The organism is Stenotrophomonas capsici (assembly GCF_034961085.1).
In the GTDB taxonomy this organism is placed as follows: domain Bacteria; phylum Pseudomonadota; class Gammaproteobacteria; order Xanthomonadales; family Xanthomonadaceae; genus Stenotrophomonas; species Stenotrophomonas capsici.
Genome location: NZ_JAYFUH010000061.1, coordinates 398,122 through 454,675, shown reverse-complemented (window position 1 = coordinate 454,675; position 56,554 = coordinate 398,122). Strand labels below are relative to the sequence as shown.

The 56,554-nt window shown below is 67.7% G+C and carries 54 protein-coding genes and 2 tRNA genes (1 of these 56 cut by a window edge); 32 read left to right on the top strand and 24 right to left on the bottom strand.

What is annotated here, in order from left to right; genetic code table 11:
* The 5 genes from VA603_RS03970 to VA603_RS03950 all read right to left on the bottom strand — a co-directional run.
* Positions 1–923, bottom strand: partial view of a glucoamylase family protein gene (locus tag VA603_RS03970; RefSeq protein WP_132866067.1) — the 5' portion only. The gene continues 697 nt to the left of window position 1, outside the view; the window shows 923 of its 1,620 coding nt (coding positions 1–923); its start codon is at positions 921–923; its stop codon lies beyond the left edge, outside the window.
* Between the two features lie 108 nt (positions 924–1,031).
* A complete protein-coding gene (locus VA603_RS03965; protein WP_323437979.1) occupies positions 1,032–4,001 on the bottom strand; it encodes a TonB-dependent receptor in 2,970 nt (989 codons plus the stop codon).
* A 53-nt stretch (positions 4,002–4,054) separates the two neighbouring features.
* Positions 4,055–5,095, bottom strand: coding sequence for a LacI family DNA-binding transcriptional regulator (locus tag VA603_RS03960; protein ID WP_323437978.1), 1,041 nt, complete (start codon positions 5,093–5,095; stop codon positions 4,055–4,057).
* A 127-nt stretch (positions 5,096–5,222) separates the two neighbouring features.
* Positions 5,223–5,498 carry a BolA family protein gene (locus VA603_RS03955; protein ID WP_132863042.1) on the bottom strand — a complete coding sequence of 92 codons (276 nt, stop codon included), beginning with the start codon at positions 5,496–5,498 and terminating at the stop codon, positions 5,223–5,225.
* Complete coding sequence (locus VA603_RS03950; RefSeq protein WP_132863041.1) at positions 5,495–5,794, bottom strand: YciI family protein; 300 nt, start codon at positions 5,792–5,794, stop codon at positions 5,495–5,497. Before VA603_RS03950 ends, VA603_RS03955 begins: the two co-directional genes overlap by 4 nt.
* Positions 5,795–6,143: 349 nt before the next feature.
* On the opposite strand from VA603_RS03950, the gene VA603_RS03945 reads away from it, so the two are divergent.
* The 5 genes from VA603_RS03945 to VA603_RS03925 all read left to right on the top strand — a co-directional run bounded on the left by VA603_RS03945 (position 6,144) and on the right by VA603_RS03925 (position 10,664).
* Positions 6,144–7,043 carry a segregation and condensation protein A gene (locus VA603_RS03945; RefSeq protein WP_132863040.1) on the top strand — a complete coding sequence of 300 codons (900 nt, stop codon included), beginning with the start codon at positions 6,144–6,146 and terminating at the stop codon, positions 7,041–7,043.
* 16 nt (positions 7,044–7,059) lie between these two features.
* Complete coding sequence (scpB, locus tag VA603_RS03940; RefSeq protein ID WP_132863039.1) at positions 7,060–7,911, top strand: SMC-Scp complex subunit ScpB; 852 nt, start codon at positions 7,060–7,062, stop codon at positions 7,909–7,911.
* Positions 7,904–9,523: a pseudouridine synthase gene (locus VA603_RS03935; protein ID WP_323437977.1), complete on the top strand. Its 1,620-nt coding sequence runs from the start codon at positions 7,904–7,906 to the stop codon at positions 9,521–9,523. Before scpB ends, VA603_RS03935 begins: the two co-directional genes overlap by 8 nt.
* Positions 9,524–9,683: 160 nt before the next feature.
* Positions 9,684–10,025 (top strand): type II toxin-antitoxin system prevent-host-death family antitoxin, encoded by a 342-nt coding sequence (locus VA603_RS03930; RefSeq protein WP_132863037.1) that lies wholly within the window; start codon positions 9,684–9,686, stop codon positions 10,023–10,025.
* Positions 10,026–10,028: 3 nt separating this feature from the next.
* Entirely contained in the window at positions 10,029–10,664 is a 636-nt protein-coding gene (locus VA603_RS03925) for an ATPase (RefSeq protein WP_323437976.1), read from the top strand.
* Positions 10,665–10,707: 43 nt separating this feature from the next.
* Here the strand turns inward: VA603_RS03925 and VA603_RS03920 are convergent, their stop codons facing one another.
* From VA603_RS03920 to VA603_RS03905, 4 genes are all read right to left on the bottom strand, one after another.
* Complete coding sequence (locus tag VA603_RS03920; protein ID WP_323437975.1) at positions 10,708–11,142, bottom strand: hypothetical protein; 435 nt, start codon at positions 11,140–11,142, stop codon at positions 10,708–10,710.
* A 91-nt stretch (positions 11,143–11,233) separates the two neighbouring features.
* Positions 11,234–12,049 carry an amidohydrolase gene (locus tag VA603_RS03915; RefSeq protein ID WP_323437974.1) on the bottom strand — a complete coding sequence of 272 codons (816 nt, stop codon included), beginning with the start codon at positions 12,047–12,049 and terminating at the stop codon, positions 11,234–11,236.
* A gap of 5 nt (positions 12,050–12,054) precedes the next feature.
* Positions 12,055–12,366 (bottom strand): hypothetical protein, encoded by a 312-nt coding sequence (locus VA603_RS03910; RefSeq protein ID WP_323437973.1) that lies wholly within the window; start codon positions 12,364–12,366, stop codon positions 12,055–12,057.
* Positions 12,367–12,376: 10 nt separating this feature from the next.
* Positions 12,377–13,525, bottom strand: coding sequence for a pyridoxal phosphate-dependent aminotransferase (locus VA603_RS03905; RefSeq protein ID WP_132863032.1), 1,149 nt, complete (start codon positions 13,523–13,525; stop codon positions 12,377–12,379).
* 164 nt (positions 13,526–13,689) lie between these two features.
* On the opposite strand from VA603_RS03905, the gene ccmA reads away from it, so the two are divergent.
* The 18 genes from ccmA (at position 13,690) to VA603_RS03815 (ending at position 31,281) form a co-directional block, all read left to right on the top strand.
* Positions 13,690–14,349 carry a heme ABC exporter ATP-binding protein CcmA gene (ccmA, locus tag VA603_RS03900; RefSeq protein ID WP_323437972.1) on the top strand — a complete coding sequence of 220 codons (660 nt, stop codon included), beginning with the start codon at positions 13,690–13,692 and terminating at the stop codon, positions 14,347–14,349.
* The gene (ccmB, locus tag VA603_RS03895) at positions 14,346–15,041 is read left to right on the top strand and encodes a heme exporter protein CcmB (protein ID WP_323437971.1); all 696 of its coding nucleotides are present in this window, start codon (positions 14,346–14,348) and stop codon (positions 15,039–15,041) included. Before ccmA ends, ccmB begins: the two co-directional genes overlap by 4 nt.
* 51 nt (positions 15,042–15,092) lie before the next feature.
* Positions 15,093–15,773: a TetR/AcrR family transcriptional regulator gene (locus VA603_RS03890; protein ID WP_132863029.1), complete on the top strand. Its 681-nt coding sequence runs from the start codon at positions 15,093–15,095 to the stop codon at positions 15,771–15,773.
* A gap of 129 nt (positions 15,774–15,902) precedes the next feature.
* On the top strand, positions 15,903–16,946 hold the full coding sequence (locus VA603_RS03885) for a DmsE family decaheme c-type cytochrome (RefSeq protein WP_243693952.1): 1,044 nt from the start codon (positions 15,903–15,905) through the stop codon (positions 16,944–16,946).
* Between the two features lie 12 nt (positions 16,947–16,958).
* Complete coding sequence (locus VA603_RS03880) at positions 16,959–19,487, top strand: MtrB/PioB family outer membrane beta-barrel protein (RefSeq protein WP_323437970.1); 2,529 nt, start codon at positions 16,959–16,961, stop codon at positions 19,485–19,487.
* The gene (locus VA603_RS03875; RefSeq protein ID WP_323437969.1) at positions 19,484–20,254 is read left to right on the top strand and encodes a c-type cytochrome; all 771 of its coding nucleotides are present in this window, start codon (positions 19,484–19,486) and stop codon (positions 20,252–20,254) included. Before VA603_RS03880 ends, VA603_RS03875 begins: the two co-directional genes overlap by 4 nt.
* A 54-nt stretch (positions 20,255–20,308) precedes the next feature.
* Positions 20,309–20,761: an azurin gene (gene azu / locus VA603_RS03870; RefSeq protein ID WP_192286049.1), complete on the top strand. Its 453-nt coding sequence runs from the start codon at positions 20,309–20,311 to the stop codon at positions 20,759–20,761.
* 143 nt (positions 20,762–20,904) lie between these two features.
* On the top strand, positions 20,905–21,657 hold the full coding sequence (gene ccmC, locus VA603_RS03865) for a heme ABC transporter permease CcmC (protein ID WP_192286050.1): 753 nt from the start codon (positions 20,905–20,907) through the stop codon (positions 21,655–21,657).
* A complete protein-coding gene (locus tag VA603_RS03860) occupies positions 21,654–21,827 on the top strand; it encodes a heme exporter protein CcmD (RefSeq protein ID WP_132863024.1) in 174 nt (57 codons plus the stop codon). Before ccmC ends, VA603_RS03860 begins: the two co-directional genes overlap by 4 nt.
* Positions 21,824–22,291 carry a cytochrome c maturation protein CcmE gene (gene ccmE, locus VA603_RS03855; RefSeq protein WP_313254537.1) on the top strand — a complete coding sequence of 156 codons (468 nt, stop codon included), beginning with the start codon at positions 21,824–21,826 and terminating at the stop codon, positions 22,289–22,291. Before VA603_RS03860 ends, ccmE begins: the two co-directional genes overlap by 4 nt.
* Complete coding sequence (locus tag VA603_RS03850; protein ID WP_323437968.1) at positions 22,292–24,226, top strand: heme lyase CcmF/NrfE family subunit; 1,935 nt, start codon at positions 22,292–22,294, stop codon at positions 24,224–24,226.
* Entirely contained in the window at positions 24,223–24,849 is a 627-nt protein-coding gene (locus tag VA603_RS03845) for a DsbE family thiol:disulfide interchange protein (RefSeq protein WP_132863021.1), read from the top strand. Before VA603_RS03850 ends, VA603_RS03845 begins: the two co-directional genes overlap by 4 nt.
* Positions 24,846–25,304 carry a cytochrome c-type biogenesis protein gene (locus tag VA603_RS03840; RefSeq protein WP_323437967.1) on the top strand — a complete coding sequence of 153 codons (459 nt, stop codon included), beginning with the start codon at positions 24,846–24,848 and terminating at the stop codon, positions 25,302–25,304. The genes VA603_RS03845 and VA603_RS03840 overlap by 4 nt, the downstream gene beginning before the upstream one ends.
* Positions 25,298–26,323, top strand: coding sequence for a tetratricopeptide repeat protein (locus VA603_RS03835; protein ID WP_323437966.1), 1,026 nt, complete (start codon positions 25,298–25,300; stop codon positions 26,321–26,323). Before VA603_RS03840 ends, VA603_RS03835 begins: the two co-directional genes overlap by 7 nt.
* 75 nt (positions 26,324–26,398) lie before the next feature.
* Positions 26,399–27,523, top strand: coding sequence for a homoserine O-acetyltransferase MetX (gene metX / locus VA603_RS03830; RefSeq protein ID WP_192286055.1), 1,125 nt, complete (start codon positions 26,399–26,401; stop codon positions 27,521–27,523).
* A 95-nt stretch (positions 27,524–27,618) separates the two neighbouring features.
* A complete protein-coding gene (locus VA603_RS03825) occupies positions 27,619–28,452 on the top strand; it encodes a DNA ligase (RefSeq protein WP_323437965.1) in 834 nt (277 codons plus the stop codon).
* Positions 28,453–28,582: 130 nt separating this feature from the next.
* On the top strand, positions 28,583–29,215 hold the full coding sequence (locus VA603_RS03820) for a DUF1294 domain-containing protein (protein WP_323437964.1): 633 nt from the start codon (positions 28,583–28,585) through the stop codon (positions 29,213–29,215).
* A 101-nt stretch (positions 29,216–29,316) separates the two neighbouring features.
* On the top strand, positions 29,317–31,281 hold the full coding sequence (locus tag VA603_RS03815; protein ID WP_323437963.1) for a PEP/pyruvate-binding domain-containing protein: 1,965 nt from the start codon (positions 29,317–29,319) through the stop codon (positions 31,279–31,281).
* 62 nt (positions 31,282–31,343) lie between these two features.
* Here VA603_RS03815 and cydC read toward each other — a convergent pair whose 3' ends face one another.
* The gene (gene cydC, locus VA603_RS03810) at positions 31,344–33,023 is read right to left on the bottom strand and encodes a thiol reductant ABC exporter subunit CydC (protein ID WP_323437962.1); all 1,680 of its coding nucleotides are present in this window, start codon (positions 33,021–33,023) and stop codon (positions 31,344–31,346) included.
* Positions 33,020–34,723 (bottom strand): thiol reductant ABC exporter subunit CydD, encoded by a 1,704-nt coding sequence (gene cydD / locus VA603_RS03805; protein ID WP_323437961.1) that lies wholly within the window; start codon positions 34,721–34,723, stop codon positions 33,020–33,022. Before cydD ends, cydC begins: the two co-directional genes overlap by 4 nt.
* 195 nt (positions 34,724–34,918) lie before the next feature.
* On the opposite strand from cydD, the gene VA603_RS03800 reads away from it, so the two are divergent.
* The 6 genes from VA603_RS03800 (at position 34,919) to VA603_RS03775 (ending at position 39,476) form a co-directional block, all read left to right on the top strand.
* A complete protein-coding gene (locus VA603_RS03800; protein WP_323437960.1) occupies positions 34,919–36,502 on the top strand; it encodes a cytochrome ubiquinol oxidase subunit I in 1,584 nt (527 codons plus the stop codon).
* Positions 36,503–36,517: 15 nt separating this feature from the next.
* On the top strand, positions 36,518–37,669 hold the full coding sequence (gene cydB, locus VA603_RS03795) for a cytochrome d ubiquinol oxidase subunit II (RefSeq protein ID WP_323437959.1): 1,152 nt from the start codon (positions 36,518–36,520) through the stop codon (positions 37,667–37,669).
* Positions 37,670–37,701: 32 nt separating this feature from the next.
* Positions 37,702–37,812, top strand: coding sequence for a cytochrome bd-I oxidase subunit CydX (gene cydX, locus VA603_RS03790; protein WP_132863011.1), 111 nt, complete (start codon positions 37,702–37,704; stop codon positions 37,810–37,812).
* Positions 37,813–37,872: 60 nt separating this feature from the next.
* Positions 37,873–37,949, top strand: a tRNA-Pro gene (locus VA603_RS03785).
* 162 nt (positions 37,950–38,111) lie between these two features.
* Positions 38,112–38,188: transfer RNA gene (locus VA603_RS03780), tRNA-Pro, on the top strand.
* An 82-nt stretch (positions 38,189–38,270) separates the two neighbouring features.
* Positions 38,271–39,476, top strand: a complete 1,206-nt coding sequence (locus VA603_RS03775) for a CynX/NimT family MFS transporter (RefSeq protein WP_192286062.1) — start codon at positions 38,271–38,273, stop codon at positions 39,474–39,476.
* A gap of 19 nt (positions 39,477–39,495) precedes the next feature.
* Here VA603_RS03775 and VA603_RS03770 read toward each other — a convergent pair whose 3' ends face one another.
* The 11 genes from VA603_RS03770 to VA603_RS03720 form a co-directional block, all read right to left on the bottom strand.
* Positions 39,496–40,752 (bottom strand): glutamate-5-semialdehyde dehydrogenase, encoded by a 1,257-nt coding sequence (locus VA603_RS03770; RefSeq protein ID WP_132863009.1) that lies wholly within the window; start codon positions 40,750–40,752, stop codon positions 39,496–39,498.
* Between the two features lie 27 nt (positions 40,753–40,779).
* On the bottom strand, positions 40,780–41,928 hold the full coding sequence (gene proB, locus VA603_RS03765; protein WP_192286064.1) for a glutamate 5-kinase: 1,149 nt from the start codon (positions 41,926–41,928) through the stop codon (positions 40,780–40,782).
* Positions 41,929–41,932: 4 nt separating this feature from the next.
* The gene (locus tag VA603_RS03760; RefSeq protein ID WP_323437958.1) at positions 41,933–42,190 is read right to left on the bottom strand and encodes a YciI family protein; all 258 of its coding nucleotides are present in this window, start codon (positions 42,188–42,190) and stop codon (positions 41,933–41,935) included.
* A 285-nt stretch (positions 42,191–42,475) separates the two neighbouring features.
* On the bottom strand, positions 42,476–43,774 hold the full coding sequence (locus tag VA603_RS03755; RefSeq protein WP_132863006.1) for an argininosuccinate lyase: 1,299 nt from the start codon (positions 43,772–43,774) through the stop codon (positions 42,476–42,478).
* Positions 43,775–43,848: 74 nt separating this feature from the next.
* The gene (gene argC / locus VA603_RS03750) at positions 43,849–44,802 is read right to left on the bottom strand and encodes an N-acetyl-gamma-glutamyl-phosphate reductase (RefSeq protein WP_323437957.1); all 954 of its coding nucleotides are present in this window, start codon (positions 44,800–44,802) and stop codon (positions 43,849–43,851) included.
* The gene (locus VA603_RS03745; protein ID WP_323437956.1) at positions 44,799–45,407 is read right to left on the bottom strand and encodes a GNAT family N-acetyltransferase; all 609 of its coding nucleotides are present in this window, start codon (positions 45,405–45,407) and stop codon (positions 44,799–44,801) included. Before VA603_RS03745 ends, argC begins: the two co-directional genes overlap by 4 nt.
* Before the next feature lie 4 nt (positions 45,408–45,411).
* Complete coding sequence (locus tag VA603_RS03740; RefSeq protein ID WP_132863003.1) at positions 45,412–46,740, bottom strand: acetylglutamate kinase; 1,329 nt, start codon at positions 46,738–46,740, stop codon at positions 45,412–45,414.
* Between the two features lie 73 nt (positions 46,741–46,813).
* A complete protein-coding gene (locus VA603_RS03735) occupies positions 46,814–47,911 on the bottom strand; it encodes an acetylornithine deacetylase (protein WP_323437955.1) in 1,098 nt (365 codons plus the stop codon).
* Positions 47,912–48,080: 169 nt separating this feature from the next.
* Positions 48,081–49,271 carry an argininosuccinate synthase gene (locus tag VA603_RS03730; protein WP_323437954.1) on the bottom strand — a complete coding sequence of 397 codons (1,191 nt, stop codon included), beginning with the start codon at positions 49,269–49,271 and terminating at the stop codon, positions 48,081–48,083.
* Between the two features lie 144 nt (positions 49,272–49,415).
* Entirely contained in the window at positions 49,416–50,426 is a 1,011-nt protein-coding gene (locus VA603_RS03725) for an N-acetylornithine carbamoyltransferase (RefSeq protein ID WP_132863000.1), read from the bottom strand.
* Positions 50,427–50,729: 303 nt separating this feature from the next.
* The gene (locus VA603_RS03720) at positions 50,730–51,281 is read right to left on the bottom strand and encodes a hypothetical protein (protein ID WP_132862999.1); all 552 of its coding nucleotides are present in this window, start codon (positions 51,279–51,281) and stop codon (positions 50,730–50,732) included.
* A gap of 165 nt (positions 51,282–51,446) precedes the next feature.
* Here VA603_RS03720 and cysS point away from each other — a divergent pair, with 165 nt between their 5' ends.
* The 3 genes from cysS to VA603_RS03705 all read left to right on the top strand — a co-directional run bounded on the left by cysS (position 51,447) and on the right by VA603_RS03705 (position 54,694).
* Complete coding sequence (gene cysS, locus VA603_RS03715; protein ID WP_132862998.1) at positions 51,447–52,814, top strand: cysteine--tRNA ligase; 1,368 nt, start codon at positions 51,447–51,449, stop codon at positions 52,812–52,814.
* A gap of 198 nt (positions 52,815–53,012) precedes the next feature.
* Positions 53,013–53,453, top strand: a complete 441-nt coding sequence (locus tag VA603_RS03710; protein WP_192286075.1) for a SufE family protein — start codon at positions 53,013–53,015, stop codon at positions 53,451–53,453.
* Positions 53,450–54,694 carry an MFS transporter gene (locus tag VA603_RS03705; RefSeq protein WP_323437953.1) on the top strand — a complete coding sequence of 415 codons (1,245 nt, stop codon included), beginning with the start codon at positions 53,450–53,452 and terminating at the stop codon, positions 54,692–54,694. Before VA603_RS03710 ends, VA603_RS03705 begins: the two co-directional genes overlap by 4 nt.
* A 65-nt stretch (positions 54,695–54,759) precedes the next feature.
* Here VA603_RS03705 and VA603_RS03700 read toward each other — a convergent pair whose 3' ends face one another.
* Both VA603_RS03700 and dksA read right to left on the bottom strand, forming a co-directional pair.
* Entirely contained in the window at positions 54,760–55,215 is a 456-nt protein-coding gene (locus tag VA603_RS03700; protein WP_323437952.1) for a nucleoside deaminase, read from the bottom strand.
* 70 nt (positions 55,216–55,285) lie between these two features.
* Positions 55,286–56,371 (bottom strand): RNA polymerase-binding protein DksA, encoded by a 1,086-nt coding sequence (gene dksA, locus VA603_RS03695; protein ID WP_132862993.1) that lies wholly within the window; start codon positions 56,369–56,371, stop codon positions 55,286–55,288.
* Positions 56,372–56,554 lie beyond the last annotated feature (183 nt).

Here is a 56,554-nt window from a genome sequence, read left to right as displayed (position 1 = left end):
TCGATGCCGCGCTCGCGCATGTACGCGTCCTGGATGTCGCGGAAGTCGATCCAGACGTGGCTGTACTGGTGGCCGAACAGCGGCCCGAAGGACAGGTATTCCTGGCCCTGGTAGACGCCCCAGTCGTTGTCGTAGGTACGGGTCCACACGGTCCAGGCGTCCGGCTCGACCGGATGGGTGGGCGAGCCCAGCGCCAGCACGTACAGCATCATCGCCTCGTTGTAGCCCATCCAGTCATGCTGGATGAAGCCGCTCTCCGGGAACCAGCCCATCGAGACCAGCGGCTTGTTGCGTTGCAGCCACTGCCAGTCCACGCGCTTGTACAGCGTGTCGGCGATCTGGCGGATCTCCTTCTCGCGCGGGTCCTCGCCGTCGTAGTAGGACTGCGCGAACAGCACGCCCATCATCAGCAGCGCGGTATCCACGCTGGAAAGCTCGACCCAGCTGTCGTAGCGGCGACCTTCCTGCATGTCCAGGAAGTGGTAGAAGAACCCCTTGTACCCGGCCTTGCCGGTACGCTGCGGCCCGGAAGGCAGGTCACGGAAGAACTTCAGCGTCAGCAGGGTGCGGTCGACCGCCTGGTTGCGGCTGACCCAACCGTTCTTGATGCCCACCGGATAGGCGGTCAGCGCAAAGCCCACCGACGCCACGCTGGCGAACGGCCGCGACGGATAGCGGTCCGGGGTCAGCCCGTTCTGCTCGTTGGTCGTATCCCAGAAGAACTGGAACGTGCGCCGCTCGATGTCATCGAACAACGGCGGCAGTTCCGGCTTCATCGGCCGTGGCGGCAGGTCCGCCTCGACCAGGATCACCTGCGGCAACACCTTCGGCATCGGCGGCTCCGGCGCCTTGCCACACCCCGCCAGCACCGCCAGCGCGAAACCAGTGGCCAAGCCAGCGAACAACCGGGGGCTACGTGACATGCTCAAGACGACATCCGTTGTAGAGGAATCAGGTCGCCACCTGCCCTTGATGGTCAATGTGGCGCGTGTGGAGGCCCCGGCCGCCACGCGGGCGGCCGGGGATGCGACTTACCAGTCCAGGCCGAAGGACAGCTTGAAGGTCCGGGTCTGGTACTGGTCCCAGCTGTTGATCACGCCGGTATCCCAGTTGATGCCGTAACCGCCCCAGTTGGTCCAGTTGAAGGCGTTGAGCAGGTCGGCGCGCATCTTCAGCTTCAGGTCGGTGCCGGTGTCCCAAGTCTTGGTCAGCGACAGGTCGAACTGCTTGAAGCCCAGCGTGCCGTCCGGTTCCCAGCTGTGCGGACGCTCGTAGCCACCGTAGGCCGCCGTGCCGTCGATGTCCCAGCGCTTGATCTTGCTGGCCAGGGTCAGCTTGCCGGACACGCTCATGCCCCACGGCAGGTCGGTGAAGCCGCTGATCACCAGGCGATGGCGCGGCGTCCAGGCACCGTCGTACCAGCCACCCTGGGTGAAGTACCAGCCATAGACCGGGTCCTTCTCGTGGATGTTCTGCTTGGCATCGGTCAGCGTGTAGGCCACGTTGACGTTCCACGGGCTCTCGGACGTGTACGGCTTGTCCAGGCTCAGCAGCAGGGCGGTGCTCTTGGACTCGAAGCCGTTGGTGGCCACGATCAGGCTGCCCATGCCCGGCAGGCCGGGCGCGGACCACGGGCTGCCGTTCGGCGCGAACACGCCACCGTCGGGGTAGCGGTTGCCGCGCATGATCAGCAGGCCGTCCTTGTAGCGGGTGTGCTGCACGGTGGCCGAGCTGTTCCAGTCCAGCCCGCCCAGGTTGAAGCTGTCGCGGATGCCCAGGCTGATCTGGTCGGAGTACGGCGTCTTCAGGTCGTTGTCGAACATCCACACTTCGCGACCGGCGTCGGTGGAATTGACCAGCGACATCAGGTAGTCGCGATCCAGCAGCTGCGGGCTCCAGTCCAGGCAGTCCGAGGCACTCAGGTCGCAGGCGTGGCCGGGCGAGTTGATCTTGAAGCGCCGGGTCGGGAAGGTCGCCTTGCTGCGCTCCAGCTGCAGGTAGTCGAACAGGTTGCGGTCGTAGGAACGGCCGATGCCGCCGAAGATCACATGGCGTTCGTCACCGGTCAGGTCATAGGAGAAGCCCAGGCGCGGCTGGATCGCATCCTTGAACGGCTTGCGGTTGTTGCCGGTGCTGATGTAGCGGTTGACGTCGATGCCGCCCAGCGCCAGCGACTGCGCGTAGGTCTGGCCCGGTGCGTTTCCTGCGCGCGTGTCCACCGCCGACAGCGCGGCCAGCACGTCGCCGCTGGTCACGTAGTCCAGGTAGGACGGGGTCTTCTCGTAGTCCCAGCGCAGGCCCAGGTTCAGGGTCAGGCGCTCGGTGACATCCCAGTCATCCTGGATGTACAGGCCGAACTGCTTGTTCTTGGAGGTCACCGAGCCACCGTCGGTGCCCATCGCGGCACTGCCGAAGCGCACGAAGTACGGCACCGCGCCACCTTGGTGGATGTCGTAGTAGAACTGCGGGTTGTAGGGCTGCTGCTCGATGGTGTCCAGGTCGACCTGCTTGTACTTCACGCCGAACTTGACGGTGTGGCCTTCCCAGCCGAAGAAGGTGGTGTCGTTCTGGAACGACCAGCCCTTCTGGCCCTTGTCCTGCAGGCCACCTTCGCCGCCACCGATGCGGTAGATCTGCTTGCCGTCATCGCCGGAGCCATCGGTCAGCACCATGCCGTTGGCCATGTTGACCGGCGCCTTGGTCCAGAACGCCTTCTCGTAGGTCAGGTGGGCGTCGTTGAGCCAGTTGGCGTTGGAGAACTGCCAACGCAGGTCGTAGCGGTCCTCGTTGACGCCGGTATCGGTGCCGTAGCTGCGCGCGCTCTGCCCGCCGACGTTGCCGATCTCGCTCTCCTCGCGGCGCTTGTAGGTCAGCTCGACGAGGTTCTCCTCGTTGATCGACCAGTCCAGCTTGCCGAAGTACAGGTCTTCCTTGAACGGCGTCGAGGTTGCACCGAGCTGGTCGCGCCAGGCCTGTGGCAGGTCACCGGCAATACGCCCCTCGCCCGGGCTCAGGTCCTGCGGCGCGTTGTACTCCTTGGCCTCGTAGGTCACGAAGAAGTGCGCCTTGTCTTTGACGATCGGGCCACCGAAGGCAGCGCCGTACTGCTTCTCGCCCGAGCGGGTCTTGCCGGCGTCCTTCTCGCTCTCGCGCGGCTCGCGCCAATCCTGGTTGGTGTAGTCCCAGAAGAACGAGCCCTTGAACTCATTGGTGCCCGACTTGGTCACCGCCGTCACCGCTGCCGAGCTGATCTGGTCGTACTCGGCCTTGTAGTTGGAGGTGATGACCTTGTACTCGCCGATCGCCAGCTGCGGGAACGGGTTGCCGCGGCTGGCGTCCTGCCCGGTGATGCCACCCTGGGTGACGTAGTTCTTCTGGCCGATGCCGTCGATGTACACATTGACGTTGTTGGCGTTCTGCACGCCACCGCGCAGCTTGGTCGAGCCATTGGCCGGGTTCTGTTCGAACGCCATGCCCGGCACGGTGTCGGCGAAGGCCAGGAAGTTGCGGGTGCCCTGCGGCAGCGCCTCGATCTGGCGCGGCGTGATGTAGGTGGCGATCTCCGAGGTCTTGGTTTCGATCGGCGCCTGCGCGACCACCTGCACCGCGTCCAGCGTGGTCGCTGCGCCGCCGGCCGTGGTTTCACCGACGCCGCCGACGCCCAGGTTCACCGTGGCGGTCTGGCCGACCTGCACGGTGATGTTCTGCGTGCTGGTCTTGCCGCCGGCATTGACCTCCACGCGGTAGGTGCCTGGCGGCAGGCCGGCCAGCGAGTAGCTGCCGCTCGCCGTGCTCTGCACACTGCGGCTCAGGCCGGTGGCGATGTTGGTGGCCGTAACCTGCGCCTGTGCAGCCGGGCTGGAATCAGCCATCACCTGGCCACGGATGGTGGCCGCGGTGCTCTGGGCGAAGGCCGGGGCAGCGCCGAGCAACAGGCAACTGGCCAGCGCGCAGCTCAGCAGCTTGCGTGTGGGGGTGGACTTCCGAGCAATCCTGTACATGTTTTACCTCTCCCAAGGTAGCGGCATGACCCGCGGTAAGTGTTATGAGTGGCTCAACCCCGGTCTCTTGCCGGGTCAAGTGGCGCCGTGCGTGCCGTGGAGTCGCGCACGACAAGGCTTGGAACCAACATCAGGCCGGGCGTCTGTTGCGACCCCGGTTCCCGAATCCGCTGCAGCAGGTGGGACATCGCCTGCTCTCCAAGCCCGGCGATGCTCACCTGCATCGTCGTCAAGGACGGGTGAACAAAGCGCGCCAGGGGAATGTCGTCATAGCCGGCAAGCGCCACCTGCTCAGGCACGCGCACGCCGGCCTGCTGGAAGGCATACAGGCAGCCCAGCGCCATCATGTCGTTGGCGGCGAACACCGCTTCAGGCAGGCGCGGCCGCGCCAGCAGGGCGCGGCCGGCCTCGTAGCCGGAGGCTTCGTCGAAGGCCCCGGGCAGCTCGATGGATTCAATCGCCTGGGGGGCGGTGGCCAGCGCATCGCGGAACCCGCGCAGGCGTTCGCGCGCATCGTGGTTGCGCTCGGGGCCGCCGATGAAGGCGATGCTGCGGTAGCCCTGCGCCAGCAGGTGCCCGGTCATGGCCAGCGCGCCGGCATGGTCGTCGATGCTGAAGACCGGATGGCTGCCGTCGGTGATCGGGGTATTGATCAGCACCGTCGGGATGTCCGCCGGCAACTGGTCCAGCAGTGCCGAGGCATCCCCCGCATAGGGCGACAGCACCAGCAGGCCATCCACGCGACCACGCATGGCCTGCAGCACCGAACCCTGCTGCTGCGGCTCACCGTGGAAACTGGACACCAGCAGGTGCCGGCGATGCGCGCTGGCAACGCCGTCGATGCCACGCATCAGCTCGGAGAAGAATTCGCCGTACAGGTCCGGCAGTACCACGCCGACGGTCTGGGTGCTGCGGCTGCTCAGGCTGCGGGCGGCGGCATGCGGGGTGTAGCGCAGGCGACGGGCCACTTCCAGCACCAGCTGGCGGACCGGCTCGGCGACGTTGTCATGGCCATTGAGCGCACGCGACACCGTGGCGACGGAGACGTTCGCCTCTCGGGCAACATCCTTGATGGTGATTGCCGACTTCGCCACCGTCACGCCCTCCGCACCGGGGTTGTGCGGAATGTAAACGTTTTCACTGGCGTTTGTAAACCTTTTGTAATGCCGCCCGGAATGAACCGGGACATCGGCTGTCCCGGCCAGGTACCGATCGCGACGTTCAGCCGCCCGCGGCCTCGGCCGGCGTCAGCGCCTTGATCGACAGCGCATGGATATCGGTCTGCATCATCTCGCCCACGGCCGCGTAGACCGCGCGGTGACGCGCCAACGGGCCCTTGCCGGCGAAGGCGGCACTGACCACGGTCACGTTGAAATGGCCCCGCCCGTCCCGGGCGCCGGCGTGGCCGGCATGGCGATGGCTGTCATCCTCCACCTCCAGCAGGTCCGGGTGGAAGGCGGCCTGCAGGGCCGAGCGGATCTGCTCGACCCGGTTCATGGCAGCACCTTGCGGAACGGGCGGACGTCCACCCGGGTATACACGCCTGCCGCCACGTACGGGTCGGCGTCGGCCCAGGCCCGCGCCGCGGCCTGGTCCTCGAAACTGGCGATCACCACGCTGCCGCTGAAGCCGGCCGGGCCGGGGTCCTCGGCGTCAATGGCAGGACAAGGACCGGCCAAAAGCAGTCTCCCCTGGTCAAGCAAGGCCTTGAGCCGCTCCAGATGGGCACCGCGTGCGGCCATCCGCTGGGCCAGCACCTGCTCGCCGTCATACCCTTCGATTACGTACCACACCGGGCCATCACTCCTTGTCCGCTGAATGGATCGACCACAAGTCTAGCGCCAGAACGCTGGACATCGGCCGGTTCCGGCGATTACTCTTTAGTCCATTGCACGCAGACGGCCTGTAGCGGCTCGGTGCAGCGGAAGGCTCCCGGCCCCGCTCGTTGACCGAAGCACATCACTCCCGGACCGCGTAGACGACCTCCTCGTAATGACGTTGCCGCACCTTCTGCGGCGCGCCTTGTTGTTGATGTGTGGAATCGCGCCAGGCAAGCGCGCATGGCTCGCAATACCAGGGCAGGAACCTAGCCGGGCGCGAACCCGGCATGCGTACGGCTCGCTATACCCCGATGTCGACCTGATGACTTCCGAACTCGCGCACGACGCGAACCCGCCAGCGCCGCCTCACGCCCCGCAGCAGCAGGAAATGCCGCTGGCGATGGTGCATGGCCAGCCGGTATTGCAGATCCCGCAGGACCTGTACATCCCGCCGGACGCGCTGGAAGTCATCCTGGACGCCTTCGAAGGCCCGCTCGACCTGTTGCTGTACCTGATCCGCCGCCAGAACCTGGACATCCTGGACATCCCGGTGGCCGAGATCACCCGGCAATACGTTGATTACATCAACGTGATGCAGGAACTGCGCTTCGAGCTGGCCGCCGAGTACCTGGTGATGGCCGCGATCCTGGCCGAGGTGAAATCGCGCATGCTGCTGCCGCGCCCGCCCAGCGTGGAAGGCGAGGAAGCCGACCCGCGCGCCGAGCTGGTCCGCCGCCTGCAGGAGTACGAGCGCTTCAAGCAGGCCGCCGAGGACATCGATGCCCTGCCCCGCCAGGACCGCGACACCAGCCTGGCCCATGCCTTCGTGCCGGAGCGCGCCGCCGTCAAGCTGCCGCCGCCGGTGGAGCTGAAGGAGATGCTGCTGGCGCTGCACGAGGTCCTCAAGCGCGCCGAGCTGTTCAGCGGCCACGCCATCAAGCGCGAGGCACTGAGCGTACGCCAGCGCATGGGCGACATGCTCGCGCGCCTGGAGGATGGCCGGTTCTACCGTTTCGAAACGCTGTTCACCGCCGAGGAAGGCAAGCTCGGCGTACTGGTCACCTTCCTGGCGATGCTGGAACTGGCCAAGGAGCAGCTGCTGGACATCGTGCAGGAAGCACCGCTCGCCCCGATCTACGTCAAGTCCCTGGCCGCCGGCAACACCAACGCACCGCTGGCGTTCTCCAGCGAGTTCGATGACGCCGACAACGACCCCGCCTGAGCCTACAAGCCAACGCATGGATCAACCGCTGATCAACCGTATCGTCGAAGGTGCGCTGCTGGCCTCCAGCCAGCCGCTGACCCTGGCACAGTTGCAGGGCCTGTTTCCGGAGGACGAGCCGGCCCCGCCGGGCAGCGTCGAGCGCGCGCTGGAACTGCTGCGCGAAGGCTGCGCCGGCCGTGGCGTCGAACTGGTCGAGGTGGCCTCCGGCTTCCGCTTCCAGATCACCAACGAGGTGCACGGCTGGGTGTCCCGGCTATGGACCGAGCGCAAGACCCGCTACACCCGCGCCACCCTGGAAACCCTGGCGCTGATCGCCTACCGCCAGCCCATCACCCGCGGCGAGATCGAGCAGGTGCGTGGCGTGGCGGTCAGCAGCAACATCATCCAGGCGCTGGAAGAACGCGAATGGATCCGCGTGGTCGGCCACCGTGATGTCCCGGGCAAGCCAGCCCTGTTCGGCACCACCAAGGGCTTCCTGGACTACTTCGGGCTCAAGCGCCTGGACGAACTGCCGCCGCTGTCCGAACTGCGTGACATCGGCGAGCTGGAACCGCAACTCCCGCTGGATGGCGACGGCCAGCCAGCGGCACCGCTGACCGCAGGCGCCGCCACCCCGGATGGCGCCGAGGCCGGCGAACGCAACACCCCTGATACCGCTGCGGCGCAGGCATCCCCGGATGCCGGCGCCACGGCAGGCACCACCGCCCTCACGGGCGAACCCGACGCCGCGCCGGGAGAGCGCGCGGCGGAAGTGGAACAAACCGAAGACAACGCCGTCGCGACGACGACCGTGGCTGTTGACGTAGCCGATTCCGACCCAGAGGCCGACGCGGAAAACGCCGGCCGGAGCAAAACTGATGAGTGACACCCCTCGCAAGCTGTCGTTGAACAAGCTCTCGCTCAAGCGCGAAGCCAGCACCGAACAGCCCAAGCTCGAAGAGCGCCTGCACAAGGTCCTGGCCCAGGCCGGGCTGGGCTCGCGCCGTGCGCTGGAACAGCGCATCGCCGATGGCCTGGTCAAGGTCAACGGTGAAACCGCCCAGACCGGCATGTCGGTCAAGAGCGGCGACAAGATCGACCTGGACGGCCGCAGCTTCGTGGCCAGCGCGCTGACCGACCCGTCGCGCGTACTGGTCTACAACAAGCCCGAAGGCGAAGTGACCACCCGCGAAGACCCCGAAGGCCGCCCGACCGTGTTCGAGTCGCTGCCGCCGCTCAAGGGCGCGCGCTGGATCGCCATCGGCCGCCTGGACATCAACACCACCGGCCTGCTGCTGCTCACCACCGACGGCGAGCTGGCCAACGCCATGATGCATCCCTCCTTCGAGGTCGAGCGCGAGTACGTGGTGCGCGTGCGCGCCCCGGAAGGCGAGGAGAAGGTACCCGACAACATCGTCGACCGCCTCGCCCGCGGCGTGGCGCTGGAAGACGGCCCGGCCAAGTTCGACGAGATCGAACGCATCGGCGGCACCGATTCGCACGACTGGTTCCGCGTGGTCGTCAAGGAAGGCCGCAACCGCGAAGTGCGCCGCCTGTGGGAATCGCAGGGCTGCCAGGTCAGCCGCCTCAAGCGCACCCGCTACGGCAAGATCGAACTGCCGCGCGAACTGCTGCGCGGCCAGTCGGTGGAACTGCCCAGCCCGCAGGTTGAAGCCCTGCGCAGCCAGTTGAAGCTGGAGGAAGGCACCCCGTCGGCGCTGACGCTGCAGCCGGTGATCGGCCAGCGCAAGGCCGCCAAGACCACCGTGCGCGTCGCGCGCGACGGCGGCCGCGGCAATGCCTACGTCAACGGCCACAACACCGCCGACGAAGGCCGCGAACTGCGCCGCTTCGACACCCTGCGCGAAGACCGCGGCCGTGGCCGTGGTGGCAAGGGCGGCGGCTTCAAGGGCGGCCTGACCGTCAGCGGCGAAGCGGCGGCCAAGCAGTCGCAGAAGCCGTTCAAGCAGCGCAAGGCCCCCAAGGGCGACCGCGGCCTGCCGGAAGGCAACCCGGCCGCGTTCCGCACCTGGTACGTGCCCGATGGCGTGAGCACCGGTCCGACCGGCCACCGCAATGCCGGTCCCGGTGGCAACCGGGGTCCGGGCCGTGGCGCGGATGGCCAGGCACGGCCGTACGGCAACAAGCCGCGTCCGGGCGCCGGTGGCGCCGGCCGTGGTGCCGCCGGTGGCCAGGGCCGCCCGCAGGGTGGTGGTGCCGGCCAGGGTGCCGGCCAGGGCCAGCGCAAGCACCCCTATGGCCACCCGGGCAACGCCCCGAGCTTCCCGTCCGACCACGCCAACCCGGGCTTCAACCCGTATGGCGCACGTCCGGCCGGCAACCGCCCTGCCGGCGGTCCGCGCCCGGGTGGCAACCGTCCCGGCGGCGCAGGCCGTCCGGCCGGCGGCCCGCGTCCGGGTGGCAATCGCCCCGGCGGCGCCGGTCGCCCGGGTGGCGGCCGTCCCGGTGGCGGTGGCCGCGGCCCGCGTGGCGGCTGATTCCGCAAGGAATATCCCCCAGGCATGACCCGAACGCCCGGCCCCGCGCCGGGCGTTCTGCGTTCAGCCGCCCCTCGCCCGCCTGAACACTGGCACTGGGAAAGTACCCAAAATGGCAATTTTGGGATATTTTCCCCTTACTCCCCTGCCGGATGCCGCCATGGACCTCTCCCTGAATCTGCTGGATCTGGAAAAGACGCCCGCCAGCGACGTCAAGGCCAAGGGTTGGCCGGACCTGATGCGCAAGGTGCTCCGCAGCGGTGCGGTGGTGATCACCAACCACAATCATCCGCAGGCGGTGGTGGTCTCCGCCGAGGAGTACCAGCGTCTGGTGGATCAGGCCAACGGCCATTCCGCCGGCGCCCAGCGCGCGCAGTCACTGCAGGCGCTGCAGGCCGAGTTCGATGCGCACCTGTCCTCCCTGCAGGACGGCAGCCTGGCCAGGGCGTTGGCGCGACCGGCCCGTCGTGGCCGCAGGATCCCGCTGGGCAAGTCGCTCTGACCGATGGCACGGATCCTTGTCCTGGCCGGCGTCAATGGCGCCGGCAAGAGTTCGCTGCTGGGCATGATGCTGGCCAAGGACGGCGCCACCTGGTTCAACCCCGATGCGTTCACCCGGCAACTGGTCGAACGTGGATGGCCATTGGATGAAGCCAATGCCACCGCCTGGCAGGAGGGCACCCGCCGCCTGCGCGCGGCCATGGCCGATGACGTCGACTACGCCTTCGAAACCACGCTGGGCGCGAACACCATCCCTGCCCTGCTGCGTGAAGCCAGCGCGCGGCATGAAGTCAGCATCTGGTTCTGCGGACTGGAGAGCGTCGAGCTGCACCTGCAGCGCGTGGCCGAGCGCGTGGCCAATGGTGGCCATGACATCCCCGAAGGCAAGATCCGCCAGCGCTTCGACAGCTCACGGATGAACCTGGTCGAGCTGCTCCCGCACCTGACTGCACTGCACGTCTATGACAACAGCCGCCCCGCCGACGCCGATGGCCAGGTCGAGCCGTTGTTGGTGCTGGAAGTGGAACGCGGCCAGATCCTCTGCCCCGCCACGCAGGAGGAGTTCGCGCAGGTACCCGAATGGGCCAAGCCCATCGTGTGGGCAGCGTTGAAGGCGTTCCCGGTCGTCGTCGACGAATGATGTCGATGCCCGGCCGCAGGGCCGGGCATCGTGGCTCCAGGACTCAGCGGCGCTCGATCACGAACTTGCCGAAACCGATACCCAGGCTCCAGCCACGACCGGTACCGGCCAGCGCCAGCGAGATGTCCCCCTTGGTCATCACCTGCGCATCGCTGGCACGCGACGCACTGGCATGCACTTCGGCCGCTGCGTAGGTGCCAAGCAGGTCATTCAATGCATAGGCGCCGGTGAACCTGCCGCGCCCGTCGGTGATGGTGGTGCGTCCCACGGTCAGGCCGCCGCCCTTGGCGGAGATCTTCACCGGGATGCTGGCACCGTTGTCGCAGGTGATGGTGCCGGCGCCCTGCGAAGTCTTGTAGAACGCCGACCACCCCGTGAGGTTGTAGTGCAGCTCGCAATCGATGTTGCCGGCGGCCTGCGCGGCCGGGGCCAGCCCGACGGCGGCCAACAGCAACAGCGCAGCGGTCATCTTCTTCATGGTTGCTCCTTCGGTTGCGTGAACCCGGGCCGAGCCTAGCAGCCGGCCCGAGGCGTGCGCATGGTGGCCGCGATCGTGGCCGTGCGTGCGTTCAGCGAGCCACGACCGGCCCGGCCAGGGTGAAGTCGTCCGCGTCCAGCATCGCCGGGAAGCGTTCGCGATGGGCCGCCAGTGCCTGCGCCGAGATCGTCGTGGTCACCACCTGCTCGCGCTCGCGGATTTCCAGCTGCGGCTGGCCGAGGAAGTCGATCACCGCGCTGTCACCCGAATAGTGCAGGCCATTGCCGTCCACGCCGACACGGTTGACCACGGCCACGTAGCACAGGTTCTCGATCGCCCGCGCGCGCGCCAGCGTCTGCCACGCATAGGCGCGTGCCGAGGGCCAGTTGGCGACGAAGATCTGCAGGTCGAAGTCCATCTGCCCGGCGCGCTCCACGTCGTAGCGGTTGCGGCAGAACACCGGGAAGCGCAGGTCGTAGCAGATCTGCGGATTGATCCGCCATCCCTTCAGTTCGACGCTCAGGCGCTCGTTGCCCGCCGCATAGCGCTTGTGCTCGCCGGCATAGCGGAACAGGTGGCGCTTGTCGTAGTACTGCAGCTGGCCATCGGGCGTGGCCCACAGCAGGCGGTTGTAGACGGCGCCACCCTCACGCAGCTGCACGCTGCCGGTGACCGCCGCGCCCAGCGCGCACGCCTGCTCCACGATCCACGCCACCGTCGGCCCGTCCATGCCCTCGGCCTTGTCGATGGCGTCGTTGGAGAAGCCGCTGGTGAAGGTTTCCGGCAGGATCACCAGGTCGGTGCTGCCGGCCAGCGGCGCCAGCAGCGCGGCGTAGTGCGCGCGGTTGCCGGCCGGGTCGTGCCAGCGGGTGTCGCCCTGCACGAGCGAGATACGGAGGTCCTGCATGATCGTCATTGTCCTGTAAGCGAAGAAGCGAGAATCGCGCCAAGCGCCATGCCGGCGCCCAGCAGCGGCACCAGCCACTGCAGCCGGGCGACCCATCGATTGCGCGGCTGGCGCCGCTCCTGGGCATCGAGCAGCGCCAGGTAGGTCCGGGTGTAGCGGCTGAAGCTGCCGCGCACGGCCAACCAGCCGTCATCCACCGCCACCCCGCGCGCGCGCAGCCCGTCCTGCACGACCGAGAAGAACAGCCAGCCGCGCAGGGCCACGGCGGCCAGGAAGCCGCCGAACAGCACGCAGAACAGCCACTGGCCCACACCCACGCCGGCCGCCTCAGAGCGCCTGCAGGCGCGCGATGGCCGCGTCCAGGGTGGCGTCGTTCTTGGCGAAGCACAGCCGCACCAGGCGCTGACCGGCCGGCGGGGTTTCGTAGAACGGCGACAGCGGGATCGCGGTGACGCCCTTCTCGATGGTCAGCCACTTCACGAACTCATGGTCCGGCAGGTCACTGATGGCCGAGTAATCGACCAGCTGGAAGTAGCCTCCCGGCACCGGCAGCGGCTTCAGGCGCGTGGTCAGCAACTGCGCGCGGAAGCGGTCGCGCTTGGCCTGGTAGAACGCGCCCAGCTCCTGGTGGTGCTCGGGCTCGTCGCGGATCATCGCGGCAAAGCCGTACTGCGCCGGGCTGTAGGTGGTGAAGGTGTTGTACTGGTGCACCTTGCGGAACTCGGCGGTCAACGCCGGCGGTGCGATCGCATAGCCGATCTTCCAGCCGGTGCAGTGGTAGGTCTTGCCGAAGCTGGAAATGACGAAGGCGCGTTCGCGCAGCTCCGGGTAGCGCAGCGCCGATTCGTGGCGGGCGCCGTCATAGATGATGTGCTCGTAGACCTCGTCGGAGACCAGGTAGATGTCGGTGCCGCGCAGCACTTCGATCAACGCCTGCATGTCCTGCGCCGACAGCATCGCGCCGGACGGGTTGTGCGGGGTGTTGACCATCAGCATGCGGGTCCTGGGCGTGATCGCCGCGCGCACCTTGTCCCAGTCCACCGCGAAGGTCTGCGGATCCAGCGCGACGTGCACGGCCCGCGCGCCGGCCAGGTCGATGGCCGGCTCGTAGCAGTCGTAGGCCGGGTCGAGCACGATCACTTCCTCGCCGGCCCGCACCACCGCATGGATGGCATTGAAGATGGCCTCGGTGCCGCCGGAGGTGACGGTGATCTCGCTGTCCGGGTCGACCTGCGCGCCATAGCAGTCCAGTGCCTTCTGCGCGATGGCCTGGCGCAGCGGCGCCACGCCGGTCATCGGCGCGTACTGGTTGAACCCCTCGCGCATGGCCTTGGCGGTCTCGTCGATCAGGCGCTGCGGTGCCGGGAAATCGGGAAAGCCCTGGCCCAGGTTGACGGCGCCGTGCTCTGCGGCCATCTGCGACATCACGGTGAAGATGGTGGTGCCCACCTTGGGCAGCTTGGTCTGCGGTTGCATCAGTACGTACACACCAGGGGGAAAACCGCGAGTTTACGCAATGCCGATGGCAACGGTGCCGTTCCGGCCATGACCCAACCGCATGAGGGGCCGGGTCTATAATGCCCGGCCCCGATGCGCCAGCCTGCCTGCGCTCCCACCCAAGGACGGAAGCGCCCGATCCAATGACCGACTCGCCGAACACACCGCCACTGCTCGCCGCACGTGGCCTGCGTTTCACCCGCAATGACGACCCGGTGTTCGGCCCCCTGGATCTGCACGTGGATGCCGGCGAAGCCCTGCTCGTGCAGGGCAGCAACGGCGCCGGCAAGACCACCCTGCTGCGGGTGCTGGCGGGCCTGCTGCACCCGGACGCCGGCCAGATCGACATCGATGGCCGCCCGGCCAAGGCCCAGGACCGCTCGCGCTACATCGCCTACCTGAGCCACCTCACCGCGCTCAAGCAGGACCTGGGCACGCTGGAGAACCTGCATTTCCTGTGCGGGCTGCAGGGCCGCCGCGCCCGTCAGATGCCCGGCAACGCGCTGGCCATTGTCGGCCTGGCCGGTTACGAGGACACCCTGGTACGCCAGCTTTCCGCCGGCCAGAAGAAGCGGCTGGCACTGGCCCGCATCTGGCTGTCGCCGGCACCGCTATGGCTGCTCGACGAGCCCTACGCCAACCTCGACCTGGATGGCATCAACCTGGTCAACCGCATGATTTCCGCCCACCTGCGCAGCGGCGGCGCCGCCCTGGTCACCACCCACGGCGCCTACGCCGCCCCGCCGGTGCGCAACCGCATCCTGGTGCTGGGCCGCGCGCCCGGGACCGAGGACGCCGCATGAGCCTGCCCGGCCCCCAGCCCACCCTGTTCACCGCCGCCCGTGCCTTGCTGGCGCGCGACCTGCGGCTGCTGTGGCGGCGCCGCGGCGATGCCGCGCAACCGGTGCTGTTCGCCCTGCTGGTGGTGGCCTTGTTCGCGCTGGCCATGGGCGGGGAGGAAAGGCAGTTGCAGGGCGTGGCCTCCGCGGTGCTGTGGCTGGCGATCCTGCTGGCCGGCCTGCTGTCGCTGGATACCCTGTTCCGCAGCGACGCCGAGGACGGCTCGCTGGAGCAATGGCTGCTTGCACCGGTGCCGCTGGCCTGGCTGGTGGCCGTGCGGGTGTTCTCGCACTGGCTGACCACGGCCTTCCCGCTGGTGCTGGTCAGCCCGCTGCTGGCCGAATTGATGCACTTGCCCGCTGCCCAATTGCCAGTGCTCGTGACCTCCCTGGCACTGGGCACCCCACTGCTGAGCCTGCTCGGCGCGGTGGTCGCGGCACTGACCGTGGGCATGCGCCGGGCCGGCATCCTGCTGGCCCTGCTGGTCCTGCCGCTGTACGTGCCGGTACTGGTATTCGGGGCCGGCGCGGTATCGGCCGCGGCCCAGGGACTGGACCCGGGCGGCGCGCTGCTGATGCTCGGCGCCGGGCTGGTCGCCGCCGCGTTCCTGGCCCCGCTGACCGCCGCGGCTGCGATCCGGATCGCGAACTCGTAACCGCAAACGGCGCTATCCTTTCGCTCGTTCTCACTGAATAGCAGCGATCACATGACCGACCGGCTGTCTCCAGAGTCTTCCCCCACCGCCAAACCCAGCCTGCCTCCGCGCCCTGCGGTCGAGCTGCAACGTCGCGGTGAACTGCGGGTGGAGAAATTCCTGGACGCCGCCACCGAGGTGTTCAACGAGAAGGGCTACCAGGCCGCGCGGTTGTCGGACATCGTCAAGCGCGCCGGCGGCTCGATGGCCACCCTGTACCGCGCCTTCGGCGACAAGGTCGGGCTGGTGCATGCGCTGATGGAGCGCAGCATCGACAACTTCGGCCGCAGCCTGGACGAGTTGGCGCAATCCACGTTGCCGCCTGAGCAGGCACTGGAAGAAGCCGCGTACCTGATGGTCGAGGAGATCCTCACCCCTTCGCGGATCGCCTGCCACCGCGTGGTGATCTCCGAAGGCATGCGCCTGCCGGAACTGCGCGACTGGTTCCAGGCCCATGGCATCGAGCCCATGGAGGCGCGCCTGAGCCGCTACTTCCGGCGCGAGACCGACGCCGGCCGCTTGTACCTGGAAGACCCCGAGCGTTCGGCGCACCTGTTCTACATGATGGTCATCGGCGGGGTGATCCTGCGCTCCACCAACGGCCGCATGAGCCCGGACGACATCCCGCGCGCCAAACAGCAGGCCCGCCTGGCCGTCCGCCTGTTCGTCGCAGGCGCCCTGCCCCGAAGCTGAACCCCAGCTTGCTGCGTTGCAGCTTGACCGCAGCGAACCCCGTCACGAAATTAGGGCGTAACCGAAATTACGCTGCACTCACCAGCGTTGCCACCCACCCGTCGGCAGGGGCAACACAAGGAGGGGAACGTGCGGGTCTATCTGGCATTGTTGATGCTCGTCGCGACCGCGGTGTTGGTATCGGTTGCATGGCTCGCGCCGGTCAAGGCGGACGCATCCGGGCAGGCGGTCAAGCTGCCTGAAACCCATTTCGCCTCCACCCAGTCCGGCCACGGTTTCAGTGCCCCGCCCGGTTTCGCCGACGCGGTACCCGCGCGCAACCTGGCCCACCCCGATGCCAAGGCGGTCGGCCAGCAGGTCTGCACCGCCTGCCACAGCCAGGAGAGCGGCAACTTCGCCCACACCGCGCATGCGGCCGGCATGCAGGTCGCCCTGGCCGCCAATCCGGCCACCGCCACCTGCGAGGCCTGCCATGGCCCGGGCTCTGTGCATGCCGCCAACCCCACCCGGAAGGGGGCGATCATCGCCTTCAGCCACGAGGGCGGCACACCGGTGGCCAACCAGACCGAAAGCTGCCTGGGGTGCCATGCCGGTGGCCCGCGCGACGCCTGGCTGGGCTCGATCCATCAGCGCAACGACCTGTCGTGCAGCGATTGCCACAACCCGATGCAGAAGTTCTCGGCCGAAGGGCTGACCGCCAAGCAATCGGTCAGCGAAACCTGCGCCACCTGCCACAAGGACATCCGCCAACAGTTCAACCGCCGCTCGCACATGCCGCTGCCGGAAGGCGCGATCAGCTGCGTGGACTGCCACAACCCGCACGGCACGCTCAACGCCACCCTGCTCAAGACCGACACCGTCAACGAGACCTGCTACCAGTGCCACGCCGAGAAGCGCGGCCCCTTCCTGTTCGAACACGCGCCGGTGCGCGAAAGCTGCCTGAACTGCCATCAGGTCCATGGCTCCAACCAGCATGCCCTGCTGGTCGCGCCGATCCCGATGCTGTGCCAGCAATGCCATTCGCACACCCGTCACCCCAACGACCTGCAGACCGAAATCTCGCTCGGCGGCGCGATGACGCCGGACGAGCGCCTGATGGGACGCGGCTGCATCACCTGCCACGCCCAGGTACACGGCTCCAACCACCCCTCCGGCCCACGTCTGCACAAGTAACGGGAGAAGGACATGTGCACACGGAAACGTTCGCGCACCTGCCGCTGGTCCTTGCTGTCGCTGGCGTTGCTCGGTGGCCTGGCGCAGGCCCAGGACAGTGGCGCCGGCATCGACCTGCAGTTCGGCAACTGGCTGGACCCCAGCGGCCGCATCGGCTGGGACGGCTGCGATCCGGATGGCGCCAGTTGGCTGAGCGCCGAGCCCAAGCGCACCCCGACCGGGTTCCTGTACGGCTGTGCCCCGCACATGCCCGCCGAAAAGCCGCTCGGCGACAATGGCTGGACCTACAGCGGCAACGTCGGGCTGGGCTACCTGCACGTCAGCGGTGACGAGGCCAATACCCACTGGCGACGCTTCCGGGACCCGGACGACGGCCTGATCCTGCAGGCCAACTTCAGCCTCAAGCGCGCGGCCGACGGCAGCTATGCCGACGTCCGGCTGAGCCGGCTGGAGCGCGACAACCAGTACTACCGCGCGGTGTTCGGCCAGGCCGGCCGCTACAAGGTGCAGGCCTTCGTGCGCAGCACCCCCAACGTGCTCAGTGGCAATGCGCGTTCGATCTGGGACGGTGTTGGCAGTGCCCACCTGACCTTGAAACACGGCTTGACCGCCGCCGGCAGTACGCCCGCGCAGGTGGCAGCCCTGTCGGCGGCACAGCCCTTCACCACCCTCAGCGTGGTGCGCGACAAGCAAGGCGTGAGCATCAACTACCTGCTCAACCCGCGCTGGACCGGCTATGCCAGCCTGACCCACGAGGAACGCAAGGGCGCGCGGCCGTTCGGCGGCCCGTTCTTCTTCAACTACCCGTTCCCGGCCAATGGCGGCATCTACGAGATCCCACGCCCGATCGACGACAGCACGATGAACGTGACGGGAGGCTTCCGCTTCGTCGGCAACGTCTGGCGCAGCGACTTCAACTACACCGGCTCGTTCTTCCGCAATGCGCACAGCGCCTACGACTACCAGGTGCCGTATGGCCTGTACTCGGTGGCCGGCGCGTCCACCCCGGCGCTGTACTCCGGCTCCTTCGCCTACGAGCCGGAGAACGACTACCACCGCCTCGGCGTCACCGTCAGCCGCAAGCTGCCGGCATGGAACGGCGACTTCTCGCTGGCGATGGCGCTGACCACCATGCGCCAGAACGACCGGCTGCAGGCGCCCATGGACTGCCAGGGCCAGTTCGGCCAGAACCTGGCGCCGCCCTTCATCTTTGACTGCGCCAACTGGAACACCACCGACGCGCTGTCGCGCAAGCGCGCCGACCTGGCGATCAACAACCAGAAGCTGGACGCGCGCCTGGTGCTGCTGCCCAGCGACAAGCTGACCTGGCGCAGCACCGGCCGCTACCTGCGCGAGGACTATGCCGGCACCTATTGGGCCTACAACCCGCTGACCGGGCAGTACGGCTACATCGCCGAGAACGGCGCGCAGGGCAGCGTGGTCCCCGGCGAGATGGGGGTCTGGGACCCCGGCGCGAACGCCTCGGTGCTCACCCGCATCCGCAACCTGCCGCTGGACAAGGAAACCCACGAGCTCTCCAGCGGCGTGGACTACCGGCTGGACAACAGGAACACGCTCTCGGCCACCTACACCTTCACCCGCATCGAGCGCGCGCACCGCGAGATCGCCACCACCCGCGACAACATGATCAAGCTGGGCTGGAACAACCGCACGCTGGACTGGCTGACCCTGCGCGCCAACTACACCTACCTGGACCGCAGCGGCAGCCAGTACTACTACGACCCCTACGCGTTCACCTTCTCCTCGTCCCTGCCCGGCTTCACCGGCGAGGACGCGTTGAGCCCGCACACCGTTTCGGCCTTGCGCAAGTACGACATCGCCTCACGCACCCAGCAGAAGCTGGACCTGATGGCCACCTTCATCCTGCCGCGCGACATGACCGTCTATGCCTCGTTCCGCGGTGACCGCAACCACTACGACGCGCAGATCGGCCGCCAGCGCTTGGACACCTATGCCAGCAGCCTGCAGTGGGAGTGGCAGCCCAATCCGGCCACGACCACCAGCGCATGGATCGGGCACGACCGCTCCACGCTGGACGTGGCCAACGTCAACGACGCCACCGGCACCGATCCGGCCCTGGGCGGCGTCACCTACCCCGACGCCAACCGCTGGTGGATGAGTGACACCCAACGCAACCACTACGCCGGGCTGAACCTCACCCGCCGCATCGGCCGCGCCACGCTCGAGCTGGCCTGGAACTGGACCTACTCCAAGGGCCGCACGCGCTACCGCATGGCCTCCCCCGACGCGCTGACCGTGCCGGCCAATGCCGCCCAGGCCAGCGGCGGCTATCCGTTGATGGTCTACCGGGTCAATTCGCTGACCGCCGGCCTGTCGGTCCCGTTGAACGAACGCATGCGCCTGCGCTTCTTCGATACCTGGGAGCGCGGCAATCTCTCCGACTGGCACTACTTCGGCTTCGAGGACACGCTGGTGTATGACCACCGCGTCTATACCGATGGTGGCCCCTCCAGTTACAAGGTCAACCAGGTCGGCATGTTGTTCGAGGTGGCCCTATGAAGGCGCTCTGGCTGCTCACCGCACTGGCCGTTGCCGGCACCCAGGCCGTGCTCATGGCCGCCCCGCAGGACGCGGGGACACCTCCACCGGCACCGGTCGCCGAACCCGGCACGCCGGTGCAGCCGCCGACCCGCTACGACCTGCGCCGCGCCCATGCGCCGGCCGGCGACGCGCAGGCCGGCAAGGCCAAGGCCGAGGTCTGCGCGGCCTGCCATGGCGCCGAAGGCATCGCCATCGCACCTATGTTCCCCAACCTGGCCGGACAGCGCGCCGACTACCTGTACTGGAGCCTGCACGCCTACAAGAGCGGACGCATGCCCGAGTCACCGATGACCGCGATGGCGGCATCGCTGGAGGAACAGGACATCCGCGACCTGTCGGCCTACTACGCGCACCTGCCCGTGCCGCCCCCGCCTGCCGACGCGCCGCCGCTCGAGATCGACCCGGCCTTGGCCGCATCCGGACAGGCCATCTACATGAACGGCGAGCCGGCCAAGGGCATCCCACCCTGCCAGGGCTGTCACGGCAGCGATGCACGCGGCAATCCGTTGGCCGACCAGCGCGACCGCAGCGGCCGTGCCCCGTATGCGGCCTACCCGCGCCTGCGCGGACAGCAGAACGACTATCTGCAGGCCCGCCTGCAGCAGTTCCATGACGACGCCATCGATGCCTCGACCAACAGCCGGGTCATGCATGGCATCGGGCGCCAGTTGGATGCCGACAGCATCAAGGCGGTTTCCACCTGGCTGTCATCGCTCAAGGAGTAACACCCGCCCCACGCGCCGGGTTCCGGCGCTCCACCCCTGTCCGAGGAGTTGCAGATGAAGTCCCGTATTTTCCTTGCCCTGCTGGCCGTGGGCGGCGCGTTCTCCGCCCATGCCGCCGACACCTGTTCCGTGAACCTGGAGGGCAACGATGCGATGAAGTACAACCTCGCCAACATCGACGTGCCCAGGAGCTGTGCCAACTTCACCATCAACCTCAGCCACACCGGCAAGATGGCCAAGAACATCATGGGCCACAACGTGGTGGTGGCCAAAACCTCGGACATGGCGGGCATCGACACCGACGGCATGCGCGCCGGCCTGGCCGCCGATTACCTCAAGGCCGGCGACAGCCGCATCATCGGCCACAGCAAGGTGGTCGGAGGGGGGGAGTCCACCACGGTATCGATCCCGGTCGCACGCCTGGTCGCCGCCGGTGCGCCGCTGTCGTTCTTCTGCAGCTTCCCCGGCCACTCGGCGATGATGAAGGGCACGGTCACCCTCAGGTGAGGGGCCGGGCCTCGGCCAGATCGCCCGAATTCGGGTATCTTGCGCTGGCATGACTTCAGCAACGGCATCGTGATCGCTACGGTGCCCAGCCGGCCGGGCGCCGCAACGTGACCCGGCCATCGTCTTCCTCAGCGAGCGCGCGGATGTTCAAGGGTTTGATCGGTTGGTTCCACAAGCTGGGTTCCCCGGCGTACTTCGATACCTTTGCCGCCCGCTGGTCGCCGTGGTGCTACATCGCTTCGCTGCCGTTGTTCGCCTGGGGCCTGTGGCAGGCGCTGGCGGTGGTCCCGGCCGACTACCAGCAGGGCGACAGCTTCCGCATCCTCTACATTCACGTGCCGTCGGCCTGGATGAGCTTGTTCGTGTTCGGCCTGATGGCCTTCTATAGCGCCATCGCGCTGATCTGGCGCATCAAGCTGTGCGAGATCCTGGCCATGGCCTGCGCGCCCATCGGCGCCGCCTTCACCCTGATCACCCTGCTCACCGGCAGCATCTGGGGCAAGCCGATGTGGGGCACCTGGTGGGACTGGGACCCGCGCCTGACCACCGAGCTGATCCTGTTGTTCCTGTACCTGGGCGTGATGGGCCTGTATGGCGCCATCGATGACCGCCGCGCCGCCGCACGCGCCGCCGGCCTGCTGTCCATCGTCGGGGTGGTGCTGCTGCCGGTGATCCGTTACTCGGTGGTGTGGTGGAACTCGCTGCACCAAGGCCAGACCATCCGCGTGTTCGGCGAATCGAGCATGGACGGCAGCATGATCCTGCCGCTGTGGCTGATGGTGCTGGCCACCAAGTTCTGGTTCGCCGGTTCGCTGCTGTCGCGGGCACGCGCCGACAACCTGCGCCGGGAGGCCGGCAAGGCGTGGCTGCGCGAGCGCGTGGAGAAATCGGCATGACCTATTTCAAGTACGTGGCCATGGCCTACGCGGTGTTCTTCATCGTGCTGGCATGGGACTTCATCGTGCCGCGGCTGCAGATCCGCCGGCAGCTGCGCCAGGCGCGCAGCCGGGTCGCGCGCGCGCGCCAGGCCACGCAGGTACCGGTGGACGAGGAGTTGAGCCGATGACGCCCACTCAACGCCGTCGCCTGCTGCTGGTGGTGCTTGTGCTGGCCGTTGCCGGCGTCGCCGTCGCACTGGTCACCGCCGCACTGCAGCGCAACATCGCCTACCTGTACACGCCGGCCGAAGTGCAGTCCGGCCAGGTTCCGGCCGATGCCCGCTTCCGGCTCGGCGGCATGGTTGCCAAGGGCTCGTTCAAGCGCGAACCCGGCGCGTTGCTGGCCCGCTTCGACGTCACCGACGGCGATGCGGTCCTGCCGGTCACCTACGACCGCATCCTGCCGGACCTGTTCCGCGAAGGGCAGGCGGTGGTCGCCACCGGGCGCATGGCCAACGGCGTGTTCGTCGCCGAGGACGTGCTGGCCAAGCACGACGAGACCTACATGCCCAAGGAACTGGCCGACAAGATGGGCCAGGCCCACACCAAGCACCAGGTCCCCGCTACCCCGCCTGCCACGGGAACGCCCTGAGTGCTTGCCGAGATTGGACAGGTCCTGCTGATCCTCGCCCTGCTGGCTGCATTGCTGCAGAGCGTGCTGCCACTGATCGGCGCGCAGCGCCAGGCGCCGGCCTTGATCGCCACCGCCCGCCCGGCCGCGATGCTGCAGCTGACCATGCTGCTGGGTGCGTTCGTGGTGCTGACCATCGCCTTCGTGCGCCAGGACTTCTCGCTGCGCTACGTGGCCGAGAACTCCAACTCGCTGCTGCCGATGATCTACCGCTATTCGGCGGTGTGGGGCGCGCACGAAGGCTCGCTGCTGCTGTGGGCGCTGGTGCTGGCACTGTGGACGGCGGCCGTGGCCGAGTTCTCGCGCAAGCTGCCGGCCGACGTGGTGGCACGCGTGCTGGCGGTGATGGGCATCATCAGCGTGGGCTTCATCGCCTTCCTGCTGTTCACCTCCAACCCGTTCGCGCGGTTGCTGCCGGCCCCGGCCGAAGGCCACGACCTCAACCCGCTGCTGCAGGACCCGGGCCTGATCATCCACCCGCCGATGCTCTACCTGGGCTATGTCGGCTTCGTGGTGCCGTTCGCCTTCGCCATCGCCGCCCTGCTCGACGGCCGCATCGACGTGCGCTGGCTGCGCTGGACCCGGCCGTGGACCAACGTGGCCTGGGCCTTCCTGACCATCGGCATCGCGCTGGGCAGCTGGTGGGCGTACTACGAACTGGGCTGGGGCGGCTGGTGGTTCTGGGACCCGGTCGAGAACGCCAGCTTCATGCCGTGGCTGGTCGGCGCGGCGTTGATCCATTCCCAGGCCGCCACCGAGAAGCGCGGCGTGTTCATCGGCTGGACCCTGCTGCTGGCCATCGCCGCCTTCGCGTTGTCGCTGCTGGGCACGTTCCTGGTCCGCTCCGGCGTGCTGACCAGCGTGCATTCGTTTGCCGCCGACCCGGCACGCGGCCTGTTCATCCTGGTGTTCCTGGCGCTGGTGGTCGGCGGCTCGCTGCTGTTGTACGCGCTGCGCGCGCCCACCGTCGGCGGCAACAGCCGCGATCCCAGCCGTGCCTTCGCGCTGAACTCGCGCGAGGGCCTGCTGCTGGCCAACAACCTGCTGCTCGCCTGCGCCTGCGCGATGGTGCTGCTGGGCACGCTGTACCCGCTGCTGGCCGACGCGCTGGACCTGGGCAAGGTCTCGGTCGGCCCGCCCTACTTCGGCACCCTGTTCCTGCTGCTGATGGCGCCGCTGGTGCTGCTGGTGCCGGTCGGGCCGCTGACCCGCTGGCAACGTGAGCAGGGTCTGCGCCCGCTGGCGCTGCTGGCACCGTGGGCCGGGCTGGCGCTGCTGCTGGGCGTGATCGGCTGGTACATGGCACCGCAGGGCAAGCTCAAGACCGCCGCCGGCCTCGCCGCCGCCGTCTGGGTGGGCCTGGGCACGCTGTATTACCTGTGGACGCGCCTGCGCAACAGCGGACGCCTCAATGCAGAGACGCTGGGCATGCTGGTCGCCCACCTGGGCATCGCCGTGTTCCTGGTCGGCGCGCTGCTGGTGGAAGCGCTGAACGTGCAGCACGAGGTCGCCCTGGCCCCCGGGCAATCGGTTCAGGCCGGCCGCTACCAGCTGGTGTTCGAGGGCGTGGATGCCACCGACGGCCCCAACTACCACTCCGACCGTGGTCACCTGAAGGTGCTGCGCGATGACCGCCAGGTCGCCCTGTTGCACCCGGAAAAACGCATGTATGCCAGCGGCGGCCAGGCCATGACCGAAGCCGGCATCCATCCGGCGCTGGGTGGCGATGTATACGTCGCACTGGGAGAATCACTGGGTAATGGCGCCTGGGCCGTCCGGGTGCAGATCAAACCCTTTGTCCGCTGGATCTGGTTGGGCGCGGCGCTGATGGCGCTGGGCGGTTTCATCACCGCCGTCGACCGCAGGTTCCGCAGGCTCCCGGAGAAGTCCCGATGAACACCCCCGCCCCCGAATCCAACAAGCCGCACCGCCTGCCGCCCGTCGCCATCGCGCTGGGCGCGCTGTTCTTCCTCGGCCTGCTCGGCCTGATGCTGTACGGCGTCAGCCGCTCCGGTGCACCGGACCGCGACAGCCTGCCTTCGGCGCTGATCGGCAAGCCCGCGCCGGCGTTCTCGCTGCCGGTCCTGCACGACCCCAACGTGCACGTCACCGACGAACAGCTGCGCGGCGCACCGTACATCCTCAACGTCTGGGGCAGTTGGTGCCCGACCTGCCGCGACGAGCATCCGATCCTGACCCGCTTCGCCGAGACAAAGCGCGTGCGCATGATCGGCTACAACTGGAAGGACAACCGCGACGACGCCCTGCGCTGGCTCGAACAGCTGGGCAACCCGTACATGGTCGTGCTGGCCGATGAGGAAGGCCGCACCGCGCTGGACTGGGGCATCGCCGCCGCACCGGAAACCTTCCTGGTCGATGGCAGCGGCATCGTGCGCTGGAAGTACAGCGGTGCGATCAGCCAGGACGTGCTGGACCAGCAACTGATACCGGCGCTGGAAAAGGTCGAGGCCGAAAGTGGCGGCCGCCATGTCGCGCCGGACTTCGGGGTCAGCCGATGAAGGCAGTGGCCGGCCTGCTGGTGTGGCTGTGCCTGGCCATTGCCGCCCAGGCGCAACCGGCCGGCGACCCGACGCCGCTGCAGTACCGCGACCGCGTCGAGGAAACCCGTTTCCACGCCCTCACCGCCGAACTGCGCTGCGTGCAGTGCCAGAACCAGTCATTGGCCGACTCCAACGCGCAGATCGCCCATGACCTGCGCCGCGAGGTGCTCACCCTGATGCAACAGGGCCGCAGCGACGCGGAGATCAAGCAGTTCCTGGTCGATCGCTATGGCCCGTTCGTGCTGTACCGCCCGCAGCTGGAAGGCAGCACCCTGCTGCTGTGGTTCGGCCCGGGCCTGCTGCTGCTGGCCGGGGCGTTGGTGCTGGTGCTGTACGTGCGCCGTCGCGCGCGTGCCGTCCCTCTCGCGCCGGACGCCGGCCGCGACACCAGCCAGGATGATCGCCAATGGTGAGCACCACGTTCCTGATCGGCGCCGGGCTGCTGGCGGCCATCGCCACCGGCATCGTGCTGTGGCCGCTGTGGCGGGATGGCAAGCGGCGGATCTGGGGCACGCTGGTCGCCGCCGCCATCATCGCCACCGTGGGCCTGTACCAATGGCTCGGCACGCCGGCCGCCCTGCAGCTGCCCGATGGCCAGAGCGCCGACGCCCCGCGCACCCTGGAGGAAGGCATCACCCAGCTGCAGGCAGCCCTGGAGAAAAACCCCGCACGCGCCGACGGCTGGCTCCTGCTGGCGCGCTCGCAACTGGAGCTGGGCCGCACCACCGAGGCCGCGGCCGCCTACGAACGCGCGGTGCAGCTGGCACCGGACGAAGCCCCCTTGCTGGTCGAGGCCGCGCAGGCGCGGGCACGGGCCAACCCACAGTCCCTGTTCGACGACACCGCCGTGCAATGGCTGCAGCATGCGCGGCAAGTGGCACCGGACAACGAACGCGCGATCTGGCTGACCGGCATCGTGCAGCGCCAGCGCGGCCAGGACGAAGCCGCCGCGGCCACCTGGGAGAGCCTGCTCAGCCGCCTGGAGCCGGCCGCTGCCGCCGCGCTGCAGGAGCAGATCGACATCGCCCGCGGCAAGCCACCGACCCCTGCGCAGGCACCGGCCACCCCGACCGCCAGCACCTCACCGTCACCGGGCCTCAGCGTCACCGTCACCCTTGCCCCGGCACTGGCCGCACGCGCCGCGGCAGGCCAGGACACGGTATTCGTCATCGCGCGCGTGCCCGGTGGCCCACCGATGCCGGTCGCCGTGCAGCGCCATCCGGTCCAGGCCAACCCGTTGACCGTCACCCTCAGTGACGCGGATAGCCCCATGCCTACCCAGAAGCTGTCCGAACTCACGCGGGTGGAGGTTTTCGCGCGCCTGTCGGCCAGCGGCACCGCCATGCGCCAGGAAGGCGACGTGGAATCGGCGCCGATCACGCTCGATCTACCCACCGACAAGGTCGTGCAGATCACGCTCGGCCAACCCTGAGCGCGACATGTTCAAATAGCCGCCGGTTATCTGGATGGGCATCGCCCATTTCCCCTGCCCCGTTAAAATTGGCCGATGACTGAATTCATCCCCGAAGGCAGCCGCTTTCACGCCCTCGCCTCGCCTTTCCCGATGAAGCGCGGCGGCGTGTTGCATGGCGCCCGCGTCGCTTACGAAACCTGGGGCACGCTCGATGCCCAGGCCAGCAATGCCATCCTGATCGTCACCGGGCTGTCGCCCGATGCCCATGCCGCCAGCCATGCCGGCAACCCGGCGCCGGGCTGGTGGGAACCCATGCTTGGCCCCGGCAAGCCGATCGATACCAACCGCTGGTTCGTGGTCTGCGTCAATTCGCTGGGCAGCTGCAAGGGCTCCACTGGCCCCGCATCGCCGGACCCGGCGACCGGACAGCCGTACCGGCTGAGCTTCCCGGAGCTGTCCATCGAGGATGTGGCCAATGCCGCCGCCGACGTGGTCAAGGCCCTGGGCATCACGCAGCTGGCCTGCCTGATCGGCAACTCCATGGGCGGCATGACCGCGCTGGCGCTGCTGTACCAGCACCCGGGCATCGCCCGCAGCCACATCAACATTTCCGGCAGCGCGCAGGCCCTTCCGTTCTCCATCGCCATTCGCTCGCTGCAGCGCGAGGCCATCCGCCTGGACCCGGCCTGGAACAACGGCGACTACGACGAGGAGCACTACCCCGAGTCAGGCATGCGCATGGCCCGCAAGCTGGGCGTGATCACCTACCGCTCGGCCTTGGAATGGGATGGCCGCTTTGGTCGCGTGCGACTGGATTCGGAGCTGGCCGACGAAGACCCGTTCGGCATGGAGTTCCAGGTCGAAAGCTACCTGGAAGGCCATGCGCGCCGCTTCGTGCGCCGCTTCGACCCCAACTGCTACCTCTACCTGGGCCGCTCGATGGACTGGTTCGACCTGGCCGAATACGCCGGCGGCGACGTGCTGGCCGGGCTGGCGAAGATCCACGTCGAGCGTGCGCTGGCCATCGGTGCCAACACCGACATCCTGTTCCCGGTCGAACAGCAGCAGCAGGTTGCCGACGGACTGCGTGCCGGCGGCGCCGACGCCCGCTTCATCGGCATGGACTCGCCCCAGGGCCACGATGCCTTCCTGGTCGACTACGACCGCTTCGGCCCCGCGGTAGGCGACTTCCTGCAGTCCCTGCCGACAACCGCCTGATCCCCGGGCCTACGCCACGCCCCGGGCGCGGCCGATGGCCTGATCACGGTGCGCCGAACACGCTGGCGACTCTTCCCCGAACGAGAGTCGCCACCATGGTGTCGCGCCTGTTGCTGTGCCTCCTGCTGTTGACCTGCGGCCCGCTGCACGCCGCCTCATCCCCCTTGATGTCCGCCAGCACCTGGCAGGACGGTCCCGACGTCACCCGCTTCTGGGTCAGCGAGAAACTCGACGGTGTCCGCGCCCGCTGGGATGGTCGGCAACTCCGCACCCGCACCGGCAGCGTGATACCCGCGCCCGTCTGGTTCACCCGCGGTTGGCCGGTGCAGGTGATGGACGGCGAACTCTGGATCGCGCGCGAACGCTTCGATGCCACCAGCGCCATCGTCCGCAGCAATCCCGCCCGCGACGACGCATGGCGACAACTGCGTTTCATGGCCTTCGACCTTCCGGTGCAGCCAGGCACGTTCAGCCAGCGCCTGGCTGCATTACAGGGTGTTGTCGAACAAAGCGGCAACCCGCACCTGGCCCTGGTCGAGCAACGTCGCCTCGCCGACACGGACAGCCTGCACCGTCACCTGCGCAGCGTGGCGGCAGGCGGTGGCGAGGGATTGATGCTCCACCATGAAGACAATCCCTACCGCGACGGTCGCAGCAATGGGCTGTTCAAGCTCAAGTTGTTCGAGGATGCCGAAGCACGCGTGATCGGCTACGTTCCCGGCAAGGGCAAGTACACCGGCATGGTCGGCGCACTGTTGATGGAGACGCCGCAGGGGCTGCACTTCCGCCTGGGCAGCGGATTGAGTGACGCGCTGCGCCGCACCCCGCCACCGGTCGGCAGCCAGGTCACCTACCGCTACAACGGGCTGACACCCAACGGCCTGCCGCGCTTCCCCCGCTTCCTGCGGGTACGGCATGCCAACCAGTGACACCCCGGCCTGGAACAGGCGATGCCGGTTCCAGGCGGGATGCGCCCAATGCGCGCCCCTGCCCCACCGGTCACTATCGCCGGCCGCGTGATTGGGCTCCAATACACCCCTCCGAACCACCACGCCGACGATGCGCTACCAGGGACGACTGCAGGACTGGAACGACGACAAGGGCTTCGGCTTCGTCACCCCCAACGGTGGCGGCGAACGCGCCTTCGTCCACATCAAGGCGTTCGACCAACGCGGGCAGCGCCCCTCCAACGGCGCGCTGATCAGCTACGCGGTGCGCAAGGATGAACGCAACCGCCTCAATGCCACCGCCGTGCGCCTGGCCGACACGGCGGGCGCCCGCGGCCGCAAAACGCCCGCATCCAGGGGACGATCCGCCACACCCGGCCGCCACGCACGCCACCTGCCACGTATCGCGCTGGGTCTTTCGGCCCTGCTGTCGCTCGCAGCGTGCGGGTGGCTGGAATGGATACCGGCATGGTCCGCGCTGGTCATCGTCAGCCTCAGCCTGGTCGCCCTGCTGCTGTACGCGCTGGACAAGGCCGCCGCGCAGCAGGGCCGCCGGCGCACCCCTGAAAACACCCTGCACCTGGTGTCGCTGCTGGGTGGCTGGCCCGGTGCGCTGATGGCGCAGGGGTTGTTCCACCACAAGCACCGCAAGCGGTCCTTCCAGGTCGCGTTCTGGCTGACCGTGCTCATCCATTGCGCGGTGCTCTACCTGCTGGCGTCCGGCCGCTTCACGCGCGTCCACTGAGTCGGCTCCCCGGCGCCATGCCATCGGAACGGGACCTCTTCACGGTGCCGTCGTATCATGGCCGCCGTTTGCCGCGTTCCACCGGACTCATGGACAGAGCCTTGCGCCCCCTTCTTCCCCGCCTGCGTGCCGGTCTGTTTGGCCTGGCCACGCTCACCGTGCTGTGCATTGCACCGGCGTCCGCGCAGACGGCACGCAAGCCGTCGTCCTACGAACATGCCCCGCAGGCTCCCAGCGCCGCCTCACGGCAGGCACCGGACTTCCTGTCACGCATTGATGGCCGCGAGGACTTCATGCGCCTGGCCCGTGTCTACAACGTCGGCACGCCACTCGAGATTCCGCACCTGATCTTCGCGATCGATCGCCAGCAGGGCGATCGCATGTACTACATCAACACGCCGCGTTTCCCGCTGCACGAGACCTTCGTACGCCACGAGAAGCTCATGCCCCAGCTGGACAAGGCCACGCTGGCGGCGCAGTACCGCGATCCGCAGCGGCGGTTCCTGTTCGGCACCCTCAGCTGGCAACGCGCCCTGCCCGGCTACGTACATGAATTCTGGGAAGGCGACCAGCTCACGCCGGAACTGCTGCGGCTGGCCGACGCCCGTGTCCGTACCACGTTCCAGGACGCGATCCGGTTCAAGAGCAACTCCACCCAGCAGGAACAGGCCGCCCGTGCCGCGGGCGTCGCGTTCATCACCCAGGAAGCACTGCTGCGTGAGCAGGTCTTCCTGCCATTGAACACCGGTCGCGCGCAGGGCCGCCTGCGCATCGTGCGTTCGGTGGAGCAGGCCGGCGAGCTGTCGCCGCAGGACATCGTGGTACTGGATGAGGTCCCCATCGCGCTGCCACCGGTAGCCGGGCTGATCACCCAACGTCCTTCCACCCTGCTCTCGCACGTCAACCTGCTGGCCAAGGGGTGGCGGATTCCCAATGCGTATGTCCGCGACGCACAGGCCGAGCTGCGCCGCCATGACGGCCAATGGGTGGAGCTGGAGGTCAGCAACACCAACTACAGCGTGCGCCCGGCCACGCGTCCGGCACGCGTACCCGTCAGCACCGCGCAGCGTCCAACCGCCAGCCTGCCGCGACCGGACCTGTCGGTCAGTGCGCTCAAGCCATTGGCCGAACTGCGCCGGGGCGACAGCCGCCATTGCGGCGTGAAGGCCGCCAATCTCGGCACGCTCCGCGCCGCGCTGCCGCCCGATGCGCGTGTGCCGGACGGCTTCTGCATTCCGTTCTCGCGCTACCAGGCCTTCATGCAACGCCTGCGCATTCCCGAACGACTGGCCGCGTTGGAGCAAAGCCCGGGCTTCGCCGGCGACGCCTCACGCCGTCGCCAGGCGTTGACCGAGCTGCGCGAGGCCATCGTCAATGCGCCTGCGGACCCTGCGCTGGTCCAGCTCGTGCAGAGCCAATGGCAAGGCCAGTTGCGGAGCGCCGGCGTGTTCGTGCGCAGCTCGTCCAACTCCGAGGACCTGCCCGGCTTCAGCGGTGCCGGCCTGTACACGACCGTTCCCAACGTCGTGCGCGCCGATGCGCTGGTCAAGGCGGTGCAGACGGTGTGGGCATCGGTCTACAACTTCGAAGCCTACGAAGCCCGGCGCGTGGCAGGGCTGGGGCAGGACGCGTTGGTCATGGCGGTACTGGTGCAGCAGGCCGTGCCTTCGGACAGCTCGGGCGTGATGATCACCCGCGATCCGTTCGATGCTGGCCGTCGCAACATCACCTATATCTCGGCCAAGCGCGGACTGGGCATCCGTGTGGTGGAAGGCAAGCGCCAGGCCGAACAGGTGATGTATTCCAGCCGCTCGCGGGCGGTGCAGGTGCTCAGCCGTTCGGCCGAAGACACCCAGCTGGTCGCCGATCGCAATGGCGGCGTACGCGAGGTTGCCCTGCCCGCTTCACGCCAGGTGTTGAACGACGCATTGGTCGCGCGGCTTGCCGCCGTTGGCCGCAGAACCCGGCAAGCCCTGGGCGGCACCGAGCAGGACATCGAGTGGGCGGTGGTCGGCAACGACATCCTGATCCTGCAGTCGCGCCCTTACGTGGACGGTAGCCGGTAACCCAGGAGGGGTTGCCCTTTCGACGACCTGCCACAGCGCCAGCTTCGCCGCTGAAGTCGTTCCTACGGCGCGGGGTCCAACTCCAGCAACTGCCCCTGCTGCAGGCGGTACTCCCGGTGCACGACGCCTGGCGGCAGGCGGTCGTGCGTGATCATCAGCAGGCTGCGCGAACCCAGGGCCGCGGCCAGGTCCGTCAACAGCGCGTGCGCGGTGTCCACGTCCAGGCCTTCGGTGGGTTCATCGAGCACCATCAGCGGTGCATCGCGCAACAACGCGCGGGCCAGCGCCAGGCGTCGCGCCTGCCCGGCCGACATCGTCGCACCGTTCTCGCCGACCCATGCCAGCAACCCGCCCTGCTGGCGCGCCCATTCGCCCAAGCGGACCTGTTCCAGCACCTGCCACAGCGCGTCGTCGCTGGCATCCGGGCGGCCAAGGCGCAGGTTCTCGGCAATGCTGCCGGCGAACACCGGCGCGCCCTGCGGCAACCATGCGATCTGGCGATGCCAGTCGTCCTGCGCGAACCGGCGCAGGTCCACGCCGCCGTAGCGCACACTGCCCTGCCCCGGGTCCCACAGCCGCAGCAGCAACGCCGACAACGTGGTCTTGCCGCTGCCGCTGTCGCCACGGATCGCCACGCGGTCTCCCGCTGCAAGGTGCAGGTCCACGCCGTCCAGCAGGCGCCGGCGCTCGCCAGGCCAAGCGAACACCACTTGCTCGAACACGACCGATGCATCACCGGCCGGCACCGGCGCCGGCGTCGCGGCCTCGGGCACCGACGGTGGCTGCTCGATGATCTGCTGCAGGCGTCCTCCGGCCACGCGTGCGGACTGCCACGCCTGCCAGGCGATGCCGCTGCCTGCAGCCACCTCCAGCAACGCCACGGTCATGAACACCAGCGCCGCCGCATGGGGCGCTTCTATCCGCCCGGCCTCGAAGGCGGACAGCGCCAGCCACAACATCGCCAGCAGGCCCAGCCCCGACAAGACGGCATGCAGGACGTTGCCGCCGATCAGGCGGCGACGGCGCCGCCGGTCACGACCGGCCACTTCGCGTGCGGCCGCATCGACACGTGCGATCCAGGCATCGCGCGCGTGCAGCGCGGTGAGGTCGGCAACACCTTCCAACCCTTCATAGGCGAGCGTGCGCAGGGTCGCACGGCTCTGCGCACGTTGCGCCTCGCCGGCATCCCCGCGTCGCACCGCCAGCAACGGCACGCCCACGCCCACCAGTACCGCCAGCACCAGCAACAACAATGCCGCCGGCCAGTAGATCAACGCGGCGGCGATGATCGTGGCCACGCACATGCCGGCCAGCGCCAGCAACGGCCCCAGCGCGCGCACCACCCAACCGTCCATCTCGCCGATATCGGACATCAGCCGCGCCAGCAGTTCGCCGGTACGGCTGCTGCCCAGGCGTGCCGGCGCGAGCGGCAAGGCGCGCCGGAAGAACCACACGCGCAAGTCCCGGGCAATGCGCAGGGTAGCCTCGTGCCCGACCAGCTTCTCGAAGTAGCGCGACACGATCCGCGCCATCGTCAGCCCGCGGATCCCCGCCGATGGCGAGAAGAAGTTGAAGGTCGCGCCCATGCCCAGCGCACCGGCCAGCGCCGCCCCGGTCAGGAAGCCGCCGGACAGCCCCAACAGGCTCACCCCGGCCAGCATCGTGGTGAACAGCAGCACGATCGACAGCAACAACCACCCGCGCTGCCGGCCGAACACGCTTCGCATGTCATCGCCACTCATGCACGCACCTCCGGCTGCTGCAGGTCGATGATCGCGTCGGCCCAGCGCATCGCCGCCTCGCTGTGGGTCGCCATCAACACAGTGCGCCCCCGCGTATGTGCGGCCAGGGCCTGCAGCAGGTCGGCCTCGGTCTGCGGATCAAGGAACGCGGTGGGCTCATCGAGCAGGAGCAGGTCCGGCTCTCGCAACAGCAGCCGGGCCAGGCCGATGCGACGCGCCTCGCCGCCGGACAGGCCAAAGCCGCGCTCGCCGATCACCGTGTCCAGGCCCTGCGGCAGGTCCCGGGCAAACCGCATCACCTGCGCCACCTCCGCCACGGCCTGCAGCCGCGCGTCACTGACCGACGGGTCGGCCAGCCGCAGGTTGTCGGCGATCGAACCGTGGAACAGGTACGGGCGCTGCCCGGCGTAACCGACCCTGACCCCCTCACGCAGCACGATCCGGCCCTGGCGGGGCGGCAACCAGCCCGCCAGCGCTTCCAGCACGGTGCTTTTGCCGCTGCCGCTGGGACCGACCAGCGCCACGCGCTGGCCATCGGTGAGGGAGAGAGAGAAACCACGCAGCACATTCTGCGCACTGCCCTGCGGGCGCAGTGTCGCGCCCTGCACCCGCAACAAGGGCGCATGCCGCTGGGCCGGTTCCTGCCCGGTGGACGCGGTGTCGGCCGGCCCCGGGGCAAGGCGGGTGTCCTCGGCCAGCAGCCGCTCCACTTCGGCCGCCGCCGCCAGCGCGTTGGCCCGGTCGTGGTAATGCGCGGCCAGCCGCCGCAACGGGGCGTAGAACTCCGGCGCCAGCAGCAGGCAGAACATGCCGGTACCCAGGGTCGGCACGCTGGCATGCAGCGACATCATCCCCAGGTAGCTCAGGCCCAGGTACAGGGCCACCATCGCCACGCTGACCGAGGCGAAGAACTCCAGCACGGTGGAGGACAGGAAGGCGATCCGCAGTACCTTCATGGTCCGCACGCGCACCCCGTCGGCGGCCTGCGCGATGCCCTGCAACTCGGCATCCCCGCGCCCGTACAGGCGCAGCAGGCCCAGCCCCTTGATGCGATCGGCGAAATGTCCGCTCATGCGCGCCAGCTCGCCGAGCTGGGCCCGGCCGGCGGCCTCGGCCCCCCAGCCCACCAGCATCATGAAGAACGGCACCAGCGGTGCGGTGAACAGGAAGATCACCGCCACCACCCAGTCCACCCAGGCCACCGCGACGGCGATCAGCAGCGGCACCACCACCACTTCCACCCGTACCGGCTGGAAGCCGGCGTAGTAGCCCTCGATGGCGTCACCGTGGGCCAGCAGCAGCTCGCCCAGCTCGCCGCTGCGCTGGCGTCGCTGCCACAGCGGGCCGCGTGCCATCAGCCGCCGGTAGACCTGCTCGCGCAGCGCCAGCCGCGCACTGTCGGCCACGTCTCCGGCGGCGGACTGGGTCAGGCCGCCCAGCAGGCTGCGCGCCACCAGCACCGCGGCCAGCAGGCCGAAAACGTGAACTGCCTGCACGATGGGCAAGCCCTCCACTACTATGCTCTGGATCAACCAGGCAATGGCCCCGGCCTGCACGATCAGCAACGCACCCGAAGCACACACGGACAGGGCCGCCAGCCGCTGCCGTGGGCGGGCCCCGGCGGCGAGGGAGGCCAGCCATTGCTGATGCTGGCGACGCTGCTGGCGCAACGCTTCGCCCGGATGTGGAACTTCGCTCAAGATTGGCAACTCTGGTGAAGGAAATCTGCCTGATTGTAAGCAAGCAGCACCCCGTCCGCCGGCAACCGCACCTTCGCGGTTGCGCACGACCGTCACATTGATCCAGATCAAGGCACGGCAATGCATGAACCCGGAGCATTCTGTCCATAGAACCCCCTCCAGCCCCATGACGCCCACCCACGAGGTAGATAGGCCATGATTGATCCAACAGTCGTAGAACTGTCGCGGTTGCAGTTCGCGCTGACCGCGATGTACCACTTCCTTTTCGTCCCGCTCACCCTGGGCCTGTCCTTCATGATCGCGATCATGGAGAGCGTCTATGTCATGACCGGCAAGGACGTCTGGCGCCGCATGACCCTGTTCTGGGGCGTGCTGTTCGGTATCAACTTCGCCATGGGCGTGGGTACCGGCATCGTCATGGAGTTCCAGTTCGGCATGAACTGGTCCTACTACAGCCATTACGTCGGCGACATCTTCGGCGCGCCGCTGGCCATCGAAGGCCTGATGGCGTTCTTCCTGGAAGCCACCTTCATCGGCCTGTTCTTCTTCGGCTGGGGCCGCCTGTCCAAGGTGCAGCACCTGACCGTGACCTGGCTGATGGCGCTGGGCACCAACCTGTCGGCGCTGTGGATCCTGATCGCCAACGGCTGGATGCAGCACCCGGTGGGTGCCGTGTTCAACCCGGAAACGATGCGCATGGAAGTCGTGGACTTCATGGCCGTGCTGTTCAACCCGGTGGCACAGGCCAAGTTCGTGCACACCGTGTCGGCCGGCTACGTGACCGGCGCGGTGTTCGTGATGTCGATCAGCGCCTTCTTCCTGCTGCGCAACAAGCACCATGACGTCGCCCGCCGCTCGTTCGCGGTGGCGGCGGCCTTCGGCCTGCTGTCCTCGCTGTCGGTGGTGGTGCTGGGTGACGAAAGCGGCTACGCCGCCAACGAGCACCAGAAGATGAAGCTGGCCGCGATCGAAGCCATGTGGGAGACCGAGCGTGCCCCGGCCGACTTCACCGCCTTCGGCATCCCGAACCAGCAGACCCACCAGAACGACTACGCGGTCAAGATCCCGTACCTGATGGGCCTGATCGCCACCCGTTCGCTGGACAAGCCGATCCCGGGCATCCTGGAACTGGTCGAGCGCGCCGAGCACCGCATCCGCGGCGGCCAGCTGGCCTACGGTGCACTGGAGCGCATCCGCGCCAACAAGAACGACGTCGAAGCCCGTGAAATGTTCGACCGCCATTGGCAGGACCTGGGCCACGGCCTGCTGCTCAAGCGTTACCGCGCGGACATCCTCAACGCCACGCCGCAGGAGATCTCGCAGGCCGCGATGGACACGGTGCCGACGGTGGCCCCGCTGTTCTGGACCTTCCGCATCATGGCCGGCCTGGGTTTCTACCTGATCGCCTTCTTCGCGGTGGCCTTCTACTACTCCTGCCGCCACAACTTCCAGGACAAGCGCACCTTCCTGAAGATCGCGCTGTGGACGCTGCCGGCCCCGTGGATCGCCATCGAATGCGGTTGGTTCATCGCCGAGTACGGCCGCCAGCCGTGGGCCGTGGATGGCGTGCTGCCGACCTTCTACGCCGCCTCGGGCCTGGCCCTGCACCAGATCGTCATGACCCTGGCCGGCTTCACCGCGCTGTACACGGTGCTGATGATCATCGAGATCAAGCTGATGCTGAAGGCCATCCGCAAGGGCCCGGACGACATCCTGCCCTCGCTGCAGCCCTCGGCTGCTTCCAACAACGCCGCCTCGCCGGCCACGCGCCAGGCATAAGGCAGGAGAACACTCATGGATTTCATTCTTCTGGACTACACGACGCTACGCGTGATCTGGTGGCTGCTGCTGGGCGTGCTGCTGATCGGCTTCGCGGTGATGGATGGTTTTGACCTGGGCGTCGGCGCGCTGCTGCCGTTCGTGGCCAGGACCGACGAGGAACGCCGCCTGGTGATCAACACCATCGGCCCGGTATGGGAAGGCAACCAGGTGTGGCTGGTGCTCGGTGGCGGCGCGATCTTCGCCGCCTGGCCGCCGCTGTACGCGGTGAGCTTCTCCGGCTTCTACCTGGCGATGTTCGTCATCCTGTTCGCCCTGATCCTGCGCCCGGTCGGCTTCAAGTACCGCGGCAAGATGCCCAGCCAGCGCTGGCGCAACAACTGGGACTGGGCACTGTTCATCGGTGGCTTCGTCCCGGCGCTGATCATGGGCGTGGCCGTGGGCAACGTGCTGCTGGGCGTCCCCTACCACTTCGATGACAGCCAGCGCGTCTGGTACACGGGCACGTTCTTCGGCCTGCTGACCCCGTTCGCCCTGCTGGCCGGCCTGCTCAGCGTCGCCATGCTGGTCTCGCACGGTGCCGCCATGCTGGTGCTCAAGACCGACGGCCCGGTGGCCGATCGTTCGGCCCGCTTCGGCAGCATCGCCGCCATCGTCAGCTTCGTGCTGTTCGCCGCCGGCGGTGCCTGGGTCGCACTGGGCCTGCCGGGCTATGCGGTCACCTCGCAGGTGATCAGCGATGGGGCCAGCAACCCGCTGTTGAAGAGTGCCGAACTGACCGCCGCCGGTGGCTGGATGCACAACTACAGCGCCATGCCGGCCACGATCCTGGCGCCGGTGGTGGGCCTGATCGGCGCGCTGGCCAGTGCTGTGCTGCTGCGCAAGCGCCGTGGCGGCCTGGCCTTCATCGCCTCGGGCCTGTCGATCGCCGGCATCATCTTCACCGTCGGCTTCGCCATCTTCCCGTTCCTGCTGCCCTCCTCCAGCCAGCCGGGCTCCAGCCTGACGCTGTGGGACGCATCGTCCAGCCATCTGACGCTGTGGATCATGCTGCTGGCCACGGTGGTCTTCCTGCCGATCATCATCGGCTACACCACCTGGGTGTACCGCGTGCTGAAGGGCAAGACCACGCTGACGGAAATGGGTGAAAACCCGAACGCCTACTGATCCACATCCACGCTTTAGGAAGGAGACATCACATGTGGTATTTCGCCTGGATTCTGGGTGCTGGTCTTGCTTCGACCGTTGCGATCCTCAACGGCATGTGGTTCGAAGCACGCGAAGCGCGCAAGAGTGAAACAAAACGTTAAAAAAATGCGCTGAGGTATTGTCAGGAGCCCGGACTGAGCGTATCTTTCCGGGCTCCTTCACGGGGTGTAGCTCAGTCTGGTAGAGCGCTACGTTCGGGACGTAGAGGTCGCAGGTTCGAATCCTGTCTCCCCGACCAGAAGGTCGCATCGAAGCCTGGAAAACGGCGACGTTTTCCAGGCTTTTTTGTGGATGTACAAGCCGCCTTCGGGCGCACTGGAAGCAACCCTCCCGCGCGGTTGGCTTCCGGGGAAAACCACTTGCAAGACTGCGGGAACGCCGTTATCATAGGCGGCTCCTTCGGGGTGTAGCTCAGTCTGGTAGAGCGCTACGTTCGGGACGTAGAGGTCGCAGGTTCGAATCCTGTCTCCCCGACCAATTCAACAAAAGCCGGCCTCTGGCCGGCTTTTGTTTTAGGCGGGTTCCACACGGTGCCGGACCCGCCATGCCGGAGTTCGACATGTCTTCGCCCACCACCTCCCCCACCCCGGCCCCGCTGCTGCATGGCCGTCTGCTGGCGTTCGTCGCCATCGTGCTGGTTTCGGCCAACCTGCGCAGCGCGGTGACCTCGCTGACGCCGTTGCTGGACCGGCTGGGCCACGTCTTCGACTTCGGCAGCACCATGACCGGCGTGCTCGGCATGATGCCGACGGCCGCCTTCGCCGCCTTCGGCCTGGCGACGCCCCGCATCACCCGCGCCATCGGCCTGGAACGCACCGCCGTGCTGACCATGGTGCTGGCCACGCTGGGTCTGCTGCTGCGCGCGGCCTCCGGCAATGTCGGCATGCTGATGCTGGGCTCGGCGATCGCGCTGGCCGGCATGGGCATGGGCAACGTGGTGGTCCCGCCGCTGGTCAAGCGCTACTTCGCCGACCGCGTTGGTACGTTGAGCACGATCTACATCACCGTGCTGCAGGCCGGCACCATGATCCCCGCGCTGCTGGCGGTGCCGATGGCCGATGCCTTCGATTGGCGCATCTCGCTGGGCATGTGGTCGCTGCTGTCGCTGGCCGCCCTGCTGCCATGGATCCTGCTCGCCCGGCAGGCGCCCCGCGAAGCCGCCTCGGCAGCCACCGGCCACGCGCCGGGGCGTGTCTGGAAGACATCGCTGGGCTGGGGCATGGCACTGATGTTCGGCATGACCTCGCTGGGTACCTATTCCCTGTTCACCTGGCTGCCGAAGGTGATGGTGGAAGCCGGCGCCAGCGAAGCCTTCGGTGGCGTGATGGTGGCGGTGTACTCGGCGATCGGCCTGGCCCCTTCGCTGCTGGTGCCCGCGCTGGCGGTGCGCCTGCGCAACCCGTTCCCGATCGCGGTGATGGTGTTCGTGCTGAACATGATCGCCTTCGCCGGCCTGCTCTGGGCCCCGATGAAGGCCCCGTGGCTGTGGGCAATCATCGCCGGCCTGGGCCCTTCCACGTTCCCGCTGGGCCTGACCCTGATCAACCTGCGCACCCGCACCCAGGCCGGCTCGGCCGCCCTGTCCGGCTTCATGCAGGGGGTGGGCTACAGCCTGGCCAGCCTTGGCCCGCTGCTGTTCGGCTGGCTGCACGGCGTCAGCGGTGGCTGGACCTGGTCGTTCGCCTTCCTCGCGCTGTGCTCGGTGGTGCTGACGACCGCCGCCTGGTTCGCCTGCAAGCCGCAGCAACTGGAAGACCGCTGGTAAGGCGCCCCCTCGGCGGGTATCAACCCAACGGGTGCCGCACCTGGCCCTCGCCCTGCACCACGAAACGCTCCACCGTGAGTGCTTCCAGGCCCATCGGGCCATAGGAATGCAGGCGCGTGGTGGAAATGCCGATTTCCGCGCCCAGCCCCAGCTCACCGCCGTCGGAGAAGCGTGAGGAGGCGTTGACCATCACCACCGCCGAGCGCAATGCCTGCACGAATGCCTGGCCGTGTGCGGGCGTACCGGTGGCGATCACCTCGGTATGGTCGGAGGTGTACTGCTGGATATGCGCGATGGCAGCCTGCAGGTCCGGCACGATGCGGATGGCCAGGATCAGGTCCAGGTACTCGGCGGCGTAGTCGTCTTCCGTGGCGGCCAGCACGTCCGGCAGCACCGCGCGGGTGGCCACATCCCCCCGCAGCTCCACCCCGCGCTCGCGCAACGCCTGCGCCGCCGCCGGCAGGAAGCGCGCAGCGATGGCTTCATGCACCAGCAGTGTTTCCAGCGAATTGCAGGCCGCCGGACGCGAGACCTTGCCATCGACCAGCAGGCCGATCGCCAGATCGATATCGGCACTGTCATCGACGAACAGATGGCACACGCCCTTGTAGTGCTTGATCACCGGCACCCGCGCATGCTCGGCGACGAAGCGGATCAGGCCCTCGCCACCGCGCGGGATGGCCAGGTCGATGACGTCGTTGAGCTGCAGCAGTTCCAGCATGGTTTCGCGGCGCAGGTCCTCGACCAGGGTCAGCGCCGCTTCCGCCAAGCCGGCCTCGCGCAGGGCGCGCCGGAGGCTGGCGGCGATGGCGGTGTTGGAATGGATCGCCTCCGAACCGCCACGCAGGATCACGCCGTTGCCGGCCTTGATGCACAGCGCCGCCGCATCAGCGGTCACGTTCGGGCGCGCCTCGTAGATCATCGCGATCACCCCCAGCGGCACGCGCACCTTCTGCACGCGGATGCCATTGGGCCGCACATAGTCGCGGGTGACCTCGCCCACCGGGTCCGGCAGCGCCGCCACCTCGCGCAGCGCATTGGCCACACCGGCCAGGCGTGACGGGTTCAACGCCAACCGATCGAGCATCGCAGTGCCCACGCCCTTGTCGCGCGCGGCCTGCAGGTCCTTGTCATTGGCCGCCAGGATGGCCGGGGCATCGGCCTCCAGTGCCGCCGCCATCGCCTGCAGCAGGTCGCCACGGGCCTGCGTGGAGAGACGGCCCAGTTGCAGGGCGGCATCACGGCATTGCAGGGCCAGGGTGCGGATATCACTCATGACGGTTCCCGTGGTTGCGGGGCGAACTCACAGCACCACCATGTCATCACGGTGGACCACGTTGTCGCCGTAGTTGTAGCCAAGGATGGATTCGATCTCGCGCGTGTGGTGCTGGCTGATGCGGCGGATGTCCACCGCCGAATACTGGCTGACGCCGCGCGCGACCTTCTGCTGGCCCTGTACGTCGAACAGGCGTACCTCCACCATGTCGCCGCGCCGGAACTCACCTTCGGCGCCGAGCACGCCGCCGGGCAGCAGCGATGCACCTTTCTCGCGCAACGCACGCGCGGCACCGGCGTCGATCAGGATCGCACCCGGTTCCAGTGGCGCATGCCGCAGCCAGTACTTGCGTGCGGCGATGCGCGACTGCCCGGCGTGCAGGCGGGTACCGCGCAGCCGCCCCTGGGCCAGCCCACGCACCACGTCGCCATCCCGGCCGTTGAACAGGAAGGTATCGATCCCCGCCGCACCGGCCTTGGCCGCGGCCTGCAACTTGGTCTGCATGCCACCGGTCCCCACCGCGCTGCCGCTGCCACCGGCCATCGCCAGCACCTCCGGCGTCAGTTCCAGGACCTCGTTGATCGGCCGCGCATCGGGATTGCCGCGCGGGTCGGCGGTGTACAGGCCATCGATGTCGGTGGCGATGAACAAGGCATCGGCGTCCACCAGCGCGGCCACGATCGCGGCCAGATTGTCGTTGTCGCCCAGCTTCAGTTCATCCACCGAAACGGTGTCGTTCTCGTTGACCACCGGCAGCGCACCCAGCGCCAGCAACTCGGTGAGTGCGGCGCGCGCGTTGAGATAGCGCCGGCGGTTGCGCAGGTCGTCGTGGGTCAGCAGCACCTGTGCCACCGGCCGTTCGAAGAAGCGCTGCCACAGCGCGATCAGCTGCGCCTGGCCCAACGCGGCCAGCGCCTGCCGTGCCGCCATCGCCGCACCGGCCTCGGCCGCCTTCGGCACGATGGCGCGACCGGCCGCCACCGCGCCGGAGGACACGATCACCACCTCGCGCCCGGCCAGCACATTGGCCGAAACGAACTGCGCCAAGCCCAGCGCGAAGCGTGGCGTCAGCCCGCCGCCGTCGGCGGCGAGCAGGCTGCTGCCGACCTTGAGCACGGCCCGGCGCCACTGCGGCAGTGCTTGTTCGGTGAACGGCGAAAGTGAAGTCTGGATCATGGGATCAACGTGTATTCCACTCGTGAATGATCAGCTCGGAACTGCCGTGGAGGGCCAACGGATCGGCGGCGACGACGGCCTTGGCAGCTTCCAGTGTTTCGACGTTCTTCAAGACATAGGCGCCGCCGGTGCCATCGCTGAAGCCGCCGGTCAAGTACAGCTGGTCTTTCGCGTCGAGTGCGTTGAGGAAAGCGATGTGGGGGGCAATCACTGCATCGTCAAATGACGGCTTGCGCATTGCCAGTACGAGGTAGAGCTTCATTGCGTTCTCCTTTAGCTGCGCATGACACCACGACGAAAGCGAAGATGACACGATTGCTTTCGCTTGGAACTTGCTTTGGCTGTTGCTTTGGCTGTTGCTTTGGCTGTCCCTTCTCCCGCCTGCGGGAGAAGGTGCCCGGAGGGCGGATGAGGGAGGCTTTGGACGTTGCCCAGCCAGGAGCTTCCCCTCACCCCAACCCCTCTTCCGCAGGCGGGAGAGGGGCTTAAGCCGCAACCGGAGCGAGGACCAAACCAACACGGGCGCCCTTCGACGCCCGTGTCCACCTCAGCCCAGCAGCGCCGCCAGGCGTGCGTTGAGCTCGTCCAGACGCAGGTCCGCCGCCGCGCCGGGCGACACGCGCGCGGCCAGGCTGCCTTCGGGGGTACGCCCCTGCCCCGCCGTTTCCGACGCCGCCGCCGCCGCCTTGTAGGCATCGCGGAACGGCACGCCGGCCACGGCCGCTTCCACTGCCACGTCGGTGGCATACATGCCCGAATCAATGGCCGCACGGATGTGATCGTCCCGCCAGTCCAGGTTGGACAACAACGCCGGCAGCAGTTCCAGCGCCGCCAGGCCACGACCAAAGCCGTGCACGATCGCGCCCTTGGAGTTCTGCAGGTCGCGCTGGTAACCGGACGGCAGCGACAGCAACTGCTCGATCTCGGTGCGCGCAGCGGCGACGCTGGCGTGGGTGGCGCGCATCAGCTCGATCACGTCCGGGTTGCGCTTGTTCGGCATGATCGAGCTGCCGGTGGTGTACTGCGCCGGCAGCGCCACGAAGGCGAACTCGCCGGTGGTGAACAGCGACAGGTCCCAGGCGATGCGGCGCAGGTCCAGCGTGGCCCCACCCAAGGCTTCCAGTGCAGCCAGCTCGAATTTGCCGCGCGAGAGCTGGGCGTAGATCGGGCTGATCTGCATGCGTGCGAACTGCAGCGCCTGCGTGGTGTGGGCACGGTCCAGCGGCAGGTTGACGCCGTAGCCGGCCGCGGTACCCAGCGGGTTGGTGTCGATCAATGCGCGGGTATCGCGGGCGCGCACCGCGTTGTCGATGAACGCCTCGGCCCAGCCGGCCCACCACATGCCCGCCGAGGACACCACGGCGCGCTGGATGTGGGTGTAGCCCGGCAGCGGCTGCTGCTGTTCGGCGGCAGCGCGGTCCAGCGCCACCCGCGCGACCTCGATGCTGATCTGCGCCACGCGCGCCAGCTTCTCCTTCAACCACAGGCGCGTGGCCACCAGGATCTGGTCGTTGCGGCTGCGGCCGGTGTGGATCTTGCGGCCGGCATCACCCAGGCGTTCGGTCAGGCGGGCCTCGATCGCCGAGTGGCAATCCTCGTACTGCTCGTCGAGCACGAACGCGCCGCTGCGGAAGTCCTCGGCCAGCGTCGTCAGTTCGCGCGTGAGCGCGGCCAGCTCGTCGGCGCTGAGGATGCCGATGTGCTGCAGGCCTTCGGCATGCGCCGCGCTGGCCTGGATATCGTGCAGGAAGAACTCGCGATCGAGGATGACGTCGTCGCCGGCCAGAAAAGTCTGGATCTTCGCGTCGACCGCGACGCCGGGTTTCTGCCAGAGCAGGTTGGTCATGGTGGTTTCTCGGAATCGAAAAGGCTTGCTATGGCTGTCTGTAGGAGCGGCCTTGGCCGCGCGTGCGAAACTCGTCACTGCGGGATGGCGGTCAGCTCGTCCAGGCCCAGCGCGCGGTTGAGATTCTGCAGCGCCTGGGTCGCGGCACCCTTGAGCAGGTTGTCGATGGTCGCCACCACCACCACGCGCTTGTTGCCCGGCGCCATCGTGAAGCCGCCGATCTGCACCCCATGGGTGCCGGCGATGCGGCTCACCCACGGCGCCTCGTCCACCACCTCCACCAACGGCTCGCCGGCGTAGCGCTGCGTGTACAGGGCGACGATCTCCTCGCGCTTGAGCGGCTGTTGCAGCCACAGGTTCACGGTCATGGTGATGCCACGGAAATGCGGCGCCACATGCGGCATGAACTCCACCGGCACGCCGAGCTGGGTGGACACCTCGCGCTCGTGCACGTGGTTGGTCAACGCATACGGCATCAGGTTGTCGCGCAACAGCTCGGGGTTGTTCTTGTCCGAAGGCGTGGTGCCAGCACCGGACCAACCCGAGACGCCGAAGCATGTCGGCGGCCCGGCCAGCTGCGACAGCAGCGGCGCGATCGCCAGCTGCATCGCGGTGGCATAGCAGCCCGGGTTGCTGATCCGCTTCTGCCCGTCGTAACGGTTGCGGGTCAGCTCCGGCAGGCCGTAGTACCAGTGGTTGTCGAAGCGATAGTCCGCCGACAGGTCAACGATCACCGTGTCCGGCCTGGCTGCATCCAACGCCGCCACGAACGGTTCGGCCTTGCCGTTCGGCAGCGCCAGCACCACCGCGTCCACGCCCTTGGCCGCGACTGCGTCGGCGTCCAGGCTCTCGTAGCGCAGTTCACCGGTGTAGGCATCGTTGTGGTCGGCCACGCGCTGCCCGGCCAGCTCGCGCGAGGACACGAACGCCAGTTCGATGTCCGGGTGCCCGGCCACCAGCTTGATCAGCTCGGTACCGGTGTAGCCGCGCGCGCCGACGATGCCCAGCGAGAATTTCTTGTCAGTCATGAATGCGAATCCAGCAGGAACTGCAGGTGGGCTTTCACCGCCGGCCATTCCGTATCGATGATGGAAAACACCACGGTATCGCGGCGCGACCCGTCCGAATGGCGCTTGTGGCTGCGCAGCACGCCGTCCTGCTTCGCGCCCAGGCGGGCGATGGCCCGACGCGAGTTCTGGTTGAACCAGCTGGTCTCGAAGCCCACGCTGATGCAGCCCATCACCTGGAAGGCATGCTGCAGCAACAGCAGCTTGGCCTCGCTGTTGAGGCCGGTGCGCTGCACGCGCGGGTTGTACCAGGTGTAGCCGATGTTCAGGCGCGGCACGTCCGCTTCCAGCGCGTAGAAGCGGGTGCTGCCCACCACCTCACCGGCGGCGTCCTTGACCACGAAGGCCAGCACCTTGCCCTGCGCCTGCACGTCCAGGGCGGCATCGACGTAGCCCTGCACCGCTTCGGGTGCCGGCACATTGGTGTACCAGCAGCGCGACAGTTCACCGTCGCCCAGGGCAAGCTCCAATGCCGGCACGTGCGCCCGCTGCAACGGCTGCAGCCATGCATGCCGGCCCTTCAGTTCCGGTGGCGTATTCCAGAGCGTGTCCGAACCGATCCGCATCGCATCAATCCTGCAGGCTCGCCTTGCGCTCACCGCAATGCTTCACGTAGCCCTTGATGGCCTCGAAGTCATCGGCGCCGAACCAGAACACCTTCCAATGCCCCTGCTTGTAGCAGCCGTCGGATTCGGCGTAGTAGAAATGGTTGACCGGATTGCCGTTGCGCGAGCGCCAGAACAGCTGCGGGGTTTCCTCCAGCATCACGTTCCAGACCGCGCGGCCCAGGCCTTCGCCCTGTGCGTCGTCCAGCACCGCGAACTTGTCCAGGTACACGCCTTCGGCCTCATCGGTGAGGATCACCGCGGTGCGGTAGTTCTCGCTGACATAGGCGCGCAACAGCCGGGTCTTCTCGAAGTAGTCCGGCACCAGCCTGCGACCGAAGCTGGATTCGATCAGCGTCTTCAAACGCGCCGTATCCAGCTCGCTCCACGACGTTGCCTTGAGCACCTTCTCGCCCCGACGCACCAGCGTGCCCGAGCCCTTGTGCGTGAACAGCTCCTTGGCCAGGTCGGCCGGGCGCGTGATCGACACCGACGACTCCTCCGGCAACTTGTCCAGCAGATCCTTGATCTGCTCGATCTTGACCCGCATGCCGCCATGGATCCACGGCTGTGCCATCAGCTGGTCGTACTCGGTGGACAGGTTGATCGAGGAGATCAGCGTGCCCTCCTCGTCCAGCAGCCCCCCGGTGCCGGTCAGGAAGATGATCTTGTACGGCTGCAATTCCTGCACCAGCTCATTGGCGGCGAAGTCGGCGTTGACGTTGAGGATCTGCCCGCTCGGGGTTTCGCCGAGGCTGGTGATCACCGGGATCGAACCGGCGCGCAGGCTGGCTTCGATCGGCGCCAGGTTGACCTTCTTCACCTCGCCGACCAGGCCGTAGGTGTCCGGATCCAGGTACTGCGCCTCGAATACGCCACCGGTGATCGAGGTGGCACGCGCACCGTTCTGCTGCAGCGCCTCGACCAGCTTGAGGTTGGACTGCTGGAACACCTTGCGCACGATCGCCAGCGCTTCGGGCGTGGTCACGCGCAGGCCGTTGATGGTCTGCTTCTCGATGCCGGCCGCCGACAGTTCGGCGTCCAGCTGCGGGCCGGCGCCGTGCAGCACGATCGGGGTCAGGCCCACTTCCTGCAGGAACGACAGCGAGGAGGTCAGCGCCTCAAGGTCGTCGCGCAGCACCGCGCCGCCGACCTTGACCACGGCGAAGCGCTTGGCGTCCAGCTGCGAGAAACGCTTCAGGTACTGGCTGATCTCCTTCGCGCTGGCCATGCTCGAAAGCAGGCGGACGATGGTCTGGCGGGTCTGGCGATGGGGTTGCATGGCAGGGGACATTGCTTGCGTCTACAAGGCGACCACGACGGTCGCGGGGGAGGAAGCCGGCGGCACGCCGCCGGGCCACTGCGGCTCAGGCGCCGCGTTGCAGGATGCTGTGCACCGATTCGACGTAACGCTGCAGCTGCTCCAGCGTGACGAACTCATCGGCGGTGTGGGCCTGGGCGATGTCACCCGGGCCGTACACCATCGTGGTGTAACCGCCGGCCGAGAACAGCGAGGCCTCGGTCCAGAAATCAACGGCGTTGCCGATCGGCAGGCCCAGCTCGTCGGCGATGTCGCGCGCGGCCAGGCGGCGTTCCTCGGCCCGGGCGATGTCGCCGGAGGGCAGGCTCGGGCCACGGAAGGTTTCCTCGAAATGCGCGGCCTGCGGCTCGGCGAAGCCGGCGAAGGTGGCCAGCAGCGCATCGATGTCCATCGACGGCAGTGGGCGGAAGCCGAAACGCAGCTCGGCTTCCGGCGCGATCATGTTGGCCTTGATGCCGCCTTCGACGCGGCCGATGTTGAAACGCAGGCCGGTCAGGCCGCCGAAGCGCGCATGTGCCAGCGACTCGATGTGGTCCAGCGCCTTGCCGCCCCAACGCATGGCCTGGTGCAGTGCACTGGCCGACGGGTCCTGCTTGCCGGAGGCATGCCCGGCGCGGCCGGCGAACTTCATCAACACCGAGCTGATGCCGCGGTGCGCCAGCACCGCCTCGCTCATGGTCGGCTCGGCCACGAGCACCGCTTCATAAGGGATGCCGCGTGCCAGGAAGGCGGCGATGCAACGCGGGTCGTTGGCTTCCTCGTCGCTGGAGAACAGAAACGCGGCGTCGCCCTGGCTGGCATTGGCGGCGGCCACCAGTGCGGCGGCGGCCCCCTTGATGTCGCACACGCCCAGGCCGACCACGCGGTCGTCGAGGCGGCGCATCACGTGCGGGTTGGCACTCCAGTGCGGGGAATCCGGCACCGTGTCCAGATGCACGTTGAACAGGAAACGGGGAGTGCCACGCACCGCGTACAGGCTGACCGCACCGGCACCGTGGTCGATCACCTCGACGTTGAAGCCCGGCAGGTGGTCGCGCAGGTAATCGAAGATGCCACCGGTGGTGATCGCACGCGGCGGGTTGCGGGTGTCGTAGGACACCAGCGCTTCGAGGTGCTGCAGGGTGGATTCGAGCAAGGTCGTCATGGTGGGCAGCGGCAGGTCATCAGGTCAGTGATCGAAGGCATCCCTTCCACCGCGTGCGGGGGAAGGTGCCCGGAGGGCGGATGGGGGCGCTTTGTGCTTCTGAATCTCATCAAGCCAAAGCCCCTCACCCCAACCCCTCTCCCGCATGCGGGAGAGGGGCTTCAACGGCTCAGCGATTGACCTGCGCGTACAGCGTCGAGCTCATGCCGAACAGCTTGATGAAGCCTTCGGCTTCCTCCACGCCCCAGTCCGCCGACTGCGCGTAGGTCGCGCCCTTGGCGTTGAGGATGTATGGCGAACGCACCGCCACCGCGTCGACGCGGCCACCGCGGGTTTCCAGCACCACTTCGCCGGTCACCTTGGCCTGGGAGGACTTCAGGAACGCCTGGATGTCGTACTTGAGCGGGTCGTGGTAGAAGCCTTCGTACACCAGCTCCACCCACTTGCGCGCCACTTCCGGCTTGAAGCGGTTCTGCTGCTTGGTCAGCACGGTGTCTTCCAGCGCGCGGTGCGCGGCCAGCAGCGAGACCAGGCCCGGTGCTTCGTACACGATGCGGCCCTTCAGGCCGATCACGGTGTCGCCGGTGTAGACACCACGGCCCACGCCATAGGGCGCGAACAGCTTGTTGAGCTTGGCCAGGATCTGCTCACCCGGCAGCGCCTTGCCGTCCAGCTCAACAGCCACGCCTTCGACGAACTTCAAGGTCACGGTCAGCGGCTCGATCGGCCACGCGCTGCGCGGTGCGCACCAGCCGCGTGCGCCCTCGCCCGGGGCCTCCCACTTGTCGATCTCGCCGCCGGACATGGTCAGGCCCAGCAGGTTCTCGTTGATGGTGTAGGCCTGCTGCTTGGCACGCACGCCAAAGCCGCGCTCCTCCAGGTACTTCTGCTCGTAGGCGCGGGTCTGGGTGTGCTCCTTCTGGATCTCGCGGATCGGCGCGACGATCACATAGTCGCCCTGCGCCTTCACCGCCAGGTCGAAGCGCACCTGGTCGTTGCCCATGCCGGTGCAGCCGTGGGCGATGATGTTGGTACCCAGTTCGGCGGCGCGCTTGAGCGCGGCGTCCACGATCAGGTAGCGGTCGGACACCAGCAGCGGGTACTGGCCCTGGTAGGCCTCGCCGGCCCACACGAACGGCTTGACGAAGCCTTCCCAGATCGCCGGGCCACCGTCGACGGTGACATGGCTGGTGACGCCCAGTTCGGCGGCACGCTTCTCGATGAAGTCACGCTCCTCGGCATCCACGCCGCCGGTGTCGGCGAACACGGTGTGCACGTTGTAGCCGCGCTCCTGCAGGTAGGGCACGCAGAAGCTGGTGTCGAGGCCGCCGGAGAAGGCGAGGACGATGTCTTTGCTCATGGGGAAGAAGTCTCTGCTGTTGATCTTTAAGCCCCTCTCCCTCCGGGGGAGGGGTTGGAGAGGGGGCGAACGAATGAAGGTGTATCTGGAGCAAGGCGTTACCCTCGCCCCAACCCCTCTCCCCCAGGGAGAGGGGCTCAAGCGTTACTTGCCGGCCAACGCCGCCATGATCGCCTTCTGCACATGCAGGCGATTCTCGGCTTCATTGATGGCGATACATTGCGGCGAATCCATGACAGCGTCGGTCGCCTTCACGTTGCGGCGCAGCGGCAGGCAATGGCTGAACACACCGTTGTTGGTCAGCGCCATCTTGGCTTCGTCGACGATGAAGTGCTTGTACTGGTCGCGGATCGGCTTCTCCGGCTCCCAGTTGCCGAAGAACGGCAGCGCGCCCCAGCTCTTGGCGTAGACCACGTCGGCGCCGGCGTAGGCGCTGCGGATGTCATGGCTGACCTGCAGCGAACCGCCGCTCTCGGCCACGTTCTGCTCGGCCCAGCCCATGTAGCGCTCGTCCAGCACGTAATCCGGGGTCGGGCACAGCAGGGTCACGTCCATGCCCATGCGGGTGGCGATGGTCAGCGCCGAGTTGGCGACCGCCGTGTTCAGCGGCTTGGGGTGGTAGGTCCAGGTCAACACGTACTTCTTGCCGCGCAGGTCGGTGGTGCCGAAATGCTCCTGCAGCGCCAGGATGTGGGCCAGCTCCTGGCACGGGTGGGTGATGGTCTCCATATTGATGACCGGCACCGGCGAGTACTTGGCGAAGCTCCTGAGCACGATGTCCTGGCGGTCGTAGGCCCAGTCCACGAACTTCGGGAACGCGCGCACGCCGATCAGGTCGACGTAGCGGCCCAGCACCTTGGCCACCTCGGCGATGTGCTCCTCGGTGTCACCGTCCATCACCGTGCCCAGGTTGAACTCGATCGGCCACGCGTCCTTGCCCGGCTGCAGCACCACGGCATGCCCGCCCAGCTGGAAGGCACCCAGCTCGAAGCTGGTGCGGGTACGCATGGAGGGGTTGAAGAACACCAGGGCGATCGACTTGCCCTTCAGCTCGTCACCCAGCTTGTTCTGCTTGAACCGCGTCGCCTGGGCGAGCAGTGCATCAAGGTCGGCCCGGCTCCAGTCCTGGGTGTTCAAGAAGTGCTTCAGAGACATCAATCCATCCTTTGCTGCGGGAAGTTGCCGTTGCCGGCGGTTGGATGCGCCGGGGCGCGACTCATTGCGTTTGAAACTTTTGGTGGCGCGAAAACGAAAAAACCCAGCCTAGGCTGGGTTTTCCGAACAAACAGCACGAAGCTCCGGCTTACCCAGCGAATATGTGGGATTCCGGTCGGCGGGCACGCGAAGTCATGCCGGAGGCCATCCGGGCGGTGCTGGTTTCGTGCTGGAAGCTGTTCGCCTTCATAGCGCCGAATACTCGCATGCGGCCCTGCGGCACGCAAGTGCCGCGGCGCAGCATCAGGGGATGCTCGGGGTGGTTTCGAACGACTGGCCGATATCCGGGGTGATCGACACCCGCAGTTTCAGGCGGTTGCCCGGATCTTCCGGCAGGCGCGAGCGGAACTTGATGCCCTTGTAGACGTAGTCCACATCGTAGGCGATGGGACGGCGGAACTCGCGGCCGACCTCGACGATCCTGCATTCGGGCGTCAGCAGCGCGCTGGCGCCAGGGTGATGGACCTGGCTGCTGTCCTCAACCGCCTCCTCGCCTTCCCCGCGCGTGAAGATGCCGCGCACCGAATCCCAGAAACGGCGGAAACCGCCCTTCTCCTCCTCGCCCTTGACCTGCACCGGGGCCAGCGTGCGGGTGGATACCGGCTCGCAGTGCTCTTCGGTACGGGTGGCGCGCAGGGTCTGGAAGACCGGCTCGACATTGAGCACCTGCGCATAGTCGTAGCGCACGTTCTCCATGATCACCACGCGATTGCGCTGGTCACCGTCCTGCGCCTGGGCCGCAACGGGACCGGCGGCGAACAGGCTGGCAAACAACAGAAACGGAGCGGATTTCATCAATGAATTCGATCAAGGCCCGGGATGGGGGGCAACAATAGTGTAGGCAGGCGAACTGCCCCGGGCCTGAACATTACCCATCCGCAGGCGTTCTGCCCAGCCCAGCTGTGCCCCGCCCGGCCCGGACCGCTAGAATTGGGCGATTCGTTCCTCCCCCGGAAGACCATGACCCTGCGCCTGCACAACAACCTGACGCGGCAGCTGGAGCCGTTCGCTCCGCTCGATCCCTCCGCCCCGACCATGTATGTGTGCGGCCCCACCGTCTACAACTACGTCCACATCGGAAATGCCCGTGGCCCGGTCGTCTTCGGGGTACTGGCCGACCTGCTGCGGCGCCGCCATGGTGCGCTGCGCTACGCCCGCAACATCACCGACGTGGATGACAAGATCAACGCCGCGGCCAAGGAACAGGGGGTGCCGATCTCGGCCATCACCGACCGCTTCGCCGCCGCCTACCGACAGGACATGGCCGCACTGGGCGTGGTCCCGCCGGACATCGAGCCGGAGGCCACCGCGCACATCCCGCACATCATCGCGATGATCCAGGACCTGATCGACAGCGGCCACGCCTACGCGGCCGAAGGCCATGTGCTGTTCTCGGTGGGCAGCTTCAAGGACTACGGCAAGCTCTCGCGGCGTGACCCGGAGGAAATGCTGGCCGGCGCCCGCGTCGAGGTGGCCCCATACAAGCGTGATGCCGGTGATTTCGTGCTGTGGAAGCCCTCCAGCGACGACCTGCCGGGCTGGGACTCGCCCTGGGGCCGTGGCCGCCCGGGCTGGCACATCGAGTGCTCGGCCATGGCTGCCGCCCACCTGGGCCCGACCATCGACATCCACGCCGGTGGCGTGGACCTGCAGTTCCCGCACCACGAGAACGAGATCGCGCAGAGCGAATGTGCCCATGGCGGGCAGACCTTCGCCCGCTTCTGGCTGCACAACGGCATGCTCAACTTCGGCGGCGCCAAGATGAGCAAGTCGCTGGGCAACATCGAGCGCGTCCACGATCTGGTCCGCCAGCACCCGCCGGAGGCCCTGCGCTATGCGCTGCTGTCGGCGCACTACCGGCAGCCGCTGGACTGGTCGGACAACCTGATCGAGCAGTCGGTCCGCACCCTGGACCGGCTGTACGGCACCCTGCGTGACCTGGCCGATGTCGAGGCGACCGCCCAGATCCCGGCCGCGGTCGAGGCGGCGCTGGACGATGACCTCAACACGCCGCTGGCACTGGCCGAAGTGGCGCGACTGGCCGCCGAGGCCCGCAAGGCCGAAAGCGCCCAGGACAAGGCCCGCCTGAAGCGCGAGCTGCTCGGTGCCGGGCTGGCGCTGGGCCTGCTGCAGCAGGCGCCGGCGGCGTGGTTCAGCCGCGGCGCCGAAGCCGGCGACGATGCCCGTATCCAGGCCTTGATCGACGAGCGCATCGCCGCCAAGAAGGCCCGTGACTTCGCCCGTGCCGATGCCATCCGCGACCAGCTGGCGGCGGAGAACATCGTGCTGGAAGACACCCCGCAGGGCGTGCGGTGGAAGCGGGGCTGAGGCCTCTGTCCCCCCTCACCCCAACCCCTCTCCCGCGGGCGGGAGAGGGGCTTCAAACGCTGCAGTCGCTCAGTTTCGCCTCAACATGCGCTGAGCTGAGCCCCTCTCCCGCACGCGGGAGAGGGGTTGGGGTGAGGGCAGAACCGCCCGCCCCACCGGCCCGCCCATCAACTGGAGCGGGCAAGAACAGGAACCCCCATGACCGACACGATTTTCCCGCTCGAACCCACCCCCGCCGACGCCCAGGCCGCCATTGCCGACGAGTTCTCCTTCTTCGGTGACTGGTCCGAGCGCTACCAATACCTGATCGACCTCGGCCGCAAGTTGCCGACCTTCCCGGAAGAATGGAAGACCGAGGAGCACCGCCTGCTCGGCTGCCAGTCGATGGTCTGGATCGTGCCGGAAGGCAACGCCGACAAGCTGGTCTTCCATGCCATCAGTGATTCGGCCATCGTCTCGGGCTTGATCTACCTGGCCCTGCGCGTCTACTCCGGTCGCTCGGCCGCCGACATCCTGGCCACCGAGCCGGACTACGTGGCCGCCATCGGTCTGGCCAAGCACCTCTCGCCGACCCGCAGCAACGGCCTGGCCGCGATGCTGGCCTTCATCCGCGAAACCGCCCAAGCGCAGTCGCGGTGAGCGCCCCCGCCGGCGACGCCAGCGCCCTGGCCCTGCTGCGCCAGCCGGGCTTCGCGTCACTGCTGCTGTACCGCATCGCCGCGATGCTGTCCTACCAGATCGTCGCGGTCACGGTCGGCTGGCACATCTACGAGATCACCCGCAATCCGTTCTCGCTGGGCCTGATCGGCCTGGCCGAGGTGCTCCCGTTCTTCTGCGTGGCCCCGTTCGCCGGCTATCTGGTTGACCACCTGCCCCGCCGCAGGCTGGGCATGGCGGCCAGCCTCGGCCTGATCGCCACCGCGGTGGTGCTGGCAGCGGTGGCGATGGGCTGGCTACCGTTCAAGGGCGTCTGGCCGATCTACCTGGCCATCGCGCTGACCGGCATGGTCCGCGCCTTCCTGTCACCGATCTACAACGCGCTGTTCGCGCGGGTGTTGGCACGCGAGCAGTTCGCGCGCGGGGCCGGCTTCGGCAGTGTGGTGTTCCAGACCGGCATGGTGGTCGGCCCGGCACTGGGCGGCGTGCTGGTCGGCTGGGGCGGCAAGAGCCTGTCCTATGGCGTGGCCGCGGTGATGGCGACGCTGGCGCTGCTGGCGCTGGCCTCGCTCCGGGTCAGCGAACCGCCCCCGCCGCAGACGCGCGCACCGATCTTCGCCAGCATCGCCGAAGGCGCGCGCTTCGTGCTGGGCAACCAGATCATGCTCGGCGCAATGGCGCTGGACATGTTCTCGGTGCTGCTGGGTGGCGTGGTGGCGATGCTGCCGGCCTTCATCCAGGAGATCCTGCACTACGGCCCGGAGGGCCTTGGCATCCTGCGCGCGGCGCCGGCGCTGGGCTCGATCTGCGTGGGACTGTGGTTGGCGCGCCGGCCGTTGCAACGCAATGCCGGGCGCGTGCTGCTGTTCGCGGTGGCCGGCTTCGGCCTGTGCGTGATCGCCTTCGGGCTGTCCCAGCACTTCTGGCTGTCTGCGGCGATCCTGCTGTTCTATGGTGCCTGCGATGGTGTGTCGGTGGTGGTGCGCTCGACCATCCTGCAGTTGGCCACGCCGGATGAGATGCGCGGCCGGGTGTCCTCGATCAACGGCATCTTCATCAGTTCGTCCAATGAGCTGGGCGCGTTCTACGCCGGCACCATGGCCCGTTGGCTGGGGCTGGTCCCGGCGGTGGTCATCGGCGGCTGCGCGGTGCTTGGCGTGGCCGGGGTCACTGCCTGGAAGGCGCCGCAGCTGCGCCGGTTGAACCTGCGCGACCTGCAGTAAAGGCCTGCCCTCATCCGCCCTGCGGGCACCTTCTCCGCAGGGCGGATGAGGGCGCCGCTTGCCCGCTACGACTTCATTCCCCACTCCGCATACAGCCCCTGCTCGTCCGCCGGCTTCCATTGGCGCAGGCCGGAGGCCGGTGCCGCCGGTCCTTCGGCCAGGCGTGCGTACACCGCGCCGGTCGACAGGCCGAACGGCTCTGCGTCCTCATTCGAATAGGCGAACCAGGCCTGCTGAATCCCGCACAGGTACATCGCAGCCAGGCACATCGGGCACGGATGGCCGCTGGCATACACGCTGCAGCCATCCAGCCGCGGGCTCCTGAGCACGGCACTGGCAAGGCGGATGGCGCGCATCTCCGCGTGATCGGTCGGGTCGTGGCTGGCATGGATACCATTGGCCGCTTCGGCCAGCACCTTGCCGTCCTTCACCAGGACCGCACCGAATGGGCGCCCACCGGCGGCGATGTTCGCGCGCGCCAGTTCCAGCGCGCGGCGCATGAAAACGTCCTGCTCTGCCATCTTCTCCCACCTCCAGAAAGACAGAACCCCGCCAGGGCGGGGTTCTGCAGGGTGCATCACGCCGGGACGATCAGTCGCCCTGCTGCTTCTGCAGGTGCTCCCAACGCTCCTGCGCATCAATCGTGCGCTCGGCGGTGAGACGGGCTTCCAGGCGGTCCAGGCCGATCTCTTCGCCGGTGTCCACGCAGTAGCCGTAATCTCCGGCTTCCAGGCGCTTGAGCGTGCTGTCGATCTTGCCGATCAGCTTGCGGTAGCGGTCGCGGGTACGCAGTTCCAGCGAGTTCTCGGTCTCACGGGTGGCGCGCTCGGCTTCATCGCCGATGTCACGCACTTCTTCGCGCAGGTTCTCGATGGTCTGCTTCGATTCCTCGACCAGGTCGGCGCGCCACTGCAGCAGGCGCTGGCGGAAGTACTCCTGCTGCAGCGTGCTCATGTACTCCTCGTCGGCGCTGGGCTTGTAGCCGGCCGGCAGGATCGGACGACCGGACGCTTCGTCGGTCTTGTATTCGACAACCTTGTACTTGCTGCGCGGTGCCGGGGCCGCCGAACGGGCGGTTACGGCAACCGCCACCTTGCCGACCGGACGGACGGCTGCAGGCGCTGCGGACTTGACGACGGTGGTTTTGACGGGGGATTTCGAAACAGGCACGGGATTCTTGATTTGCGGGGCCTTGGGCGCGGGCGTCGGCTTGGCGGCCGGCTTGGGGGCCGGTGCTGCAACCTTCTTGGCGACTTCGGCCGGGACAGGCTTGGCCGTCACCGGCTTGGCGGCCGGCTTCGGTACGGACTTGACCACGGGCGGGGTGGCTGGCGTCTTTGCGGGCTTGGCAGCGGGCTTGTCCGCCACCTTCTTTGCCGCGGGCTTGGCCACCGGCTTGGCGGGCACCTTCTTCGCAGGTGCTGCCGGCTTGGCAGCCGTTTTCTTGGCAACGGCGGGCTTGGGCGCCGCCTTCTTGGCCGGAGCCACCGGTTTGGCCACCGCCTTCTTGGCAACAGCCGCCTTCTTGGCGGGCGCTGCAGCCTTCTTGGCGGCCGGCTTGGCAGCCTTGGCGACCGGCTTCTTTTCAACCGGCTTGGACGCCGCCTTTTTGACTACAGGTTTGGCGGTTTTCTTGGCGACCTTGACGGCCTTCTTTGCAGGTTTTTTAGCAGCCACGAAACGCTCTTCCTTGTTTCCCCCGGGGCCCGGGAAAGCGGGCCTTTATAGCCTACCCGACCAGCAGCAGCAACCGCGCCGGGCCCCGTTGCCTGAACGGATGCCCGACCCGTGCAATACAGGTCCGGTGGCGTCACCGGACCGTTTCGCGCAGTTCGGAACGTAACCAGGAGCCATCCGCCC

Bases quoted from the DNA above. Each gene is read 5' to 3' on its own strand.
- VA603_RS03965 (WP_323437979.1), bottom strand. From the start codon at position 4,001: ATGTACAGGATTGCTCGGAAGTCCACCCCCACACGCAAGCTGCTGAGC.
- VA603_RS03955 (WP_132863042.1), bottom strand. From the start codon at position 5,498: ATGAACCGGGTCGAGCAGATCCGCTCGGCCCTGCAGGCCGCCTTCCAC.
- VA603_RS03945 (WP_132863040.1), top strand. From the start codon at position 6,144: ATGACTTCCGAACTCGCGCACGACGCGAACCCGCCAGCGCCGCCTCAC.
- scpB (WP_132863039.1), top strand. From the start codon at position 7,060: ATGGATCAACCGCTGATCAACCGTATCGTCGAAGGTGCGCTGCTGGCC.
- VA603_RS03935 (WP_323437977.1), top strand. From the start codon at position 7,904: ATGAGTGACACCCCTCGCAAGCTGTCGTTGAACAAGCTCTCGCTCAAG.
- VA603_RS03930 (WP_132863037.1), top strand. From the start codon at position 9,684: ATGGACCTCTCCCTGAATCTGCTGGATCTGGAAAAGACGCCCGCCAGC.
- VA603_RS03925 (WP_323437976.1), top strand. From the start codon at position 10,029: ATGGCACGGATCCTTGTCCTGGCCGGCGTCAATGGCGCCGGCAAGAGT.
- VA603_RS03920 (WP_323437975.1), bottom strand. From the start codon at position 11,142: ATGAAGAAGATGACCGCTGCGCTGTTGCTGTTGGCCGCCGTCGGGCTG.
- VA603_RS03915 (WP_323437974.1), bottom strand. From the start codon at position 12,049: ATGCAGGACCTCCGTATCTCGCTCGTGCAGGGCGACACCCGCTGGCAC.
- VA603_RS03905 (WP_132863032.1), bottom strand. From the start codon at position 13,525: ATGCAACCGCAGACCAAGCTGCCCAAGGTGGGCACCACCATCTTCACC.
- ccmA (WP_323437972.1), top strand. From the start codon at position 13,690: ATGACCGACTCGCCGAACACACCGCCACTGCTCGCCGCACGTGGCCTG.
- ccmB (WP_323437971.1), top strand. From the start codon at position 14,346: ATGAGCCTGCCCGGCCCCCAGCCCACCCTGTTCACCGCCGCCCGTGCC.
- VA603_RS03890 (WP_132863029.1), top strand. From the start codon at position 15,093: ATGACCGACCGGCTGTCTCCAGAGTCTTCCCCCACCGCCAAACCCAGC.
- VA603_RS03880 (WP_323437970.1), top strand. From the start codon at position 16,959: ATGTGCACACGGAAACGTTCGCGCACCTGCCGCTGGTCCTTGCTGTCG.
- VA603_RS03875 (WP_323437969.1), top strand. From the start codon at position 19,484: ATGAAGGCGCTCTGGCTGCTCACCGCACTGGCCGTTGCCGGCACCCAG.
- azu (WP_192286049.1), top strand. From the start codon at position 20,309: ATGAAGTCCCGTATTTTCCTTGCCCTGCTGGCCGTGGGCGGCGCGTTC.
- ccmC (WP_192286050.1), top strand. From the start codon at position 20,905: ATGTTCAAGGGTTTGATCGGTTGGTTCCACAAGCTGGGTTCCCCGGCG.
- VA603_RS03860 (WP_132863024.1), top strand. From the start codon at position 21,654: ATGACCTATTTCAAGTACGTGGCCATGGCCTACGCGGTGTTCTTCATC.
- ccmE (WP_313254537.1), top strand. From the start codon at position 21,824: ATGACGCCCACTCAACGCCGTCGCCTGCTGCTGGTGGTGCTTGTGCTG.
- VA603_RS03845 (WP_132863021.1), top strand. From the start codon at position 24,223: ATGAACACCCCCGCCCCCGAATCCAACAAGCCGCACCGCCTGCCGCCC.
- VA603_RS03840 (WP_323437967.1), top strand. From the start codon at position 24,846: ATGAAGGCAGTGGCCGGCCTGCTGGTGTGGCTGTGCCTGGCCATTGCC.
- VA603_RS03835 (WP_323437966.1), top strand. From the start codon at position 25,298: ATGGTGAGCACCACGTTCCTGATCGGCGCCGGGCTGCTGGCGGCCATC.
- metX (WP_192286055.1), top strand. From the start codon at position 26,399: ATGACTGAATTCATCCCCGAAGGCAGCCGCTTTCACGCCCTCGCCTCG.
- VA603_RS03825 (WP_323437965.1), top strand. From the start codon at position 27,619: ATGGTGTCGCGCCTGTTGCTGTGCCTCCTGCTGTTGACCTGCGGCCCG.
- VA603_RS03820 (WP_323437964.1), top strand. From the start codon at position 28,583: ATGCGCTACCAGGGACGACTGCAGGACTGGAACGACGACAAGGGCTTC.
- cydC (WP_323437962.1), bottom strand. From the start codon at position 33,023: ATGAGTGGCGATGACATGCGAAGCGTGTTCGGCCGGCAGCGCGGGTGG.
- VA603_RS03800 (WP_323437960.1), top strand. From the start codon at position 34,919: ATGATTGATCCAACAGTCGTAGAACTGTCGCGGTTGCAGTTCGCGCTG.
- cydB (WP_323437959.1), top strand. From the start codon at position 36,518: ATGGATTTCATTCTTCTGGACTACACGACGCTACGCGTGATCTGGTGG.
- cydX (WP_132863011.1), top strand. From the start codon at position 37,702: ATGTGGTATTTCGCCTGGATTCTGGGTGCTGGTCTTGCTTCGACCGTT.
- VA603_RS03775 (WP_192286062.1), top strand. From the start codon at position 38,271: ATGTCTTCGCCCACCACCTCCCCCACCCCGGCCCCGCTGCTGCATGGC.
- VA603_RS03770 (WP_132863009.1), bottom strand. From the start codon at position 40,752: ATGAGTGATATCCGCACCCTGGCCCTGCAATGCCGTGATGCCGCCCTG.
- proB (WP_192286064.1), bottom strand. From the start codon at position 41,928: ATGATCCAGACTTCACTTTCGCCGTTCACCGAACAAGCACTGCCGCAG.
- VA603_RS03760 (WP_323437958.1), bottom strand. From the start codon at position 42,190: ATGAAGCTCTACCTCGTACTGGCAATGCGCAAGCCGTCATTTGACGAT.
- VA603_RS03755 (WP_132863006.1), bottom strand. From the start codon at position 43,774: ATGACCAACCTGCTCTGGCAGAAACCCGGCGTCGCGGTCGACGCGAAG.
- argC (WP_323437957.1), bottom strand. From the start codon at position 44,802: ATGACTGACAAGAAATTCTCGCTGGGCATCGTCGGCGCGCGCGGCTAC.
- VA603_RS03745 (WP_323437956.1), bottom strand. From the start codon at position 45,407: ATGCGGATCGGTTCGGACACGCTCTGGAATACGCCACCGGAACTGAAG.
- VA603_RS03740 (WP_132863003.1), bottom strand. From the start codon at position 46,740: ATGTCCCCTGCCATGCAACCCCATCGCCAGACCCGCCAGACCATCGTC.
- VA603_RS03735 (WP_323437955.1), bottom strand. From the start codon at position 47,911: ATGACGACCTTGCTCGAATCCACCCTGCAGCACCTCGAAGCGCTGGTG.
- VA603_RS03730 (WP_323437954.1), bottom strand. From the start codon at position 49,271: ATGAGCAAAGACATCGTCCTCGCCTTCTCCGGCGGCCTCGACACCAGC.
- VA603_RS03725 (WP_132863000.1), bottom strand. From the start codon at position 50,426: ATGTCTCTGAAGCACTTCTTGAACACCCAGGACTGGAGCCGGGCCGAC.
- VA603_RS03720 (WP_132862999.1), bottom strand. From the start codon at position 51,281: ATGAAATCCGCTCCGTTTCTGTTGTTTGCCAGCCTGTTCGCCGCCGGT.
- cysS (WP_132862998.1), top strand. From the start codon at position 51,447: ATGACCCTGCGCCTGCACAACAACCTGACGCGGCAGCTGGAGCCGTTC.
- VA603_RS03710 (WP_192286075.1), top strand. From the start codon at position 53,013: ATGACCGACACGATTTTCCCGCTCGAACCCACCCCCGCCGACGCCCAG.
- VA603_RS03700 (WP_323437952.1), bottom strand. From the start codon at position 55,215: ATGGCAGAGCAGGACGTTTTCATGCGCCGCGCGCTGGAACTGGCGCGC.